We start from the raw sequence: 56,323 nt of genomic DNA, 5'->3' as shown, positions 1-56,323 counted from the left end.
GATCTGATCCGCGATCCGGGCCTGCACCGCTCGATGTTTGCGAACGGTTTCTCGACGATGATTTCCGGTTTCTTCGGCTCCACGCCGAACACGACCTATGGCGAAAACATCGGCGTTATGGCGATCACCCGCGTTTACAGCACCTGGGTTATTGGTGGCGCTGCGATCATCGCGATTTTGCTCTCCTGCGTTGGCAAACTGGCGGCGGCGATCCAGATTATCCCGGTGCCGGTGATGGGCGGCGTTTCGCTGCTGCTCTACGGCGTGATCGGCGCATCCGGTATTCGCGTACTGATTGAATCTAAAGTGGATTATAGCAAGGCGCAGAACCTGATCCTGACGTCAGTCATCCTGATCATCGGCGTCAGCGGCGCGAAAGTGCATATTGGCGCGGCCGAGCTGAAAGGCATGGCGCTGGCGACGATTGTCGGCGTGGCGCTGAGCCTGATTTTCAAACTTATCAATGTATTGCGCCCGGAAGAGACGGTGCTTGACGCTGACGAGCACGAAAAATCGCCGCACTGATCAGCCTGCCGGGCGGCGCTGTCGCCCGGTTCAACAGCGAAGCGATTGTGTGATAGACTCAATGCGTTTTTTCGTATGTCCTTGAAGAGGTCCTTCTGAACACACCGGCACAGCTCTCCTTGCCGCTCTGGCTGCCCGATGACGAAACGTTTGCCAGCTTCTGGCCGGGCGACAACCCCTCTTTATTAGCCGCACTCCAGACGATGCTGCGCCACGACCGCAGCGGCTACATCTATTTCTGGTCGCGAGAGGGCGGTGGGCGCAGTCATCTGCTGCATGCCGCCTGCGCTGAGCTTTCGCAGCGCGGAGACGCGGTTGGTTATGTGCCGCTCGATAAACGCACCTGGTTTGTCCCGGAAGTGCTGGAGGGCATGGAGCAACTCTCGCTGGTGTGCATCGATAATATCGAGTGCATCGCAGGCGATGAGCCCTGGGAAATGGCTATCTTCAATCTCTATAACCGCATTCTGGAATCGGGCAATACCCGGCTGCTCATTACCGGCGACAGGCCGCCGCGCCAGCTCAACCTGAAGCTGCCCGATCTCGCCTCGCGCCTCGACTGGGGGCAAATCTACCGGCTCCAGCCGCTCTCGGATGACGATAAGCTCCAGGCGCTGCAGCTGCGCGCCCGGATGCGCGGTTTTGAACTGCCGGAAGATGTGGGGCGTTTTCTGTTAAAACGGCTCGATCGTGAAATGCGCACGCTGTTCCTGACGCTCGATCAGCTCGATCGCGCCTCGATCAGCGCCCAGCGCAAGCTAACGATCCCGTTTGTAAAAGACACGCTCGGGCTGTAAAACCGTGTCAGAAAGAAGAACGCCGCGAGGAGTGCCCGCGGCGTTTTTTTTAGAGGATCTCCAGCACCTGCTCCGGCGGACGCCCCAGTCGCGCTTTGCCGTGGCTAATCACAATCGGGCGCTCAATCAGTTTCGGGTTGTCCACCATTGCCTGAATCAGCGCCTCTTCGCTGAGCGATGGGTCAGCCAGATTCAGCGTTTTGTAGAGATCTTCTTTCGTGCGCATCAGCTCGCGCGCCTGGCTGAACCCGAGCTGGTTCAGCAGCGTTTTGATTGTCGCGGCATCCGGCGGCGTCTCCAGATACAGCACGACATCCGGCTCAATGCCGCGTTCGGTCAGCAGGCTCAGGGTTTCGCGGCTCTTTGAGCAGCGCGGGTTATGGTAAATCGTCACGTCCCGGGACATGGTCTCTCCTGTTACATTTTTTCGTAAGGGCGGAAGCGCTGTTGCAGCTGGCGGATCTGATCGATACGGGCGTCATAACGCGCCTGTTGCAGACTGCCGAGCTTCACCTGCGAACTGGCGCTGCTAAGCAGCGTGATTGCCTGATCGAGTTTACCCAGAAGCGCCATCACTTCGGCGCGCGCCGCCAGCTCCTGATCGCGATTGCCGAGCGCCGCCTGCGCCTGCGCCAGCAGATCCCAGCCGTTGGTGTCATCCGGCCAGGTAAAGGTGTAGCGGTTAAGGATAGTCACCGCCTGCGCCGGCTGGCTGCCTTCCAGATACGCGTTAGCAAGGTTCAACTGCAACACCGGATTGGTTTTCAGATCCGGCGTGCTTTTCAGACGGTCAATCGCCTCCTGCGCTTTGTGTTCGCCAAGCGAAATATCGGTGGCGAGGTCGAGATACCATGCATTGTCCGGCTGCGCGCGCAACAGCGGTTCCAGCTGCTGGCGGGCTTCGGCGAAGCGTTTATCCTGCATCGCCTGCAGGGCGCGGCCATATTGCGCGGCGTGTTGTTCGCGCTGGTTGCCTTTGGCGAGCGAATCCAGAATATCGCTGGTGAGCTGGTTACGCCCGGAGTTATACATGCCCAGCGTGCGCACTTTCGCCATGTAGAACGCTTCAGAGGATTGCGATACGACGGGGCGCATCTGGTTCGCGCGGTTACGGGCATCCGACAGACGGCTTTCCGGCAGCGGGTGAGTCAGCAGAATTTCCGGCGGGCGCGTGGAGTAGCGCGCCTGGTCGAGAAGTTTCTCAAGGAAAGTCGGCATCGCCTGCGGATCAAAGCCCGAGCGTTGCAGCACCTGAATACCGATGCGGTCAGCTTCCTGTTCATTCTGTTGAGTAAACGTGATAACGCCCTGCTGTGTACCGGCGAGCGTGCCGGTGAGCGCCGCCATACCCGCCTGCGGGCTTGCCATCGCGAGCAGTATTGAGCCGAGCGCGCCGACCCAGGTGAGCGGGGCGCTGCGCTTTTGATCTTCCATCGCGCGCGCCAGGTGACGCTGGGTGACGTGGGAGATTTCATGCGCCATTACCGAGGCGAGCTGGCTTTCGTTATCGGCATACCGAAACAGCGCCGAGTGCAGCACGACGTTGCCGCCGAAAAAGGCGAAGGCGTTAATTTCGTCGTTATTAATGAGATAGAAGTGGAAAGGGGTTTTTACCGAATCGGCGTGCGATACCAGGCGCATACCCAGCCCGTTGATATATTGCACCAGCAGCGGGTCGTTAATCAGGGGCGCGCTGCCGCGTAGCTGACGGACGTAGTAATCGCCCATCTGTAACTCCTGACCGATAGAGAGCGTGCTGCCCGCCGAGGTACCCATATCCGGCAAACCGTCGGCCGGGTCCGCTGCAAAGGCGGGCGCAAGCTGGCCTGCCAGCATGCCGCCGATAAGCGTTGCAACCAGTGTCGTTTTCAACTGCCTGAACATAGCCTCTTTCCCGTCTGTATAGAGTCTCTTTTGACCCGCCCGGCATCGCTTTGTTCAGTCCGCGCGCCCGGCTGGGAAGTCCGTTTTACAAATGCGTCGGGAAATCATATTCATCCGGCAACGGGTTGTCTTGCGGGGGGCACAAAAATCACGGTCTTTTTTGTGACATTTCGATACAATTCGCCCTCACGCCCGTGCCGTCACCCGTGAGGGAAGGTTTTTATGCTTGAAATGTTAACCCAGTGGTATCGTCGTCGCTTCAGCGATCCGGAGGCGATAGCGCTGCTGGCGATTCTGGTCGCTGGTTTTTGTATCCTCTTCTTCCTGCATGGTTTGCTGGCACCGCTGCTGGTCGCTATCGTTCTTGCCTACCTGCTGGAGTGGCCGACGTCGCGGCTGCAACGCATCGGCTGTTCACGTGGCCTTGCCGCAACGCTGGTGCTGGTGCTCTTTATCGGTATTGTTCTGGTCATGGCGTTTGTTGTGGTGCCGGTGGCCTGGCAGCAGGGAATTAACCTGATCCGCGATATTCCCGGCATGCTCAATAAGCTCTCCGATTTTGCGGCGACGCTGCCGAAGCGTTTTCCGGCGCTGATGGACGCGGGCATTATCGACGCCATCGCCGAAAATATGCGCACCCGCATCATCACGCTTGGCGATTCGGTAGTGAAATATTCGCTCGCCTCGCTGGTGGGCCTGCTGACGCTTGCTATCTACCTGATTCTGGTGCCGCTGATGGTGTTCTTTTTAGTCAAAGATAAAGAACAATTGCTGAACGCGGTGCGGCGTGTGCTGCCGCGTAACCGCGGTCTCGCAGGGCAGGTGTGGGTGGAGATGAATCAGCAAATTACCAATTACATCCGCGGCAAAGTGCTGGAGATGATTGTGGTGGGTGTCGCGACCTGGATAGGTTTCCTGATTTTCGGCCTTAACTACTCGCTGTTACTGGCGGTGCTGGTCGGCATCTCAGTACTCATTCCGTATATCGGCGCGTTTATGGTGACTATCCCGGTCGTGTGCGTGGCGCTGTTTCAGTTCGGCATGGGCACGGAGTTCTGGAGCTGCTTTGCGGTCTATCTGATCATTCAGGGGCTGGATGGCAACGTGCTGGTGCCGGTGCTGTTCTCCGAAGCGGTCAATCTGCATCCGCTGGTGATTATTCTCTCGGTGGTGATTTTCGGCGGGCTGTGGGGCTTCTGGGGGATTTTCTTCGCCATTCCGCTGGCGACGCTGATTAAAGCGGTGGTTCACGCCTGGCCGGAAACCACGCCGACGGCGCAAGAGTAACGTCATACAGGCCGGGCAGGCGTTGCGCCTCCCGGCAATGTGACGTCAGGCGTGTTCTTTCAGCCAGGCCAGCACCACATCGTGGTGATTGCTGGTTTTGAAATCATTGAACACATGCTCGATTTTTCCTTCGGCATCGATCAGAAAGCTGATGCGATGAATGCCGTCGTAGGTTTTCCCCATAAAGGATTTTTCACCCCAGACGCCAAACTGGTCGCTCACCTGATGATCTTCATCCGAGAGCAGCGTGAAATTAAGCAGCTCTTTTTCAGCGAAACGCGAGAGCTTTTCAGGTTTATCGGTGCTGATGCCAAGCACTTCCACACCCGCTTTTTTCAGGTCATCCATGTTATCGCGCAGCCCGCATGCCTGGACGGTGCAGCCCGGCGTCATGGCTTTGGGATAGAAATAAACCAGAACACGCTGTCCCTGGAAGTCGGTCAAATTTACTTGTTCACCGTCCTGATCGGGCAAGCTAAATTTCGGTGCGATATCACCGGCTTTCAGTGGATTCATCACTACACTCCATCCTGTTCATCTTGCTGTGGATAATTAACCACGCTAATAGTGCCTTGCGCGCCCAGCTCTGTACAGAGTTGACGGAAAGGCTGTTCGATAATCGTCGCATCCTGTGAAGCCGGACTGTGCGCCGTTATCTGAATATAGAGCTGTGCGGACTTATTTTCCTGCGCAGGCTGCGTGCGCGAGATAAGTTCAGCGATATTCATGTCGTGGGAATGGAACAGTTCGGTGAAGCGCTCAATCAAATGCGGCGAATCTTCCACCTCGACCTGCACCCAGACGGATGCCGGCATCGCCTGGCGAGGACGGGCGGTGGTGCGTTTCATCACAATCAGCAAATCCAGCTCGGCGCCCTTGAGCGGCAGCGTGGATTCAATCAGCGTAATCGCGTTCCAGCTTCCGGACAGCAGCATGATGAACGTGAACTCCTCTCCCAGCATCGCCAGACGGCTATCTTCGATATTGCAGCCGCAGCTGCTAACGTGACGGGTGATAGTGTTAACGATACCCGAGCGGTCGGCTCCCAGCGCGGTAATCACCAGATAATGGGGGGATGAGGATGTCAAACCTGTGCTTCCTGTTGAAACGATGAATTATTCCTTAGGAAACCATAAAAAAATCCGCCATACAACCGCATAGCGCGCCCTGGCCGCTTGCTTTTATTACGGCACCAAACGTACCATTGAGGCTCTTGTTTGCACAGAGGATGGCCAATGTTCACGGGAAGTATTGTCGCGCTTATCACGCCGATGGATGAAAAAGGTAATGTCTGCCGGGCGAGCCTGAAAAAACTGATTGATTACCATGTCGCTAACGGAACGTCGGCGATTGTATCGGTAGGGACGACCGGGGAATCCGCCACGCTCAGCCATGACGAGCATGCTGATGTGGTGATGATGACGCTGGAACTTGCCGACGGCCGCATTCCGGTTATCGCAGGCACGGGCGCGAACGCCACTTCCGAGGCCATCAGCCTGACTCAGCGTTTCAACGACAGCGGCATCGCAGGCTGTCTGACCGTTACGCCGTATTACAACCGTCCGACCCAGGAAGGCCTGTTCCAGCATTTTAAAGCTATCGCAGAGCATACCGACCTGCCGCAGATCCTCTATAATGTGCCGTCCCGTACCGGTTGCGATATGCTGCCGGAGACGGTAGGTCGTCTGTCAAAAATTAAAAATATTGTCGGTATCAAAGAAGCGACCGGGAACTTAAGCCGCGTTCACCTGATCAAAGAGCTGGTCAATGAAGATTTCGCGCTGTTAAGCGGCGATGACGCCACGGCGATGGATTTCATGCAGCTTGGCGGCCACGGGGTGATTTCTGTTACCACCAACGTCGCCGCGCGCGATATGGCCGATATGTGCCGGCTCGCGGCGGAAGGGAAGTTTGACGATGCGCGCATCATCAATCGTCGCCTGATGCCTTTGCATCATAAATTATTTGTCGAACCCAATCCTGTCCCGGTGAAATGGGCCTGTAAGGAATTGGGACTTGTGGCGACCGATACGCTGCGCCTGCCAATGACGCCGATTACCGATGCCGGTCGCGACATTGTTGGCTCCGCGCTTAAGCATGCCGGCCTGCTGTAAAGTTTAGGGAGATTTGATGGCTTACTCAGTACAGAAGTCGCGTGTGGCGAAAGTAGCAACCGTATCGCTGGTGATGCTGCTCGCCGCCTGTAGTTCCGATTCGCGCTACAAGCGTCAGGTGAGCGGCGACGAGTCCTATCTGGACGCGGCTCCGCTGGCAGAACTGCACGCGCCGGCCGGTATGATCCTGCCGGTGCAGAACGGCGACTATAACATCCCGACCCCGCGTACCAACGGCCCGGTTGGCAAACAGCTTGATATTCGCCCGCCCACACAGCCGCTGGCGTTGGTCAGTGGCGCGCGTACGCAGTTCACGGGCGACACCGCGACGCTGCTGCTTGAAAGCGGCCGCAACGGTGCGCTCTGGCCGCAGGTGGTCAGCGTCGTGCAGTCGCTCAATTACACCATTGAAAAACGCGACGACGCCGCTCAGACGCTCAACACCGACTGGGTACAGTGGAACCGCGCCGATGAAGACCAGCAGTATCGCGGTCGCTATCAGGTCAGCGTGAAGCCGCAGGGCTATCAGCAGGCGCTGGTGGTGAAGCTCGTCAATCTTGAGCAGGATGGCAAACCGGTGGCGGATACCGCCTCATTGCAGCGTTACAGCGCCGAAATGCTGAACGCCATTGCCTCCGGTCTTGATAAAAACGAAACCGCGCGTCAGAACGCCGCCGATAACCGCAGCGCGTCGCAAATCGACGTCACCAGCGGTTCCGACGATGTTGGCCTGCCGGTACTGGTGGTGCGCGCGCCGTTCAACGCCGTCTGGAACCGCCTGCCGGATACGCTTGCCAAAGTGGGCATGAAAGTGACCGACTCCACCCGTTCAACGGGCAGCGTCGCCGTGACCTACAAAGCGCTGTCTGACAGCGACTGGCAGGCGCTGGGCGCACGCGATCCGGGCCTCTCTAACGGCGATTATAAACTTCAGGTCGGCGATCTCGATAACCGCACCAGCCTGCAGTTCATCGACCCGAAAGGCCATACGCTGACCCAGTCGCAGAACGATGCGCTGGTAGCCGCCTTCCAGGCTGCATTCAGCAAGTAATACGCAGGGCCGGATCACTCCGGCCCTTTTTTCTGTGGTGGACGCAAACGTGTGCGTCGCCAGAAAATGGCAAGTTTTGTGATAAATCCTCAGGCCGCGCGAGCGGTCACCATACCTGGAGTAATAAAGATGCAAAAGCAAGCTGAGTTGTATCGTGGCAAAGCGAAAACCGTATACAGCACGGAAAACCCGGATCTGTTGGTGCTCGAGTTCCGCAATGATACGTCAGCAGGCGACGGTGCCCGCATTGAACAGTTTGACCGTAAGGGAATGGTGAACAACAAGTTTAACTATTTCATTATGAGCAAACTGGCTGAAGCGGGTATCCCGACGCAAATGGAACGGCTGCTTTCTGATACCGAAGCGCTGGTGAAAAAGCTCGACATGGTGCCGGTGGAGTGCGTTATCCGCAACCGCGCGGCGGGCTCGCTGGTGAAGCGTCTCGGCATTGAAGAGGGCATCGAACTCAATCCGCCGCTGTTCGACCTGTTCCTGAAAAACGACGCGATGCACGATCCGATGGTTAACGAATCCTACTGCGAAACGTTCGGCTGGGTGAGCCAGGAAAACCTCGCGCGCATGAAAGAACTGACCTATAAAGCCAACGACGTGCTGAAAAAGCTCTTTGACGACGCGGGCCTGATCCTGGTCGACTTCAAGCTGGAGTTTGGTCTGTTCAAAGGTGAAGTGACGCTGGGCGATGAGTTCTCGCCGGACGGCGCGCGTCTGTGGGATAAACAAACCATGGACAAAATGGACAAAGACCGCTTCCGTCAGAGCCTGGGCGGCCTTATCGAGGCCTACGAAGAAGTCGCGCGTCGTCTTGGCGTAAATCTCGACTAAGCTTTTCCTTCGCATTTTCGCAGGGTATGGCTCTCATACCCTGCGCCTTCCCCCGTTTTCTTATGGTAAAGCGCGCCTGAACCACCTACGATCATTATCATAATAATTGAGAGTGATGAGGTCAGAGTATGCGTTGGCAAGGACGTCGCGAAAGCGACAACGTCGAAGACAGAAGAAACAGCAGTTCGCCGATGATGGGCGGGCGCGGATTCCGCCTGCCTGCCGGGAAGGGCGGGCTGGTACTGCTGGTGGTTGTGGTGGTCGCCAGTTATTACGGTGTCGATCTCACCGGGCTTCTGACCGGCGGCGCGCCGGTCAGCCAGCAGGCGTCGCGCTCCATCAGCCCGAACGACGACGAAGCGGCGAAATTCACCTCGGTGATTCTCGGCACCACCGAAGAGAGCTGGGGCCAGCAATTCCAGAAAATGGGCCGTACCTATCAGGAGCCGAAACTGGTGATGTACCGCGGTGCCACCCGCACGGGGTGCGGCACTGGCCAGTCGGTGATGGGCCCGTTCTACTGCCCGGCGGACAGCACCGTGTATATCGATCTCTCTTTCTATGACGAAATGAAAGAGAAACTTGGCGCGGGCGGCGATTTCGCGCAGGGCTACGTCATCGCGCACGAAGTGGGTCATCATGTGCAGAAGCTGCTCGGCATTGAGCCGAAAGTGCGCCAGCTCCAGCAAAACGCCTCTCAGACCGAAGTGAACCGCCTCTCGGTGCGCCTTGAGTTACAGGCGGACTGTTTTGCGGGCGTCTGGGGCAATGCGATGCAGAAAGAGGGCGTGCTGGAAACCGGCGATTTGCAGGAGGCGCTGAACGCCGCGCAGGCGATCGGCGATGACCGCCTTCAGCAGCAGAGTCAGGGGCGCGTGGTGCCGGACAGCTTTACCCACGGTACGTCCGATCAGCGCTACAGCTGGTTTAAACGCGGTTTTGACAGCGGCGACCCGGCCCAGTGCAACACCTTTGGCAACGCGCTGTAACGCAGGCAGGTTGACGTGAATGACAGTCTCGCCACGCTGACGGCGCAGATGGCGGCGGCGGGAATCCGCCGCATGTTAGTGTTAAGCGGTGATGAAACCTGGAGCTCACAGCAGGCGCGACAGCTGGCGAACGCTCTGCCCGGCGACTGGCTGTGGGTAGGCACCGCGCCGGAGATGGCGCTCAACGGCGCGCCTGGCGCTATCAATACGCTGCTCGGGCGCGAATACCTGCATGCGGTCTTTGATGCCCGTAGCGGTTTTGACGCTGCGGCGTTTGCCGCGCTCGCAGGCACGCTGAAAGCGGGCAGCTGGCTGGTGCTGCTGACGCCGCCGTGGCAGGCCTGGCCCACGCGCGTGGATAACGATTCCTGCCGCTGGAGCGACAGCCGGGAGCCCATCTCTACCCCGCATTTTATCCATCATCTTCAACGGCTTTTTCTTGATGATCCTGATGTTATCTGCTGGCGTCAGGAGCAGCCGTTACCGTTAAGCCCGTCTGCGCCGCGCCCGCGCTGGCACCCGGCCTGCGGTGAGCCGCAACAGGAACAGGCGCGGCTATTGGATGAGTTATTAACCACCACTAATGGCGTGACGGCAATCACCGCCGCGCGCGGGCGCGGTAAATCGGCGCTCGCTGGCATGTTTATTCGCGCGCTGCCGGGCAGGGCGCTGGTGACCGCGCCGTCGCGCGCCTCGGCGGAGGTTATCGCCGCGCACGCGGGCGAGAAATTTGTCTTCATGGCACCAGACGCGCTGCTGGCCGCGCTTGAGGATGGCACGCTCGCGCCCTGCGACTGGCTGGTTATTGATGAAGCCGCGGCGCTCCCTGGCCCGGTGCTGCAAAAACTGGTGCGGGCGTTTCCCGCCACGCTTCTGACCAGCACCGTACAGGGCTATGAAGGCACCGGGCGCGGTTTCGTGCTGAAATTCTGCGCGGGCATCGACGGCCTGCGCTACCGCACGCTGAGTACGCCGGTGCGCTGGGCGCAGGACGATCCGCTGGAGCGGCTGGTCAGTCAGGCGCTGCTGTTTGAGGATGATGATTTCGCCCGCACGCCCGCAGGCGACGTACGCTTTTATTCTGTTTCGCAGAACGACTGGCAAACCCGGCCCGACCGCGCGGCCGCGCTGTACCAGCTGCTGGCGGGCGCGCACTATCGCACGTCGCCGCTCGATCTGCGCCGGATGATGGATGCGCCGGGGCAGTCTTTTCTCGCCGCCGAGGCGGGCGGCGAGACCGTCGGCGCGCTGTGGTTAGTGGCGGAAGGCGGTCTTGATGCGGCGCTGAGCCAGGCGGTGTGGGCCGGTTATCGCCGTCCGCGCGGCAATCTGGTGGCGCAGTCGCTTTCGGCGCACGGCGGCGATCCGCTCGCGGCCACGCTTGTTGGCCTGCGCGTTAGCCGCGTGGCGGTGCATCCGGGCCGCCAGCGCGAAGGCATTGGACGCCAGTTGATTGAGCAGGCGCGCGCACAAGCGCCTGAAGGCTGCGACTATCTTTCCGTGAGTTTCGGCTATACGCCTGCGCTGTGGCGCTTCTGGCAGCGCTGCGGTTTTACGCTGGTGCGTTTTGGCAGCCATCGCGAGGCCAGCAGCGGCTGCTATAACGCGATGGCGCTCGTGGCGCTGAGTGCGGCGGGCGCGCGGCTCGTGCGTGAAGAACACCAGCGGCTGGCGCGCGATGCGACGCTGCTTCAGCGCTGGGTGGATGAAACGCTGCCGCTAACGCCCGCACCCCAGGCTACCCTTAATAGTGATGACTGGTTAGCGCTCGCAGGATTCGCGTTCACGCATCGCCCGCTGGAAACCTCTCTCGGCCCGCTCTACCGGTTGCTTGAGGCAAGCCCGCAGACGTTACAGGCGCTGCGCGGGCGGCTGGAGCTGCAAATGCCGGTAGATGCGCTCTGCCGTAAGCTCGGGCTTTCCGGGCGTAAGGCGTTGCTTGCCGCGCTGCGTCAGGAAACCGCGCTGGCGCTGGACGCGCTTGATGCGCCGCGTGCCGCGACCTTAAACGCGCAACTAATGCAATGGCAATTTTTCCACTAAGTCCATCAATGAATTGCGATGGTCATCTGTTCAGGCCGGCGTAAACTGGCTGTAACCCATGAAGGAGAGTGCCATGAGACATGATCATTTTGTGGTTCAGAGCCCTGAACTGCCTGCCAGACAACTGCTGCTGCTGTTCCACGGCGTCGGGGATAACCCGGTGGCGATGGGCGAGATAGGCAGCTATTTCGCGCCACTGTTCCCGGATGCGCTGGTGGTGAGCGTGGGGGGCCCCGCGCCGAGCGGTCCGGCACCCGGCAGAGAGTGGTTTTCCGTGCAGGGCGTCAGCGAATCCAACCGCCAGCAGCGGGTGGATGAAATTATGCCCACCTTTATCGACACCGTGCGCCACTGGCAGCGCGAAAGTGGCGTTAGCCCGGCCGCCACGGCGCTGATCGGCTTTTCGCAGGGCGCGATTATGGTGCTGGAAGGGGTGAAAGCCGCGCCTGGTCTGGCTTCTCGCGTTATTGCGTTTAACGGACGCTTTGCTGAGTTGCCGACGACGGCGTCGACCGCCACCACGGTGCATCTGATCCACGGCGAAGACGATGAGGTGATCGATTCCCGCTACGCTCAGGCGGCGGCGGATGCGCTGCTGCGCGCCGGTGGCGACGTCACGCTCGATATCGTTGAAGATCTTGGGCATGCGATCGATAACCGCAGCATGCAGTTAGCGCTCGATCATCTGCGCTATACCGTGCCGAAGCACTATTTTGATGAGGCGTTAAGCGGCGGTAAGCCTGGCGATGACGATGTGATTCAGATGATGTAACGCGGAGTGCTCCGTCAGGCGGGCTGCCTGACGGAGAGTACAGCGGAATAAGCAGGCGCTTACTTCTTCTTCGGCCAGTCGTCTTCGTCGTCCCACTTATCGTTAAAATCGCGGTGGGGCGGCAGTTCCGGGCGGTTGTCCATAAACTTCTTATGATCCACCCGTTTTAAATCTTTAATCACGTTCAGCAGGACGCCGAGCAGAAACACCAGCACCAGCACCCACCAATATTTTCCGAGCCATTCCATGACGTTATCCTCGTCTTGTGAGCGCGCGTCAGGCGACGAGCTGCTCCATAATGCGTTGATACATACGGGCCAGCAGCTGCAGGTCGGACGCTTTCACGCATTCGTTAATCTTGTGAATCGTCGCGTTGACCGGCCCAAGCTCCACCACCTGCGCGCCCATGCGGGCGATAAAGCGTCCGTCGGACGTGCCGCCGGTGGTCAGCAGCTGCGGTTTAATTTCATTATAGTGGTGAACGGCGTTCACCACCGCATCGACCAGTTTACCGCGCGCGGTTAAGAACGGCTGGCCGGAGAGCCACCAGTCCAGCGTGTAGCGCAGCTGATATTTCTCCAGCAGCGCCACGACGCGCTGTTTAATCATCTCGTCGGTCAGCTCGGTGCTGAAGCGGAAGTTAAACTGTACGTGGAGATCGCCCGGAATCACGTTATTGCTGCCGGTGCCCGCCTGAATATTGGCGATCTGCATGCTGGTCGGCGGGAAAAATTCATTGCCGCGATCCCACTCAATACCGACCAGCTCATTGAGCATCGGCGCGGCGCGGTGTACCGGGTTATCCGCCAGATGCGGATACGCCACGTGGCCCTGCACGCCGTGAATGGTCAGGTTGCAGGTGAGCGAGCCGCGACGGCCATTTTTCACCACGTCGCCGACCACTTCGCTGCTGGAGGGCTCGCCCACCAGGCAGTAATCGAGACGTTCGCCGCGCGCCATCAGCGCTTCGACCACTTTCACGGTGCCGTTCGTGGCGCTCGCCTCTTCATCAGAGGTGATCAGAAACGCCAGACGCCCGCGATGGTGCGGATGCTGCGCGACAAAACGCTCCGCCGCCACCACCATCGCCGCCAGCGAGCCTTTCATGTCCGCCGCGCCGCGGCCAAACAGCATCCCGTCACGAATGGTCGGTTCAAACGGCGGATTGATCCAGCGCTCGACATCGCCCGCCGGCACCACATCGGTATGCCCCGCGAAGGCCAGCGTCTCGCCGGTGCCGCGCCATGCCCAGAAGTTCTGCGTGTCGCCGATGTTCATCGGCTCAACCGTAAACCCTACGGCCTGCAGCCGCTCAATCAGCAGCGCCTGACAGCCCGCGTCATCGGGGCTCAGAGAAGGGCGACGAATTAGCTGCTGCGTCAGCTCAATAACCGGGCAAGACATAACACTAGACCTCGTTAAAATAGTGCTGGTAGGTGGATTCACTGAAACCAAGCAGCATAGGCTTACCCGGCGCGCAGAGCAATGGTCGTTTGATGATTGCCGGCATTTCCAGCATCAGCGCGGCCGCGCTGTCGGCGTCGGTAATTGCCGCGCGTTGCGCCTCGTCGAGTTTACGCCATGTGGTACCGCGAGTATTCAGCAGCGTCTCCCAGCTCAGCTCAGCGATAAATTTATGCATCATTTGTGCATCAAGGCCGTCGGTACGGTAGTCGTGAAAGTGATAATCAACGTGATTATTTTCAAGCCAGCGGCGGGCTTTTTTAATGGTGTCGCAGTTTTTAATGCCGTACATCACGACCATAATTGAATCCTTTTGTCCAAAATCGGTCCAGTTAAACAAATTATCCGAACAGATAATAGGGTAAACAATAGCCTGCTAATATAACGCATCACTGACAATTATGGTTAGCGTATATATCCCTGTTCGTGCATTTTGAATAATTTTTCATCGGTGGCGCAGACCATTCCGCTGGTTAATTCGCGGAATTGATATTTTTTATAAAAAGCGACCTTATCTAAAACTGCATAGATAAAAACTTTACCAAAAGGTAAAAGCGTTGCGAGGATCTCGTCCATTAATTGATTCCCGAAACCGCGGCCCTGATAATCGGGATCGACAACAATATCGGCGACGTAACTTGACCATGTCAGATCGCTAATCGCATGCGCGGTCGCGACCAGCTTTTCCTCATGAAATCCGTACCAGCAGAAGGTGCTATTGCGGTAGCAGCGTTCGACCTCCTGCGGGTCGCGCGCGCCGAGTCCCGCTCGTTCAATCAGCGTCGCCAGCGCATGCCAGGTTGCCTCTTTTTCAGTAAAAAATTCCCGAATATTGCCAGCCGTCACACAACAGAAAACTTATCCTCGTCATAGTGAACTGTAAGCCGATAACAAATACATGAGGGAGGCTTATCAATTCGATTGGTTAAATTGTCTTCACTCCGCGTCATTATTTTTGTACCATGCAAACAATAATAAGAGAGGTCATTATGATTGAACATGAACTGGGGAACTGGAAAGATTTTATTGAAGCGATGCTTCGTAAATAAGTCCAGCAATAAGCAAGAGCACATCGCTTTAATAGACACACAGCAGTGATTCCACTCACTGAACATACCAAAAGGCGACCGTTAAGGTCGCCTTTTTCTTTTCAGGGTTATTCTTCCGGCGCAGGCTTAAGCGGAAAACGTCTGCGGATCAGCACAAAAAACAGCGGCACGAAGAAAACTGCCAGCAGCGTTGCGGAGATCATCCCACCCATCACGCCGGTGCCCACCGCGTGCTGGCTGGCAGAGCCTGCGCCGCTGCTGGTCGCCATCGGCAAAACGCCGAAGATAAACGCCAGCGACGTCATTAAAATCGGCCGCAGGCGCTGGCGGCAGGCATCGAGCGTCGCGGCGATAAGCTCGTGGCCTTTGCTGTTCATCTCATTGGCGAATTCGACAATCAGTATCGCGTTCTTGGCGGAAAGCCCGATGACCGTCAGCAGCCCCACCTGGAAATAGACGTCGTTCTCAAGCCCGCGCAGCCAGGTGGCGAGCAGCGCGCCAATTACGCCGAGCGGCACCACCAGCATGACCGAGAACGGCACCGTCCAGCTCTCATACAGCGCCGCCAGGCACAGGAACACGACCAGCAGCGAGAGCGCGTAAAGGGCAGGCGCCTGCGAGCCGGAAAGCCGCTCCTGGTACGACATCGCCGTCCACTCCAGGCCAAAGCCGGTCGGCAGCTGGCTCACCAGTTTCTCCATCACGTCCATCGCGGTGCCGGTACTGACGCCCGGCGCCGCCTCGCCGACAATCTCCAGCGCTGAATAGCCGTTGTAGCGCTCAAGGCGCGGCGAGCCGGTTTCCCAGCGCGACGTCGCAAAGGCCGAGAACGGCACCATCGCGCCCGCCTGGTTGCGCACATACCAGCGCGTAATATCTTCCGGCAGCATCCGGTATTTCGCGGCGGACTGCACATAGACCTTTTTCACGCGCCCGCGATCCATAAAGTCGTTCACATAGCTTGAGCCCCACGCGGTTTGCAGCGTGTCGTTAATATCGTCAATGGAAACGCCTAGCGCCTGGGCTTTGCGCTGATCGATGTCTATCTGCAACTGCGGGCTGTCATCCAGGCCGTTGTGGCGCACGCGGGTCAGCGCAGGCTCCTGGCTTGCCATGTCCAGCAGGCGATCGCGCGCCTGCATTAGCGCGTCATGCCCAAGCCCGGCGTGATCCTGAAGCTCCATATCAAACCCGGCGGAGCTGCCAAGGCCGCTGATGGCAGGCGGGCTGCTCGCGAACACGCGCGCCTCTTTAATATGGCGAAAAGCCTGCGTGGCGCGCTCAATGATGGCATCCTCGCTGCCGGTATCCGGGTCGCGATCCTCCCACGGATTCAGGCGCACAAACATGCGCGCCACGTTCTGACCGTTGCCGCCGGGGCCGGAGCCGACGGTCGCGAACACCGAGGCGACGTTGGCTTTTTCTTTCTCAAAGAAATAGCGCTCCACCTGCTGCACCACTTTCAGCGTCTGCTGCTGGGTGGAGCCGGAGGGCAGCTGGACCGAGGTCACAAACATGCCGCGATCTTCCTGCGGCAGAAACGACGTGGGCAGGCGTAAAAAGAGAAACACCATACCGCCGAGCAGCAGGGCGTAGAGCAGAATCCAGCGCAGGCTGCGCTGTAAAATTTTTCCTACGGCGGATTCATAACGCAGCGCGCTGCGCTCAAAGGTGCGGTTAAACCAGCCGAAAAAGCCGCGCGAACCGTGGTGTTCGCCTTTTTTCAGCGGCTTAAGCAGCGTGGCGCACAGGGCAGGGGTGAGGATCATCGCGACCAGCACCGACAGCACCATCGATGAAACAATCGTGATGGAGAACTGGCGGTAAATCGCGCCGGTGGTGCCGCCGAAAAACGCCATCGGGATAAACACCGCCGAGAGCACCATGGCGATACCCACCAGCGCGCCCTGGATCTGGCCCATCGATTTACGCGTGGCGGCGCGCGGCGACAGCCCTTCGTCGCTCATGATGCGCTCGACGTTTTCCACTACCACGATGGCGTCATCCACCAGCAGGCCTATCGCCAGCACCATCGCGAACATCGTCAGGGTATTAATGCTGTAGCCGAAGCTGTAGAGCACCGCGAAAGTGCCTAGAAGCACCACTGGCACCGCGATGGTCGGAATCAGCGTGGCGCGGAAATTCTGCAAAAAGAGATACATCACCAGAAACACCAGCGCGATCGCTTCAAGCAGCGTCTTCACCACGTCGGTAATCGAGGCTTTCACGAACGAAGTGGTCTCATACGCGACTTTATATTCCAGCCCGTGCGGGAAATAGTGCGACAGCTCGTCGAGGCGGTTGAGCACCAGTTGCGCCGTTTCCATCTCGTTCGCGCCTGAGGCGAGCTTCACGCCGAGCCCCGAGGCCGCTTTGCCGTTATAGCGGCTCAGATAATCATATTTCTCGGCCCCCATTTCGACGGTTGCCACGTCGCCAAGCGTGACGGTCGAGCCGTCCTGATTCACGCGCAGCGTGATATCGCGAAACTGCTCCGGCGTCTGTAACAGCGACTGCGCGTTGATGGTGGCGTTCAGCGCCTGATTATCCACAGACGGCGTGCCGCCGAGCTGGCCGACCGCTATCTGGCTGTTCTGCGATTTAATCGCTGCCACCACATCCGCCGTGGTGAGCTGAAAGCTGGTGAGCTTGTCCGGGTCGAGCCAGATACGCATGGCGTACTGCGAGCCGTAAGCGTCGATATCCCCGACGCCGTTGATACGGCTGAGCGGCTCCTGAATATTACTCGCCACATAGTCGGCGATATCCTGTTTATCCATGCTGCCATCGGTGGAGACAAACGCGATAGTCAGAATGTTGGTATCCCCGGTTTTGCGCACCGTCACGCCCTGCGTCTGTACGGCCTGGGGGAGCTTTCGCAGCGCGGATTGCAGCTGGTTTTGCACCTGCTGGACCGCTTCATCCGGGTCGGTGCCTGCCTTGAAGTTCAGCGTCACGGTCGCCTGGCCGGTGGCGCTGCTTTGCGACGACATATACATCAGGTTATCGAGGCCGGTCATGTTCTGTTCGATAACCTGCGTAACGGTATTTTCCAGCGTCTGGGCGGAGGCGCCAGGGTAGTTTGCCGTGATGCGCACGTTAGGCGGCGCCAGTTCGGGATATTGCTCAACGGGAAGTGAAAATATCGCCAGTGTGCCGGTCAGGCAGATGAGAATTGCCAGCACCCAGGCAAAAATCGGGCGATCGATAAAGAAATTCGCCATGCGAGTCGGGACCTCTTAAATGCTTAGCGTCGTTATTATTGGTAGCCGCAATCACTGTAGCCTCAGGGCACACAACAAACGTGGAGAAAATAAGGAGATAATGTAAATTATCTCGCGCGACGCCGCGCAGACCCTTACGCGCTCCGGGATCCCAGAAACAGGACGGTCGCCGCGACGCGCGAACGCACGTTAAGTTTGCGCAGTAAATTGCGAATATGCACTTTTACCGTTTCTTCCGAGATCTGTAACGCCGAGGCAATCTGCTTATTGGAGAGCCCGCGCGCCACTTCCTGCAACACGTCAAGCTCGCGCCCGGTCAGCAGCGCAAACGGCGCGTCGCGTTGCTCATCAGGCTTGCGCGCGAGTAGATACGCCTGCACCTGCTCGCTGAACGCGCCAGCACCCGCCGCACCAGCCCGGATGGCCTCCAGCAGCGCTTCCGGTTCGCTGTCTTTCAGCAGATAGCCGTCAGCGCCCGCATCGGTCATGGCAAAAATATCGCTTTGCGCATCAGAGACCGTCAGTACGATAATCCGTGCGTTCACGCCGTCGCGGCGCAGTATCGTCAGCGTATCCAGCCCGCTTAAACCCCGCATATTCAGATCCAGCAAAATGACGTCCGGGGAAAGCGCCCGCGCCTGCGCTATCGCTTCTTCGCCGCTGCCTGCTTCGCCCGTCACCCGAAACCGCGCATCGGTTTCAAGCAACTGTCGCAGGCCGCGACGCATCAGCGGGTGATCGTCAACGATAAGAACGTGCCAGGGGATAATTTGCGACATGCTTACTCCGCTCTTGTGGGTTTTTTCTGCGTTGCGGCTGGATAAACCATAGCCTGTGCGTAAGCTTAACCGCCAGACGCCGCCGGCAATGGGCAGAATACCGGAAAAAGCGCCGTTATTCCGGCGACGCGCCGGGGGCGACAAATGGCGTTTCGGGTCGTACTATTCACCCCACACCAGGCGTTTATGGAGTCGCTATGTCGTTAAATGTCGAACTGATAAAAGATAAAATTCTCTCGGAAAACTACTTTGTTCTGCGCAATATTACCTACGATCTGACGCGAAAAGATGGCGAAGTGGTCCGCCACAAGCGCGAAGTCTACGATCGCGGCAACGGCGCTGCCGTACTGTTGTATAACCGCGAGAAAAAAAGCGTCGTGTTGATCCGTCAGTTTCGCGTCGCCACCTGGGTTAACGGTAACCCGGACGGGATGCTGATTGAGGCGTGTGCGGGGCTTCTTGACGATGACGAGCCGGAAGTCTGCATTCGCAAAGAGGCCATCGAGGAAACCGGCTACCGCGTGAACGCGGCGGAGAAAGTCTTTGAGCTTTATACCTCCCCCGGCGGCGTTACCGAACTCATTCATCTGTTCATCGCGGAATATGACGATGCCTCACGCGCGAACGAAGGCGGCGGCGTAGAAGATGAAGAGATAGAAGTGCTGGAAATGCCCTTCAGTGAAGCGTTGGAAAAAGTCAGACAAGGCGTGATTCGCGATGCGAAAACGGTGCTGCTGCTTCAGCATCTTCAGCTACGCGGAATAATGGACTGATTTCCCTCACAATAAGAGGCGGTATTATGGATATTGCTATCCGATAAATCCGATTGAGCCGCCCGTGCAGGGCAACGAAGATAGGCGCGTTTCTTCTACCGCTGTTTACGCCCGGGATACGCGCCGTTCATGCTTTTTCGTCTGCTGTCACTCTTTAGCTGTTCTTTGCTGCTCGCCTCGCCGCTCTGGGCTGCGCCCGCGCAGAAGATTTTTAGTGACTGGCAGGTGACCTGCAATAACCAGAATTTCTGCACGGCCCGTAACGTCGGCGGCCATCAGGATCTGGTGATGACGCTGTCGCGCAGCGCCGGTGCGAAACCCGACGCGTCGCTGCGCATCGAGGCGGGCAAACCGGAGGCCGCCGTGAATAAAGCACCGCCGCTTGCCCCGCGTCTCCTGCTGGATGGCAAAACGCTGGTGCCGGCGGGCAGCAAATGGCGTGATATGCCGCGCCGCCTGATGACGGACGACCCGACCACCATTATCGATTTTCTCGATCAGATTAAAGAATCGTCGGTCATTACGCTGAAAGACGGGCCGGGGCGTTTATCGCTCGACGGGCTGAAAGCCGCACTGCTGTTTATCGACGCCCAGCAAAAGCGCGTCGGCAGCGAAACCGCGTGGATCAAAAAGGGCAACAACCCGCCGCTCAGCGTGCCGCCTGCGCCTGCTATCCGGGGCGTCAAAATCACCAACCCGACGCCGACGCCGCTCTCTCACGACGAGCTGAACGAACTGCTCGATTACGGTACCTGGCGGATGACCAACAGCCAGTGCTCGCTCGACCCGATGCGCCGCGAAGTGCGTATTTCCGCGCTTACTGACGACACGGCGCTGATGATAATCAGCTGTGAAGCGGGTGCTTACAACACGGTGGATCTTGCCTGGCTGGTGTCGCGCCAGAAGCCGTTTGCCTCGCGCATGGTGCGCCTGCGCCTGCCGTTCCTGCCTGCCGATAAAGAGCAAGAGCTGGAACTGATGAACGCGAGCTTCGATGAGAAAACCAAAGAGCTGACCACGCTCTCCAAAGGCCGCGGCCTCGGCGACTGCGGCGTCGCGACGCGCTGGCGCTTCGACGGCCAGCGGTTTCGCCTGGTGCGTTACGCCGAAGAGCCAAGCTGCGACAACTGGCACGGCCCGGACGCCTGGCCAACGCTCTGGGTGACTCAATAATCCCGCTTCTGGCGGCGCGCGTTTTTGCGTATATTCCTGTGGCTTAACATAACCAATAACAATGGCAGGGAATGTATGGCTTACACACAGGGGCTGCGCGCGGTTCTAGGGCTGGCGCTGGCAGGGCTTGCGCTCAGCGTCAGCGCTGCGATGACACCGCAGGACGAGCGCGACGCGAACGCGCTGGTCGCGCGCTGGAACGATTTTAAAAATCATCCTTCCGCCCAGGCAGGCGTGGCGCTTTATGGCGAACAGGTAAGCTGGTACGGCAAAGTGCTTACGCGCGACGCCGTTATCCAGGAAAACGCCGCCTTCGTGCAAAAACATCCGCACTACGCACAGGCCATCATCAGCAATATCACGCTCACCGAACAGGACGGGCAGCCGCTTGCCGTACAGGCCACGTTTGTGAAACAGGCGGGGCTTGAGCCGCAAACGCCGCGCAACTACCCGGCGCAGCTCACCTTAACGAAACAGGCCGCAGGCTGGCGCATCAGCGAAGAAACCGACTGGATAACCGAGGCGAATCGCCAGAAAACGCGCGATTACCGTCTGGCGGGTGGGCGGTTTAACGGCACGGCGAAAAGCTACGCCTGGCTGACGGCGCATGACCCGAAAACCAACGGCGTCTGCGATGAGAGCGGTGACTGCGAGTGCCAGCTCTGGAACAGCGATCCGGCCATCAAACCGGCGTCCATTCCCTCCTGCATCGGCGGCGGTGTCGAGACGCTCTCACACCTTGACGACAGCGGACGCGACCGCGCGCTGATTTATCCCGAATGGTGGAGCAGCGCCTGGCGGGCGACCTATCTCTATGACGTGCAGCAACAGCAGTGGGTAAAAGCGATTCCCTCGTTTTCCATGAACCTGAACGTGCAGGAAGATGTGGACGGCACATCGCTGGTAGCGCGCGACCCGCAGCATCCGGGGCAGGTGATTGTGGCCGAGGCGAAATGGGATGAGAAAACGGAAGATATTGTGATAAACAAAAGCGCCGAGACGCTGAACGTCCTGAAATAAAACCGCGCCGGAAATAAAAAAGCCAGCCCGTTAAGGCTAATTTAAAACCCTTGCGCCGAGGAACGAGAGGCACCCGTTCGATCCTGTTTGCTTGCAGGCGAGTTCTGCCGGGCTGAATCCGGAAATAATCATTTTACGTGGGATAATTTCAGCATTTTTATCCCACAAAATAGTTGTGGTTAACGCAATAATTCCATTTTTCATGCTTAAAGGAACTAAGAATGAACTGGAATAAAGACGTTGCTATTTCGCATCTCCGGTCCCGCGCGCTCGGTCATTCACATAACGAATGTGCGACCTTTACAAGGGAGGCTATAGCTGCTGGCGGCATACGGCTGGAGAGAACGCTAAACGCAAAAGATTACGGGCCTGCATTACTGCGCGCTGGATTTCATGAAGTCCCGCCGGGCTCAACATTATTGAGCGGTGATGTTGCTGTGATTCAGCCGTATCCCGGAGGGAACCCGAGCGGGCATATGACAATGTATGATGGCACGCAGTGGATCTCCGATTTCAGGCAACGCAGTATGTACCCGGGCCCAGGGTATCGCGCCGCCCAACCGGCTTTCAAAATATACAGGATGAATTGATGCGAGCTGCAATAGTGTTATGCGCTTTCTTGCTCTCCGCTTGCGCAGTTAAGCCGGAACAGAGCGCGCCGACGCGAGTACATTCTTTTTATTCTACTTATCTGATGTCTCTTACAAGTAGCGACAATCAATATTCGCCGTCTGATTTGCGCGAATATGTTTCTGCCGACACGATCAAGAGACTGGAGGATATCGAGTCGATATCAGAACAAGACCTGATTGGCTCGGATTACTTCGCTTATGCACAGGACTATGATCCATCATGGATATCGGCGCTAACTGTCGGTGCCGCCAGGCCGTTCATGGGGGGCGAGGTAATGTCGGTATGGATTGGCAGGGAGGGCGGGAAAAAATTAGAGCTGGAAGTGTTTGTTCGTCGGGAGTCAGACATCTGGAAGATATACCGAGTCCGTGATGTCACCGATAACTATGAGCATCCAATATTTAACGCCGGCGCCATCGCTCGCGCGAAGTCTGCTGCTCAAGGCGGCCTGTAAAGAATAACCCCAGTCATCTGCCGTAATGCCGCTCACTTAAGCTTTATGTGATTTAAAGCTGAACGGATAACGAAATCCATATCGTGTGCAGTCATAAAAAAGCCAGAATCAGGAAACTGACTCTGGCTTATTTCTTACTGGCAGGATCGTTCAGGTACGCTTAAACGATCGGCGTCAGCCCGTTAAGGCTGGCTTATTTGCCGAGCACTTTGCGGGCTTTTTCTACCACGTTTTCGACGGTAAAGCCGAAGTACGGGAAGAGTTTCTCCGCGGGCGCGGATTCGCCATAGCCGGTCATGCCGACGATAGCGCCCTTCAGGCCGACATATTTGTACCAGTAGTCGGCGATGCCCGCTTCCACCGCCACGCGCGTGCTGACGTCGGACGGCAGCACCGATTCACGGTAGGCTTCATCCTGCGCGTCAAAGACATCAGTCGACGGCAGCGATACCACACGCACCGCCACGCCGTCGCCACGCAGTTTTTCTGCCGCCTGAACGGCGATTTCCACTTCCGAACCGGTGGCAATCAGGATCAGATCCGGTTTGCCGCCCGCGTCTTTCAGGATATACCCGCCGCGCGCCACATCTTTCAACTGCTGAGGCGAGCGCTCAATCTGCGCCAGATTCTGACGAGAGAGGATCAGCGCCGTCGGGCCGTTATGGCGCTCGATAGCGGCTTTCCACGCCACCGCGGTTTCCACCTGGTCACACGGACGCCAGGTGCTGAAGTTCGGCGTCAGGCGCAGGCTTGCGAGCTGCTCCACTGCCTGGTGCGTCGGGCCGTCTTCCCCTAAGCCGATAGAGTCATGGGTGTAGACCATAATCTGCCGCGCCTTCATCAGCGCCGCCATGCGCGCCGCGTTGCGGGCGTATTCGACGAACATCAGGAAGGTGGCGGTGTAGGGCACAAAGCCGCCGTGGTGGGCGATGCCGTTGGCGATCGCCGTCATGCCGAATTCGCGCACGCCGTAGTGAATGTAGTTGCCCGCCGGATCTTCTTTCAGCGATGTCGAGCCCGACCAGATAGTCAGGTTGCTCGGTGCCAGATCCGCCGAGCCGCCCAGCAACTCCGGCAGTACCGGGCCATAGACGTTCAGCGCGTTCTGGGACGCCTTACGGGAGGCGATTTTCGCCGGTTCCGCCTGGAGTTTTTCGATGTACTCCTGCGTCACCTGCTGCCAGTTTTCCGGCATTTCACCGCCCATACGGCGGTTAAACTCGGCCGCCAGCTCCGGGTAAGCTTCCTGATACGCGGCGAATTTCTCGTTCCAGCTCGCTTCAACCTGGCGGCCTTTTTCCTTCGCATCCCAGCCTTTGTAGACTTCATCCGGGATTTCGAACGGCGGGTAGTTCCAGCCGAGCTGTTTACGGGTCAGCGCCACTTCTTCTTCGCCAAGCGCCGCGCCGTGGGACTCCTCTTTGCCCGCTTTGTTCGGCGAGCCGAAGCCAATGACGGTGCGACAGATAATCAGCGACGGTTTATCGGTAACCTGTTTCGCCTCTTCAATGGCGCGCTTGATAGCCTCTGGATCGTGGCCGTCAATCTCATGCACTACGTGCCAGTGGTAGGCTTCAAAACGTTTGGCGGTGTCATCGGTAAACCAGCCCTCGGTCTCGCCATCAATGGAAATGCCGTTGTGATCGTAGAAGCCAATCAGCTTGCCAAGACCCAGCGTGCCCGCGAGCGAGCAGACCTCATGGGAGATACCTTCCATCAGGCAGCCATCGCCCATAAACACATAGGTATTGTGATCGACAATCTCATGGCCCGGGCGGTTGAACTGCGCCGCGAGCGTTTTCTCGGCAATCGCCAGACCCACGGCATTCGCGAGTCCCTGACCGAGCGGCCCGGTGGTGGTTTCCACGCCCGGCGTATAGCCGATTTCCGGGTGGCCCGGTGTTTTGGAGTGCAGCTGGCGGAAGTTTTTCAGCTCTTCCATCGGCAGGTCGTAGCCCGAAAGATGCAGCAGGCTGTAGAGCAGCATTGAGGCGTGGCCGTTGGAAAGAATAAAGCGGTCGCGGTCATACCACGTCGGGTTTGTCGGGTTGTGCTTGAGGAAATCGTTCCACAGCACTTCGGCGATATCCGCCATCCCCATCGGCGCACCGGGGTGACCGGATTTCGCTTTCTGAACCGCATCCATGCTCAGCGCACGGATGGCGTTGGCTAAAAGCTGACGAGACATGTTTCTCTCCATGGCAAAAGTTAAAGTTTGGCGGCAAGCAGATCTTCAAGTGAACGCTGGTCAACCGCGAACTGGCGAATGCCTTCGGCCAGTTTTTCGACCGCCATCGCGTCCTGGTTATGCTCCCAGCGGAATTCGGCTTCGGTCATCGGCTGCGGACGGTTAAAGCCCTGGGATGCCGGGATAAGCTTACGCGCCACCGGCGCATCGCTCTCCTGCAACTCTTTCAGCAGGTTAGGGGAGATGGTCAGACGGTCGCAGCCCGCCAGCGCCAGGATCTGCTCGGTACGGCGGAAGCTCGCGCCCATCACGATGGTCTGGTAGTTATGCTGCTTGTAGTAGTCGTAGATGTTACGCACCGACTTCACGCCGGGATCTTCATCGACCACATACGGGTCCATCGGTTTGCGGGTATTGTACCAGTCATAGATACGGCCCACGAACGGGGAGATGAGATACACCCCCGCTTCGGCGCAGGCGCGCGCCTGGGCGAAGGAGAACAGCAGCGTCAGGTTGCAGTGAATGCCTTCTTTTTCCAGTTCTTCTGCGGCGCGGATACCTTCCCAGGTAGAGGCGAGCTTAATCAGAATGCGCGATTTATCGATGCCCTGTTCCTGATAGAGCTCCACCAGGCGACGCGCTTTAGCGATGCTTTTTTCTTTGTCGAATGACAGGCGGGCGTCCACTTCGGTTGAGACGCGCCCCGGAATGCTTTTCAGAATTTCCGCACCCACATTGACGGCCAGTTTGTCGCTCGCTTCCGCGACCTGCTCTTTTTGCGTGCTGCCGCGTTTTTTGCCGTATTCCAGCGCATCGGTGAACAGATGCTGGTAATGCTCAAGGCTTGCGGCCTTCAGCAGCAGGGAAGGGTTGGTGGTCGCGTCCTGAGGCTGATAGTTACGAATGGATTCAATATCGCCGCTGTCGGCGACTACCGTTGTGAATTGTTTAATGCCATCGAGTTGGTTCATTTTGCTACTCCTTGAAAAGCAAAGATTTTATGGGGCGCTGTCAGTGTCGCCCGCCGGGATCTCATCAGGGACATAACAAAAAAGCATAGCAGACGCGCATAGCAATGCTTTCCCGAACCGGCAACATCGCTGCTATAAATTGATAACATCAAAGGGTTGCATGACTCAGAGTTTGGCGGTCTTCAAAGTTTAGCCGCCGCTAACGGGCGATACTGACGGCCTGGTTAAACGAGCGTGCGACACGCCGCTTCATACCCTGCAAAAGAAAAAGGATCAGTAAAATGGATGAGCAACTAAAACAGAGCGCCCTCGATTTTCACGAATTCCCGGTCCCAGGCAAAATTCAGGTTTCTCCGACCAAACCGCTGGCGACCCAGCGCGATCTGGCGCTCGCCTATTCGCCAGGCGTAGCCGCGCCCTGTCTGGAAATCGCCGCCGACCCGCTGGCCGCCCATAAATACACCGCACGCGGCAACCTTGTGGCGGTTATCTCCAACGGCACCGCGGTGCTGGGGCTTGGCAATATCGGCGCACTGGCCGGTAAACCGGTGATGGAAGGCAAGGGTGTTCTGTTTAAGAAATTCGCCGGTATCGATGTGTTTGATATCGAAATCGACGAACACGATCCCGATAAAGTGATTGATGTGGTGGCGGCGCTGGAGCCGACCTTCGGCGGTATCAACCTGGAAGATATCAAAGCGCCGGAGTGTTTTTATATCGAGCAGAAGCTGCGCGAGCGCATGAACATTCCCGTGTTTCATGACGATCAGCACGGCACCGCCATCATCTGTACCGCCGCGGTGTTAAACGGCCTGCGCGTGGTGCAGAAAAACATCTCCGACGTGCGTCTCGTGGTTTCCGGCGCGGGCGCGTCCGCCATCGCCTGTATGAATCTGCTGGTGGCGCTTGGCATGCAGAAGCACAACATCGTGGTGTGCGATTCCAAAGGCGTTATCTACAAAGGCCGTGAAGAGAACATGGCGGAAACCAAAGCCGCTTATGCGATTGACGACAACGGTAAGCGCACGCTGGGCGAAGTGATCGAAGGCGCGGATATCTTCCTTGGCTGCTCCGGCCCGAAAGTCCTGACCCAGGAGATGGTCAAAAAAATGGCGGATTCGCCGCTCATTCTGGCGCTCGCCAACCCGGAGCCGGAAATCATGCCGCCGCTCGCCAAAGCGGTGCGTCCGGATGCGATCATCTGCACCGGTCGTTCGGATTTCCCGAACCAGGTGAACAACGTCCTCTGCTTCCCGTTTATCTTCCGTGGCGCGCTGGATGTCGGCGCGACCGCCATCAACGAAGAGATGAAGCTCGCGGCGGTCCATGCCATCGCTGAACTGGCACACGCCGAGCAGAGCGAAGTGGTGGCCTCCGCGTATGAAGATCAGGAGCTGTCGTTCGGGCCGGATTACATCATTCCGAAACCGTTCGATCCGCGCTTAATTGTGACTATCGCGCCTGCGGTGGCGAAAGCGGCGATGGATTCCGGCGTGGCGACCCGCCCGATTGAGGATTTCGACGCATATAAAGACAAGCTCACCGAATTTGTCTACAAAACCAACCTGTTCATGAAGCCGGTCTTCAACCAGGCGCGCAAAGATCCGAAGCGCGTGGTGCTGACCGAAGGCGAAGAGCCGCGCGTGCTGCACGCCACTCAGGAGCTCATTACGCTTGGGCTGGCGAAGCCGGTGCTGGTGGGCCGTCCTGGCGTTATCGAGATGCGCCTGAAAAAACTCGGTCTGCAAATCGAGGCGGGCAAAGATTTCGAGATCGTGAATAACGAGTCGGACCCGCGCTTTAAGGAGTACTGGAACGAGTATTACAACATTATGAAGCGCCGTGGCATCACGCAGGAGCAGGCCCAGCGCGCGGTGATTGGCAACAGCACGGTGATTGGTGCCATCATGGTGCACCGCGGCGAAGCCGACGCGATGATTTGCGGCACGATCGGTGATTATCATGAGCATTTCAGCGTGGTTCAGCAGATTTTCGGTTATCGCGACGGCGTGAAAGCCGCGGGTGCGATGAACGCGCTGCTGCTGCCGAGCGGCAATACGTTTATCGCCGACACCTACGTGAACGACGATCCGACGCCGGAACAGCTGGCGGAGATCACCGTCATGGCGGCGGGAACGGTGCGTCGTTTCGGGATCGAGCCAAAAGTGGCGTTGTTGTCGCATTCCAACTTTGGCTCTTCCGATTCGCCTGCCGCCAGCAAAATGCGCGAAACGCTACAGCTGGTGCGTGAGCGCGCCCCGGATCTGATGATCGACGGCGAGATGCACGGCGACGCGGCGCTGGTGGAGAGTATCCGCAACGATCGCATGCCGGACAGCCCGCTGAAAGGCTCGGCCAATATCCTGATTATGCCGAATGTGGAAGCGGCGCGTATCAGCTATAACCTGCTGCGCGTATCAAGCTCCGAGGGCGTGACCGTGGGGCCGGTGCTGATGGGTGTGTCGAAACCGGTGCATGTGTTGACGCCGATCGCCTCGGTTCGCCGTATCGTGAATATGGTGGCGCTGGCGGTGGTCGAAGCACAAACCAACCCGCTGTAATTGGTTAACGGCGGGTGCGCAGGCTTACCCGCCCTACAAGGGAAAGCGGTTGTTCGTGGTGTTGGTAGGGTGGGTAAGCGCAGCGCACCCACCATTTTTCCAGCCGCACCCGCCATTCACCCACGCTCACCGCCGCCCGAGCGGCACCACCAGCGGCGTACCCGCCACCGGATCCTCAATAATCATGCACCGTAACCCGTAAATCGCCTCGATAAGCGCCGCGTCCACAATCTTTGACGGCGCGCCTTCGGCGATAATCTTCCCGTCCCGCAACGCAATCAGATGATTCGCGTAGCGGCACGCCTGGTTCAAATCGTGCAGCACCGCGGCAAGCGTATACCCCTGATCGCGGTTAAGCGTACAGAGCAGTTCCAGCAGATCGATCTGATGGCTGATATCAAGCCAGGTGGTCGGCTCGTCGAGCAGCAAAATCGAGGTCTCCTGCGCCAGCACCATCGCAATCCAGGCGCGCTGGCGCTGGCCGCCGGAGAGCGTATCGACACTCTGGTCGGCAAGCGCGGTCACGCCGGTCGCCGCCATCGCCTTTTGCACCGCGCGCTCGTCCTCGTCGCGCCAGCGGGTAAACAAAGGCTGATGCGGATAACGCCCACGCGCCACCAGCTCCGCAACGGTGATATCCCCCGGCGCGCTGGCGTTCTGCGCGAGCAGGCCAATGCGCCGCGCCACCTCTTTGGTGGCGAAGTGCTGAATAGCCTCGCCATCGAGGCGCACCTGCCCGCCGAGCGGCTTCATCAGACGGCTCAGCGTGCGCAGCAGCGTCGATTTGCCACAGCCGTTCGGGCCGATAATCGCGGTAAATTTGCCATCGGGGATCGCCACGTTCAACCCGTCGGCGACGCGAAAATCGCCGTAACCCAGCGTCAGCGCTTCGCCGGTTAAGCGTGAAGTCATAGTCATCTCCTGCGTGACTCCTGTATCAACAAGGCGATGAGATAAATGCCGCCGAGGCAGACGGTGACGGTGCCCACCGGCAGCTGATAAGGCGTGAACAGATACTGAGCGCACAGGTCAGCAGCCAGCAGCAGCAGCGCGCCGCACAGCGCCGCCTGCGTCAGCCCAAAGCGCGCGGTGCCGCTTAACCGACGCGCGATATGCGGGGCCACCAGCGCCACAAAGGAAATCGGCCCGGCCATCGCCGTCGCACCTGCAGTCAGCACCACGCCGGTCAGCATCAGCAACAGGCGGGAGCGTTCCACCGCCACCCCCAGCGCGCAGGCGCTGTCGTCGCCCATCTCCAGCAGCCGCATCCGGCGCACCAGCAGCGCGCTCGCCAGTAGCGCCAGCACAAGCAACGGGGCGGCGGGCAGCGTTTTCCCCCAGGTAATGCCGTTCAGCGAACCGGCGTTCCACAGGCCCGCGGACAGCGCCGTCTCAAGCGACGCCTGCAGCAGCAGCCAGGTATTGAACGCCACCAGCATCGCCCGCACCCCAATGCCGATAATAATCAGCCGGAAAGTGTCAATGCCGTTGCGCCAGGCGAGCAGCCAGACGACAAACGCCGTCAGCGTGCCGCCCGCGATGGCGGCGAACGCGATAGCGGACTGATGCTGGCCTGTGAGCACCATCGCCACCAGCACGCCGCTCCACGCGCCGGTGTTGAAGCCCATCACATCGGGGCTGCCTAAAGGGTTGCGCATCAGCGACTGGAAAATCGCGCCGCTCACGCCGAGCGCGGCACCCAGCAGCAGCGCCATCGCCACGCGCGGCAGCCGCCATTCGGTTACGATAAGCGAAACATTGCGCGGCGCGTGGCCGGTCAGCGCGTCCAGCACCTTACGGGCTTCAAGCGTTACCGCGCCCTGCGTCAGCGCCCAGAGGCCAAGCCCGGCGCACAGGCTCAACATCAGCAGGCAAAAGAGCCCTAAACGGGGGGAAACGGATCTCATAACGCGCCTCCGCCGCGCCGCTGGCGCACCAGATAAATCAGCGCGGGCGCGCCGATAAACGCGCTGACCACCGATACCCGCAGCTCGCCCGGCACTACCAGCCGGCCAATGATATCCGCGAGCAGCAGCAGCGACGGCGTGGCGAGCAGCGTTACCGGGAGCGACCAGCGGTGATCCGCGCCCACCAGCCAGCGCGCCAGGTGCGGCATCATCAGGCCGATAAAGGCGATGGGGCCGACCACGGCGGTGGCGCTGGCGCACAGAAGCGTAATGGCGACAAGCCCTAGCACCTGCGTGCGCGCCACGCGGCTGCCGAGCGCCGTCGCCGTGTCGGCTCCCATACTGAGACTGTTCAGCGCGCGCCCCAGCAGCAGCGCGATAACCGCGCCCGTGAGCACGAGCGGCGTAATGGCTTTAAGCGTCGTCAGGGTACGGATATCAAGCGAGCCTGCCTGCCAGAAGCGCAACTGGTCATACACCGTCGGGTTTAAGAGCGCGATACCGCCGGAAAGCCCTTCCAGCACCGCGGCCAGCGCCACGCCCGCGAGCGTCAGGCGCACCGGGCTAAGCTGTCCGCCCCCCGCGCTGCCGGTAAACGCCACGATGAGCGTGGCGACCAGCGCGCCGCACAGCGCCAGCGCGAGAACAGGCAGGGGATCGCTCACGCCCCACAGCGCCGCGCCTAGTACAATGGCGAAACTGGCACCGGCGTTCACGCCTAACAGGCCGGGGTCGGCGAGCGGGTTGCGGGTCAGCGTTTGCATCAGCGCGCCGGCAAGCCCGAGCGACAGCCCGGCGACAATCCCCGCAAGGGTGCGCGGCAGGCGTGCATCAAGCACGATGGTGCAGTCCGCCTCGCGGCAGGTGCCGGTGAGCGCGTCCATCACAAGAGAAAAGGGCAGGGATTTGGCGCCCACCCGCAGGCTGAGGGCGGCCATCAACAGCAGCAATAACAAGAGACACAACAGGACAACCATCCTGGAGGAAAGGCGCGAGGCCGACATAACGCACATCCTGGAATCGATAATGATAGTTATTATCACTCTTATCTGGCTATGTTAGCATGGCCGTCCCGTTATCCGGCAAGGAAAATTCGCGTTAAGGCCCTGTAATGAACCGACATTCGCTGTTACTGAACCTCTCGTTACTGAAAACTCATCCCGCTTACCGCGCCGTCTTTCTGGCGCGCTTTATCTCCATTCTCGGTCTTGGTCTGCTTGGCGTGGCGGTGCCGGTACAGATCCAGACGCTCACCGGCTCGCCTTTTCAGGTGGGGCTTGCGGTCACGCTGACGGGGGCGGCGATGTTTATCGGGCTGATGACGGGCGGCGTACTGGCCGACCGCTACGAGCGCAAAACGCTCATTCTGCTGGCGCGCTCCACCTGCGGCCTCGGGTTTATCGGGCTTTGGATCAACGCCATGCTGCCCGCGCCGTCGGTTATTGCGATTTACGCGCTCGGGCTGTGGGACGGGTTTTTCGGGGCGATCGGCGTGACGGCGCTGCTGGCGGCGACGCCCGCTATTGTCGGGCGTGAAAACCTGATGCAGGCGGGGGCGATTACCATGCTGACGGTGCGCCTGGGTTCGGTGATTTCGCCGCTGCTCGGCGGCGTGCTGCTCGCCTGGGGCGGCGTGGCATGGAACTACGCGCTGGCGGCGCTCGGCACCTTTCTCACGCTCCTGCCGCTGCTGACCCTTCCGGCGTTGCCTGCGCCGCAGATGCAGCGCCAGCATCCGCTGCGCGCGCTGGCCGACGGGCTGCGCTTTCTCGCGGCAAGCCCGGTGGTGGGCGGCGTGGCGCTGATCGGCGCGCTGCTGACGATGGCGAGCGCGGTGCGCGTGCTCTATCCGGCGCTTGCGAACCACTGGCAGATGGCGAGCGGCGAAATCGGCGTATTGTACGCCGCCGTGCCGCTTGGCGCGGCGCTCGGCGCGCTCACCAGCGGCGGGCTGGCACACGCGCCACGCCCGGGCCGCACGCTGCTGCTTTCATCCGTGCTGGCGCTGGCGGCGGTGAGTGTGTTCAGCCTGATGCCGTTCTGGCCGCTGGCGTTTATCTGCCTGACGCTGTTCGGCTACCTGAGCGGCGTGAGTTCGCTGATTCAGTATCAGCTCATCCAGACCCGCACGCCGGATCACATGCTCGGGCGCATCAACGGGTTGTGGACGGCGCAAAACGTGACGGGCGACGCCATCGGTGCGGCGGCGCTCGGTGGGATGGGCGCGTGGCTCTCGCCGGTAAGTGCGGCGAGCGTGGGCGGGACAGGGCTTGCGATTATTACCCTTGCGCTGGCGCTGCTGCTGGCGGAACTGCGCTGTCTACGCCAGCCGCCGCCGGAACCCGCGCCGCATTAAAAAAGGGGCCATCCGGCCCCGTTTTTTATTGTTTGAACAACGCTTCAAGCCGTTTCAGCAACAGGCTGGCGCTGTAGTAATCGAGCCGGAAGGTTTCGGTGCCAAGCGCGTAAACGCGTTTATTTTTCACCGCCGACAGGTGGGCCAGCAGCGGATCGCGCATCAGCGCCGCCGCGTCTTTATCATCGGCGGCGAACAAAAACAGCGTCTCGCCGTTCAGCCCCGCCGCCAGATTTTCTCCGCCGAGCTGAATAATATCGTGGCGTTTGCCCATGCTGGTGAGGCCGTGTGCGGCGGGCGGCGGCGCGAGCGTAAAGCCGAGCTGGCCGAGCAGTTTCCCCTGCGCCGATTCAGCGGTCCAGAGATTCGCGCCGTGCGCGGCGGGATTATAAACCAGCGCGCTCACGGGTTGCGGCGGCAGCGCCATCTGCGCTTTCGCCTGCGCGAGCTGCTGATCGAACTGCGCAATGCGCGCGGCGGCCTGCTTCTCATGGCCTGTTATCTCGCCAAGCTGCGTTAACAGCGCCTGCCAGCTTTTGTCGTCGTAATTGATGATTAATGTCGGCGCGATAGCGGAAAACTGTTCATACAACGCCTGCGCCGAATCGCCGCCGGTCGCGCTCACCAGAATCAGATCCGGCATCTGCGCGGCGACAGCTTCAGCGTTTGGCTCGCCGATGTACAGCCGCTCAACATGACGCGCTTTGGCGATATCACCCCACTGGCGCAAAAAACCCTGGTCGTCGGCGACGCGGTTGCCGGGCGACGTCGCGCCGCTCGCCACCACCGGCGCATCAATCGCCAGCAGCGAACCGGTCAGCGTGACGCTGGTGGAAACAATGCGCTGCGGCGCTTTTTCAAGCGTATGTACGCCGCGGCTGTCGGTCACCTGACGCGGCCACGACGCCGCCTGTGAGACTGAGGATATTCCTAAAACCAGCAGGCTGGCGACGAATGCGGCGCGCAGGGCGGAAGTGAACGTCACGGCAACAATTCCTGTACGATGATTTAATAATGCTTCTCATTTTCATCATTTGCCGACAGGATGCAAGCGCCGCTGTCGCCTCTGTTTCGCCCCTGTGGTTGACATCCCCGTCATTTCGCCTTAGGTTACGCCTCCAAATACAAATGATAACAATTATCAGTTCACTTTTTTGGTACAGGAGGAGCGCATGGACACGTCACTGGCCGGGGAACGCTGCGACGCTGCCGCAACCCTTTCATCTGACAGTTTTTTCTTCATGTCGCCTTATCGCAGCTTCACCACCCGCGGCTGTTTTACGCGGCTGGAGACGCCCGCAGTCGACGGCGCAGAGCGTTATGGCGTCTTTCAGACCGCGCTGCGTAACGCGTTCGACAGCGCCCGCAGGCAGGGCATTGCGCGCCCCATGATCGTTGGCGCTATTCCGTTCGATACCCGCAAACCCTCTGCGCTGTTTATTCCTGAAAGTTACAGTGACACCGCGCGCAGCGGTTATTCGCTTATCGACAACAGCGCCGTGCCGCGTGTGATGAGCCGTGAGGCGCTCCCGGATGAAGAGACGTTTATGGCGATGGTGGCGCGCGCCGCCGCGCTGACCGCGACGCCTGCGGTCAGCAAAATCGTGCTCTCCCGCCTTATCGACATCACCACCGAACAGGCTCCGGACAGCCTCGCGCTGCTGGCGCGTCTGGTGGCGCAAAACCCCGCGAGTTTTAACTTTCACGTGCCGCTGCCGGACGGCGGCGCGCTGCTCGGCGCAAGCCCGGAACTGCTGCTGCGCAAAGATGGCAATACGTTCAGCTCGCTGCCGCTGGCGGGCTCCGCGCGCCGCCATGCCGACGCGGCGCAGGATAAAAGCGCAGGCCAGGCGCTGCTCTGTTCGGCCAAAGATCGCCATGAACATGAACTTGTGACGCAGGCAATGCGCGACGTACTCGCGCCGCGCAGCCAGCGCCTTGCGATGCCGGGCGCGCCTGAGCTGATTACCACGCCGACGCTCTGGCATCTCGCGACGCCCGTCGAAGGCGAAACGCGCTTTGCGGATGACAACGCGCTGTCGCTCGCCTGCCTGCTGCACCCGACGCCCGCGCTGAGCGGTTACCCGCACGAGGCGGCGAAAGCGTATATCGCTGAGCTGGAGCCGTTCGATCGCGAACTGTTCGGCGGGATCGTTGGCTGGTGCGATGCCGACGGCAACGGCGAGTGGGCGGTGACTATCCGCTGCGCGCGTTTGAGGGAAAACCAGGTGCGGCTGTTTGCGGGCGCGGGCATTGTTTCGGCGTCCGATCCAGCTTCCGAGTGGCGCGAAACCGGCGTCAAGCTCTCCACCATGCTCCACGTTTTAGGTCTTCACTGAGGTTTTACGCATGACGATCCCTTACACCCGCTGGCCGGACGATCTCGCCGCACGCTACCGCGCCCGCGGCTACTGGCTTGACCTGCCGCTCACCGATATTTTAAGCCGCCACGCGCAGAGTGCCGCGACGGCGCTTATCGACGGCGAGCGCCGCTACAGCTACCGCGAGCTGGACGCGGCAGCCACACGTCTTGCGGGCGCGCTGGCGCGTCGCGGGCTTCAGCGTGGCGATACCGCGCTGGTGCAGCTTGGCAACGTGGCGGAGTTTTACATCGTGTTCTTCGCGCTGCTGAAAATCGGCGTGGCGCCGGTTAACGCGCTGTTCAGTCATCAACGCACCGAGCTTGACGCGTACGCGCGCCAGATTGCCCCCGCGCTGCTGATTGCCGACCGCGAGCACGCGCTCTTTAGCGACGACGCGTATATCACGGCGCTGAAAGCACAGTGTTCGTCGCTGCGGGTAACGCTTCTGCGTGGCGACGGGCTGGACGCGCTCATTTCAGCGCCGACGACGGATTTCACGCCCACGCCGTCCGCCGCCGATGAAGTGGCGTTTTTCCAGCTTTCCGGCGGCAGTACCGGCACGCCGAAGCTCATTCCGCGCACGCACAACGACTACTACTACAGCATTCGCCGCAGCGTGGAGATTTGTGAATTCACCCGCGAAACGCGCTACCTCTGCGCGCTGCCCGCGGCGCACAACTACCCGTTAAGCTCCCCCGGCGCGCTCGGCGTCTTCTTCGCCGAAGGCTGTGTGGTGCTGGCGCGCGACCCGAGCGCGACGCTCTGCTTCCCGCTTATCGAAGCGCACCAGATTAACGTCACCGCGCTGGTGCCGCCCGCCGTCAGCCTCTGGCTACAGGCCATTCAGGAGTGGGGCGACAACCGCCAGCTGGCATCGCTGAAACTGTTGCAGGTCGGCGGTGCAAGGCTTTCCGACACGCTCGCCGCGCGCATTCCGGCGGAAATCGGCTGCCAGCTTCAGCAGGTGTTCGGCATGGCCGAAGGGCTGGTGAATTACACCCGCCTGGACGACCCGGACGAGCGCATCTTCACCACCCAGGGGCGACCGATGAGCCCGGATGATGAAGTCTGGGTAGCCGATGAAAACGGCAATCCGCTGCCGCGCGGTGAGACAGGACGGCTGATGACGCGCGGCCCTTACACCTTCCGCGGTTACTACAACAGCCCTGAACACAACGCCAGCGCTTTTGATGAGAACGGCTTTTACTGCTCCGGCGATCTGGTGGCCATCGATGAGCAGGGTTACATCACCGTTCAGGGGCGCGAGAAAGATCAGATAAACCGCGGGGGCGAGAAGATCGCCGCGGAAGAGATCGAGAACCTGCTGCTCGGCCACGAGGCCATTGTGCATGCGGGGCTGGTCTCGATGGATGACAGCCTGCTTGGCGAAAAAAGCTGTGCGTATATCGTCACCACCCGCCCGGTCAGGGCGGTGGAGATCCGCCGTTTTTTACGCGAGCTGGGCGTCGCCGATTTCAAACTGCCGGATCGCGTGGAGCGCGTCGATGCACTGCCGCTCACGCCGGTCGGCAAAGTAGATAAAAAACAACTGCGTCTGTGGCTGGCCGCGCGTCAGCCCGTCTCTGAGTAAGGAAAGAAGATGGCTATCCCAAAACTGAACGCCTATACGCTGCCCACGGCGGCGGATCTCCCGCAAAATAAAGTGAGCTGGGCGCTGGAGCCGCCGCGCGCGGCGCTGCTCATTCATGATATGCAGGAGTATTTCCTTAACTTCTGGGGCGAAAACTGCCCGATGATCGAGCAGGTGGTGGCGAACATCGCCGCGCTGCGAGCGTACTGTAAGGCGCAGGGCATTCCGGTTTATTACACCGCGCAGCCCAATAATCAGAGCGACGCCGACCGCGCGCTGCTGAACGACATGTGGGGGCCGGGGCTGAATAACCATCCGGAGAAACAAAAGGTGGTTGCGGCGCTGGCACCGGATGCCGACGACACCGTGCTGGTGAAATGGCGCTACAGCGCGTTTCACCGCTCGCCGCTTGAGCACGCACTGAAAGAGACGGGCCGCGATCAGCTCATCATTTGCGGGGTGTATGCGCACATCGGCTGCATGATTACCGCCACCGACGCGTTTATGCGTGATATTCAACCGTTTATGGTGGCCGACGCGCTGGCGGATTTCAGCCGGGATGAACACCTGATGGCATTGAATTACGTCGCGGGCCGCGCCGGGCGCGTGGTCATGACCGCCGATCTGCTGCCTGCCAGTGAGCCGGACGCGCCGGGCAGCAAAGCAGCGCTGCGTGCGCTGGTGCTGCCGCTGCTGGATGAGTCCGACGAGCCGGAAGATGACGAAAACCTGATCGACTACGGTCTCGACTCGGTGCGCATGATGGCGCTGGCGGCGCGCTGGCGCAAAGTGCATGGCGATATCGACTTCGTGATGCTCGCGAAAAACCCGACAATCAATGCCTGGTGGGCGCTGTTAAGCCGGGAGCCGCAGGCATGACGCTCGATTTCCGGGGGAAAAACGTCTGGGTAACGGGTGCGGGCAAAGGCATCGGCTATACCACCGCGCTGGCGTTTGCCGCGGCGGGCGCGAAGGTGACCGGTTTTGATCTCGTGTTTCCACTGGCTGACTATCCGTTCGCGTGTGAAACGCTTGATGTGGCGGACGCCGCGGCGGTGGCGGGCGTTTGCGAGCGGTTGCTCGGCAATAACCCGCGCCTTGACGTGCTGGTGAACGCCGCGGGCATTCTGCGCATGGGCGCGACGGATGAACTCTCTCCTGGCGACTGGCAGCAGACGTTCGCGGTAAACGTGGGCGGCGCGTTTAACTTCTTTCAGCAGACGATGGCGCAGTTTCGTGCGCAGAAGGGCGGGGCTATTGTGACGGTTGCTTCCGACGCCGCCCATACGCCGCGCATCGGGATGTCGGCGTATGGCGCGTCGAAAGCGGCGCTCAAAAGCCTGGCGCTGACCGTGGGGCTGGAGCTGGCCTCCTTTGGCGTGCGCGCAAATCTGGTGTCACCGGGTTCGACCGACACCGATATGCAGCGCACGCTCTGGAAAAGCGACGATGCCGAACAACAGCGCATTCGCGGTTTCGCGGAGCAATTTAAGCTCGGCATTCCGCTTGGCAAAATTGCGCAGCCGCAGGAGGTCGCGAACACCATCCTGTTTCTCGCTTCGGAGCTCGCAAGCCACATTACGCTGCAGGATATCGTTATCGACGGCGGCTCGACGCTTGGAGCATAGATGATCTGGAAACGACACATGACGCTTGAGGCGCTGAACGCGACCAGTGTCGGCACGATGGTGGAACATCTCGGGATTGTTTACACCCGTCTTGGTGACGATCTGCTGGAGGCGACGATGCCGGTTGATACGCGCACGCATCAGCCGTTTGGTCTCCTGCACGGTGGCGCCTCCGCGGCGCTTGCCGAAACGCTCGGCTCGATGGCCGGTTACCTGACCACTCGCGACGGGCAGTGCGTGGTGGGCACCGAAATCAGCGCGTCTCATCATCGCGCGGTGTCGCAGGGGCAGGTGCGCGGCGTCTGCCAGCCGCTGCATCTGGGGCGCCAAAGTCAGTGCTGGGAAATCGTGATTTATGACGAACAGGGGCGGCGCTGCTGCACCAGCCGGTTAAGCACGGCGATCCTGGGGTAGATTTTTGTGTAGTGGGTGCGCCTTCACATCTGGCGGGTGCGCTTCGCTTACCCGCCCTACAAAAGCCCGGTTCACAAAGGATGTAGGGTGGGTAAGCGAAGCGCACCCACCATTGCAGAAGGCGATGGTCTGTATCTTGATGAGCGGCGAATATATACGCTCGGTGAACGGTTCCGTTCGCCGACACGCTGTCTTTCTCTGCCGCCTTTCCTCACGCGAACGTGTTAAGGGGGCTCGCCGCCGCCCCCTTAACAATCCCGGCTCGCGGCCAAAGGGCAGCCGCCGGGAAACCCCCACGTATCGGCGTGCAATTTCGGAAATCTTGTTTTCGTAGGGCGGGTAAGCGAAGCGCACCCGCCATCATCACGTGATCCCGCTAGCAGACTCACGTAAATCCCTGCCGCCATCCCGCGTTTATCGGGTGGCTAAGTTGTTAAATTCATTTTGGTGATATAGAAACAAAATGTAACACCTGTGTTTCACTCACTGTTTCACTGAATGGATAACTATTATGACGAACTCAGGGAAATACCTTATTTGGGCAGCGCTCTCCGTGGTGGGTGCGTTTGCGCTGGGCTATATCGCGCTTAACCGCGGCGAACAGATCAACGCGCTCTGGATCGTGGTCGCTGCCGTCTGTATCTATCTCATCGCTTACCGTTTTTATGGTCTGTATATCGCGAAAAAGGTGCTGGCCGTCGACCCGACGCGCATGACGCCTGCGGTGCGCCATAACGACGGGCTCGATTATGTACCCACCGATAAAAAAGTGCTGTTCGGTCACCATTTTGCGGCAATTGCCGGTGCCGGGCCGCTGGTTGGGCCGGTGCTGGCGGCGCAGATGGGGTATCTGCCGGGCATGATCTGGATCCTCGCAGGCGTTGTACTGGCAGGGGCGGTGCAGGATTTCATGGTGCTGTTTGTCTCCACCCGCCGTGACGGGCGCTCGCTCGGCGAACTGGTGAAAGAAGAGATGGGCAACACGGCGGGCGTCATCGCGCTCGTCGCCTGCTTTATGATTATGATAATCATCCTGGCGGTGCTGGCGATGATTGTGGTGAAAGCGCTGACCCACAGCCCGTGGGGCACTTATACCGTCGCCTTTACCATTCCGCTCGCGCTCTTTATGGGCATCTATATTCGTTATCTGCGGCCAGGACGCATCGGCGAAGTGTCGGTCATCGGCCTCGTGATGCTGGTGTTTGCGATTGTTTCCGGCGGGTGGGTGGCAGAGAGCCCGACCTGGGCGCCGTGGTTTGATTTCACCGGCGTGCAATTGACCTGGATGCTGGTGGGCTACGGTTTTGTCGCGGCGGTTCTGCCGGTCTGGCTGCTGCTGGCGCCGCGCGATTATCTCTCCACCTTCCTGAAAATCGGCACTATTGTTGGCCTCGCCATCGGCATTTTGATCATGCGCCCGACGCTGACGATGCCCGCGATGACCAAATTTATCGACGGCACTGGCCCGGTCTGGACCGGTAACCTGTTCCCGTTCCTGTTTATCACGATAGCCTGTGGCGCGGTGTCGGGCTTCCATGCGCTCATCGCCTCCGGCACCACGCCGAAAATGCTCGCCAATGAAAATCAGGCCTGTTTCATCGGCTATGGCGGCATGCTGATGGAGTCGTTTGTCGCGATCATGGCGCTGGTGTCGGCCTGCGTTATTGACCCCGGCGTCTATTTTGCGATGAACAGCCCGATGGCGGTGCTGGCACCCGCAGGCACGGCGGATGTGGTCGCGTCGGCCGCCCAGGTGGTGAGCGGCTGGGGTTTCCAGATAACGCCGGATACGCTTAATCAGATCGCGAATGAAGTGGGCGAGCAGACGATTATCTCGCGTGCGGGCGGCGCGCCGACGCTTGCGGTCGGTATGGCGTATATTCTCCACGGGGCGCTCGGCGGCCTGATGGATGTCTCGTTCTGGTATCACTTCGCCATTCTGTTTGAGGCGTTGTTTATCCTGACGGCGGTGGATGCGGGCACCCGCGCCGCGCGCTTTATGCTGCAGGATCTGCTGGGCGTGATTTCGCCGGGCCTCAAGCGTACCGATTCACTACCCGCGAACCTTCTGGCGACAGCGCTGTGCGTGCTGGCGTGGGGCTATTTCCTGCATCAGGGCGTGGTGGATCCGCTTGGCGGTATTAACACCCTTTGGCCGCTGTTTGGTATCGCTAACCAGATGCTGGCGGGCATGGCGCTGATGCTCTGTGCGGTGGTGCTGTTTAAGATGAAGCGTCAGCGTTATGCGTGGGTAGCGCTGGTGCCGACCGCGTGGCTGCTGGTCTGTACGCTGACAGCCGGCTGGCAGAAAGCGTTCAGCCCGGATAACAAAGTGGGCTTCCTCGCCATCGCCAATAAGTTCCAGGCGATTCTGGACAGCGGCACCATTCCGCCGCAGTACACCGAGGCGCAACTGAGCCAGCTGGTGTTCAATAACCGTCTTGACGCGGGCCTGACCATTTTCTTTATGGTGGTCGTCGTGGTGCTGGCGGTGTTCTCGATTAAAACGGCGCTGGCGGCGCTGAAGCAGGATAAACCGACTGCCAACGAGACGCCGTATGAGCCGATGCCTGCCAGTGCGGAGCAGATAGTCGCGCAGGCGAAGAACGCGCATTGATTGAGGCGTGGGGAACGGTAGGTGCCGGTAAGGTGGGGGGTGGAAAGATGGGCCGGGCAGGTGGGTGCGCTAACGCTTACCCACCCTATGTGCGACTACCGCGCTATTTGTTGTTGTAGGGCGGATAAGCGAAGCGCTCCCGCCGTGCTTTCAGGAATGGCACATATCGTCGGGCGGGTAAGCGAGGCGCACCCGCCGTGATTTCAGGAATGGCACATATCGTCGGGCGGATAAGCGGAGCGCACCCGCCGTGATTACAGGAATGGCACACATCGTAGGGCGGATAAGCGGAGCGCACCCGCCGTGATTACAGGAATGGCACACATCGTAGGGCGGGTAAGCGAGGCGCACCCGCCGTGATTACAGGAATGGCACATATCGTAGGGCGGGTAAGCGTTAGCGCACCCGCCGTCCAGAACCCGGCCACGGGTCACAATGAATCAGAGCCAACGCGTAAGGATAAATAAATGTTCGATACCCTCGCCAAAGCCGGTAAATACCTCGGTCAGGCCGCGAAAATGATGGTTGGCGTGCCCGACTACGATAACTACGTCGAGCATATGCGTGTGAACCACCCGGACCAGACGCCGATGACTTATGAAGAGTTCTTTCGCGAACGCCAGGACGCCCGCTACGGCGCGAAAGGCGGCGCGAAATGTTGCTGAGCGCCGTACCTCAACGGTAAAGGATTAGCTGTTCTGGCTGGCAGTCATACAGCGCTGCCAGTTTTTCGCGGGTGCGTTTTTGTGGACGTGAATCCGGTGATTCCAGCTGAGAAACGGCGGACTGACTGATACCGAGTTTTTCCGCCACGTCCTGTTGGGAAAGGCCGCGCCAGATGCGCCAGGCGGCCTGTAAGCTCACGTTCTGCTCGACGGAAATCCCCACCACTTCATGCGGCACGGTGACGTCGTTTTCATCGCTCATTTCAAAAGGTAACGGCATGAGCGTTTCGTTGTCTTCAAGCTGCGTGAGCAGCGATAAGTAAAGCTCATAAGGGATAACGACATATTCTGGTTTCCCTTCTTTATCGTGAATCACCTGTGCATTAAACATAGCGCCACCCTGATTTAGTTAAGGTACGTGGTTGTCGTTCTGCGTTTGACTTCCATGATAAGGCAGATAACCGGCACGCCCTGACGGCGTTCAAAAATTACCCGGTAATCTCCCACCCGCAGCCGGTAGCGAGCCTGACGGCACGCCAGTTTGACGATATCCAGTCTCGTTTGGCCGGGAGACGCTATCGCCGCGACTTTACTCACAATGGCTTTTTGGTCGTTCTGGCTAATGGCCTGCAACTGCGCAATCGCCCGCTTCGTCCATCTGATCTCCATGTGGTTCCCTCACTTTATCCGTTTCCTTTTTATAAGTAAAATATAAGAATATAAGCTTTTATCCGAAAAGCGTTTTCTTATATGGCAACGTTAAACCCGGTCAGGGTACAGGGGAAGCAGCAGGGAAAGATTCTTCGTGACGTCTCGCAAAAACGCCTTCCGAAGAAGGCGTTGTGTGGGATCAGGCGGGGGTTTCTTCCAGGCGCTGGCGTTTACGCAGCGACGGAAACAGGCGCATCCAGAGCCCGACGACCACCAGCGTGCCGATACCGCCGATGGCCGCAGCAGGCACGGTGCCCAGTAGCGCTGCCAGCATGCCGGATTCAAATTCGCCAAGCTGGTTCGAAGTATTGATAAATATCGAGTTCACCGCGTTCACGCGGCCTAGCATCTCGTTGGGAGTATCGAGCTGCACCAGCGCGCCGCGGATAACCATGCTCACCATATCAAACCCGCCTGTTGCGAAGAGGGCGATAAGCGACAGCCACAGGTGGCTTGATAGCGCAAACACCAGCGTCGCCACGCCAAAGCCCGCTACCGATAAGAACATAATCATCCCGACATGTTTCTCAAGCGACCGGCGGCTCAGCCAGAAGCCCACCAGCAGCGCGCCCACGGCAGGTGCGGCGCGCAACAGCCCCAGCCCCCACGGACCGGTGTGCAAAATATCGTGCGCGTAAATCGGCAGCAGCGCGGTAGCGCCGCCCAGCAGCACGGCAAAGAGATCGAGCGAAATCACGCCCAGCACGTCCGGGCGCTCGCGAATAAACTTCACGCCTGCAAAGAGCGTGGCGAGACTCGCGGGCTGGCGCGCAGGCGGAGCCTGTTCATAGCGCAGGCGGCTCACCATCACGACCGAAATGAGATACAGCACGGCGGTCAGCGCATAAACCACCTGTGCGCCGAAGACATACAGCAGGCCGCCCAGCGCCGGGCCCATGATCATCGCCGCCTGGCTTGATACCGCGCTCGCCGCCGTGGCGCGAGCGAGTAGGGAAGGCGGCACCAGCGCCGGCAGCATCGACTGCAACGACGGCGCTTCCATTACTTTGGCGACGGAAATGATAAAAATCAGGCCGAGGATAATCTTCACATCGGCGAGATGTGCCGCGGTGGCGGCGGCCAGCGCGGCGATGGCGAGCCATTCCACCAACTGGCCAATCAACACCACCCGGCGGCGATCGCGCTGATCGGCAATGTGCCCTGCCCAGAGCGCCAGCGTGATAGAGGGAAGAAACTGCACCAGGCCTATCAGACCGAGATAAAACGCGCTGTGGGTGAGGGCGTAAATCTGCCAGCCCACCACGATAGACAACATCTGGAAACCGAAGCCGGAGCAGGTACGCGCCAGCCAGAACGCGACAAACGAGCGGTGCGCCATCAGCGACGCGCCGCCATCAGAGTGTACAGAAGCCATAAACCATCCCGAACGTATAAAAACGCGGCGTGAAAGAATAGTTATCGCCGCGTGAGCGAGGTTTAAGCCTACAGGGATTTCGCAAAAAGTGGCATCGCACCCTGTGCGATTTAGTTAGCGAGCGAAGGTTTCCACTTTTTCAAAGGCCGCGCGCAGCGTCACGGGCGACAGCGCCACCGGCAGGGCGTGAATGGATTCCACCGGGCGCAGCGTGTGGGCGATGACACGGTCCAGCTCCGCCGCGTTATGAATATCGACATCCAGCTCTGCAAGCGTGGTGGGCAACCTGAAGCGCCGCCAGGCGTCAATCAGCTGCGTCAGCACCTCGTCCTGGCCGAGCAGAGCGCTCTGTACCAGGATGCCGTAAGCCACTTTGGTGCCGTGCAGATATTTTTCCGTCTGCGGCAGCACGGTCAGGCCGTTATGTACCGCATGCGCCGCCGCCACGCGCGTATAGCGCTCGCCAAACCCGCCGACCATGCCGCCGCCCGCGATAATGGCATCCACCACATCGCGGAAATCCTGCGTGAGCGCGCCACGATGCTGACAGGCGAGCGCCGCTTCGCTCTGCTCCAGCAGCACGTCACGAATGGCGAGCGCGGCGTTGAGGCCGAGCCGCACGGTGAGCGGCAGGGTGGCGGGCGCAGGCGCCAGCACCACGGCTTCATACCATTTGGCGAGCGTGTCGCCGATGCCCGCGAGCAGATATTCCGCCGGCGCGCGCAGGATAATCTCCGGCTCCACCAGCACCAGATGGTTGGCGTCGTCGAAAATCTCAAAATGCAGCGCCTGACCAGCGTCGTTGTACCAGACGGAGAGCGGCGTCCAGGCAGCGCACGTGGCGGCGATGGTCGGAATGGCGACCACCGGCAGGCCGAGACGTCGCGCCAGCGCTTTGGCGGTATCCAGCAGCGCGCCGCCGCCAACGCCAATCACCACCGCCCGATCGTCACCCGCCTGGGCCGCAAGCGCGCTGACATCGCTTTCGCTGCAATGCCCGCGAAACAAAATCCGCGTAGCGCCGGGGGCGTCAATGGCGTCTGAGAGAAAAGGGCGCGCGGCGGCAATAGCGCGTTCGCCATAGACCCAGACGGCGCGCGCGAGTTGCGCCGGGGTGTAGAAATCGTGGAGTCGCGCCAGGGCGCCTGGGTGGGAGTAATAATTTGCCGGGCCGGGAACCACGCGGATGTCGGTATCGCTCATGAGAGTTGTCCTTGTCTTTTTTACCATCCTGCCACAGAAAGCCGTCCGGACGTCTAATTATTGTCGTCCTCGCGCATGCAATCTTTTCACATTGACAGCGAAACGCAGCGGCAACCTGAAAAATTCTAATGTTACGTCCAGACATCTGGACGGCTAATAATTTTTTGCTTTATCTTATGCCGATTCATTCATTGCAAGCGGATATATCCGCGTGAATGATTGCCTTAGCTGATTAATCATTCATGTGGAGACGGCCTGCTATGTCCCTGAACCAGTGCCTTGAGATGCGCGCGATATCCCTGGCCTTTAGCGGCTTTCCGGCGCTGACGCAGGTGGATTTCACCCTGCGGGCAGGCTCCGTACACGCGCTCACCGGCGCGAACGGTGCCGGAAAATCGACGCTGATGGCGGTGCTCTCCGGTGCCTGGGATCACTATCAGGGCCAGATCCTGCTGGATGGCGAACCCGTACACATCCGCTCGCCGCGCGACGCCAAAGCGCTCGGCATTCATCTGGTGCAGCAGGAGGTGGACGCCGCGCTGGTACCGGGGCTGAGCGTTGCGGAAAACATTATGCTCGACAGCCTGCGTGAACGCGGCCTGCGCTACCGCTGGGGCGAAACCCGCCGCCGCGCCCGAGCGGCGCTGGCGCAGCTTGATGTGGAAATGGACGTTAACCGCCGCATCGACAGCTGCTCGCTTGCCGAAAAACAGCATGTGCTGCTGGCGCGCGCGCTTTCGCATCACTGCCGTTATCTGATCCTTGATGAACCGACCGCGCCGCTCGATCAGCACGAAAGCGAACGTCTGTTCGCAGTGGTCAGACGCCTCCAGGCACAGGGCATGGGCGTGGTGTTTATCTCGCACCGTATTCATGAGCTGAAAGCCATCTGCGACACCCTGACGGTGCTGCGCGACGGCAGGCTGATTGAGAGCGGGCCGATGGCGTCGCTCTCCGGCCCGCAGATTGTCGAGAAAATGCTGGGGCATGCGCTCGACACGCTCTACCCGCCGCGCCGCCCGACGCCTGAAAATGCCGTATTGCTGGCGGTGGACGGGCTGCATGACGACACGCTGCTACAGGACATTTCGCTGCGCCTGCGCAAAGGGGAGATCCTGGGCATTGCCGGGCTGGCGGGGGCCGGGAAAACGGAGCTGTGCAAGGCGCTCTTTGGCGCGAGCAAAAGCACGCTGCGCCAGGGCGAGCTTGCGGGGTGTCCGTGGCGGCCCACCGATCCTGCGGATTCGGTGGCGCGCGGGCTGGCGCTGGTGCCGGAAGAGCGACGCAAAGAGGGCATTTTTATCGACGAGCCGATCGCCATGAATCTCGCCGCCAGCGCCGACGGCAGCTTTACCCGCTGGGGGCTGTTTGGTCACCGCGACGCCTGGCGCTGGGCGCAGGAGGTGATTTCGCGTCTCGGCATTCGCGCCAGCGGGCCAGGGCAGCGGCTGCGCAGGCTTTCCGGCGGCAACCAGCAGAAAGTGGCTATCGGCAAATGGCTGCGCGGCAATAGCGACGTGCTGATTTTCGACGAGCCGACAAAAGGCGTGGACGTCAAAGCCAAAACCGATCTGTTCAACCTGATTGACGGGCTCGCCCGCCAGGGCAAGGGCATTATTTACGCCTCCGGCGAGTTTGCCGAGCTGGTGGGCCTGTGCGACCGCATTTGCGTGCTGTGGGACGGGCGCATTGTGGCGGAGCTGGATGGCCGTGACGCCAGTGAAGAAACCTTATTACTCTATTCCACCGGAGGAACCCCCGCGTGAGCAAGGCCGCAACCCTGAAAAGCACGCCATCGGCGCGCCACCAGCTGTTTGAGTTTTTCTATAAGTGGGGGATGTTGCTGACGGTCGTAGCGCTGGTCGCGCTGTTCGGCATCGCCTCGGACAACTTTCTCGATCCGTTCAACATCATCAACATTCTGCGCTCTATCGCCATCGTGACGGTGATCGCCATCGGCGTCTCCATCTCGCTGACCATCGGCGGGTTCGATCTCTCGGTGGGCTCGACGGCGTCGCTGGCCAATGCGCTGGTGATCTCGCTGTTCGTCTGGCACGGCTTCGGCACAACGGAGGCGATTGTCATCACGCTTGCGCTCTGCACGCTGGTCGGGCTGTTTAACGCGTTTCTCATCGTGGTGCTGAAAATCCCCGACATGCTCGCCACGCTTGCCAGCCTGTTTGTGATTCAGGGCGTCGCGATGACCTACAGCTACGGCGGTTCGATCACCCAGAACATGGTTCTGCCGAGCGGCGAGATGGCGGAGGGCGTGATTCCTGATGCCTTCAGCCTGCTCGGCCAGGTGCCGGTTATCGTGATTGTGATGCTGGTGGTGACGGTCGTGGCGCAGCTTGGGCTGTCGCTGACCACCCACGGGCGGCGCATGTATGCCATCGGCGGCAACCCGGAGGCGGCGCGCCTCTCCGGCATTCGCATCACGCGCTACAAAGTGGCGGCGTATGTCATCGCCTCGCTGCTGGCGGGCCTTGGCGGCATTCTGCTTGCTTCGCGCATTGGCTCCTCGCAGGTGAACGCGGGCAGCGGTTATCTGATGGACGCCGTCGCGGCGGCGTGGATTGGCTTTTCGCTGGCCGGCTCCGGCAAACCGAACGCGCTCGGTACGTTAGTGGGCGCGGTAATTCTGGGCGTGCTCTCCAACGGCCTGGTGATGCTCTCGGTGCCGTATTACGCAATGGACATTATCAAAGGGCTGGTGCTCGCTGGGGCGCTTGCCATCACTTACATCCAGCGACGTTAATCACAGACAGGGAAATAAACAGAATGAAAAAACTGACGCTCTCTTTACTGACGCTGGGCCTGCTCTCATCGCTTCCCGGTTTCGCCGCCACGCCCGCGCCGGTGCCGGACGCCATCGCCAGTCACAACGGGCCGGTGCGCATCGCCGTTATCCGCAATTTAGGGTCGGATGACAACACCACGCAGTTTGTGGCGGGCGCGATCCAGGAAGGCAAAAAGCTCGGCTTTAAGGTCAGCACCTTTTTAAGCAACGGCGACGACGCGAAATTTCAGGATTTCGTCAATCAGGCTATCAGCCAGAAATATGACGGCATTATTCTCTCTCAGGGGCGCGATCCGTACTCCACCGAACTGGTGAAGCGTATTGTGGACGCGGGCATCAAAGTCTCGGTGTTTGATACTGCCGTGAAAGGCGAGATCCCGGGCGTCACCGTCACGCAGCAGGACGACGCGTCGCTCACGCAGCTCTCCGCAGGCCAGCTGGTGAAAGATTTCAACGGCAAGGCGAACATCATTAAGCTCTGGGTGGCGGGCTTCCCGCCGATGGAGCGTCGCCAGGCGGCGTACCAGGAGATCCTGAAGCAAAACCCCGGCATTAAAGAGCTGGAATCGATAGGCGCAGTCTCGTCAGACGTGCAGGGCGATACCGCCAACAAAGTGGGCGCGGTGCTGGCGAAATACCCGAAAGGCCAGATTGACGCCATCTGGGGCACCTGGGACGCCTTCAGCCAGGGCGCTTACAAGGCGCTGAAAGAGAATGGCCGCACCGAGATCAAGCTCTACAGCATCGATATCTCCAACCAGGATTTGCAACTGATGCGCGAAGCGGGCAGCCCGTGGAAAGTGAGCGTGGCGGTCGATCCGAAGCTGATTGGCGCGATCAACGTGCGGCTTATCGCCAATAAAATCGCCGGTGAGCCGACGCCTGCCACCTATGATTTTAAAGCCGCGGCCATCCCGCAGGCGTTGCTGGCAAGCCAGAGCGGGCCGGTGAACGTGGCGGCGCTCGGTAAAATCATTCCGGGTTGGGGCCAGACCGAGGATTTCATCGCGCCGTGGTTTGCGACGCTTGAAGCGAAGCACAAATAATGGCGACTTATTTACCGCGCCCGGACTACAGCCGCAATATGCGGCTGATTGGCCACTCCGACCAGGGCGGCCGCCCGGACGGCGTGCAGGTGATGGTGCACCGGGGCTTTGCGTATATCGGCCATATGGTGTCGCAGGGTTTTTCCATCGTTGACGTGCGCGACCCGAAAAACCCGACAGCGGCGGGCTATGTGCCCGCGCCGCCCGGCACCTGGAACGTGCATCTCCAGGCGCACGATGACCTGCTGCTGGTGATCAACGCCCGCGATCTCTTTGCCGACGCACGTTTCGCCGATGAAAAAGTCTATTACACCCGTTCGGTCGGCGAGACGGTGCGCGATGTCCACGACAAAGGCTGGAGCGCGGGGCTTCGCGTGTTTGATATCGCCACACCCGATAAGCCGCGTGAAATCGGCTTTCTGCCGCTTAACGGCATCGGCATTCACCGCATCTGGTATGTGGGCGGGCGCTGGGCGTATGTCTCGGTGCTTCTCGATGGCTTTACCGATTACATTTTCCTCACCATCGATCTTGCCGACCCGCGTAAGCCTGAAGTGGCGGGGCGCTGGTGGCTGCCGGGGATGCATCAGGCGGCAGGGGAAACGCCCGACTGGCCCGACGGCAAACGCTACGCGCTGCACCATGCGATTATCGCGGGCGATACCGCCTACGGGAGCTGGCGCGACGGCGGGCTGACGATTCTCGATGTGAAAGACCGCAGCCAGCCGAAACTAATCAGCCACCGTAACTGGAGCCCGCCGTTTGGCGGCGGCACGCACACCGCGCTGCCGCTGCCGGACCGCTCCCTGCTGGTGGTGCTGGATGAAGCCGTGCTGGATAACCAGCAGGATGGCGAAAAGCATATCTGGCTGTTTGATATTCGCGAGCCGTCAAATCCGGTGAGTATTTCGACCTTCCCGCAGCCGGATGAAACCGACTACGTGGCGAAAGGGGCGCACTTCGGGCCGCATAATCTGCATGAGAATCGCCCCGGCAGTTTTGTGAGTTCAACGCTGATTTTCGCGACCTGGCAGAACGCGGGCGTGCGTGCGTACGATATCTCGAACCCGTACCGGCCAGTGGAGACCGGCGCGCTGGTGCCCGCCGCGCCAGAGCGAATGATGGATACGCGGCCCGGACGCCCGCAGGTGATTCAGTCATGCGATGTGTTTGTCGATGCGCAGGGGATTATTTACAGCACGGATTATAACGGCGGGTTGTCGGTGATTGAGTATCAGGGGTAGGGGCATCGCGCGGTAGGCGGCATGACGGCGGGTGCGCTACGCTTACCCGCCCTACAGGGCGGGGGAGATATGGTGGCGGGTGCGCTGCGCTTACCCGCCCTACGGGAAAGAAGGTCGAAACTGGGTTTGTAGGGTGGGTAAGCGTAGCGCACCCACCGGGGGCAATTACCCGTACTGCCGCACGCGGGCGATAAACTCGTCGGCGTTTTCAATGCGCGGAGCAAGAAGGATCAGCGCCTTGCCAAGCCCGATGGCGTGGCGCAGGCACGACAGCTTCATCTCTTCATCCCGAATGGTATCGATATCCGCTACATGCGACAGGCCGACGCTTCGGCGGATAAGCTCCGTACCGGCAAAACCAATGGCGTCCGCCCATACCTTCTTCAAAAACTCGCTGGCGTAGCCAGGCTCTGCCAGCGCCGCGTCGCGGGTTTTCTCGCGCGCCAGCATCTGGAAACGCTCGGCGAAGGTGTGCCACAGCGTGGCGATATCGATAAGGCGCTGCTCACGCGCGTCGGCGGCTTCGCGAATGCCGAACTGGCCCGGCGCGCCGCAGTAGTTCAGCAGCAAGTTGCCGATGGCCGTTCCAACGTCAAAGCCCACCGGGCCGAAATACCCGAACTCGGCGTCGATCGCCTTCAGGCTGCCGTCGGCGACAAAAATCGAGCCGCTGTGAATATCGCCGTGCAACAGCGCTTCGGCATGAGAGAAAAAACGGTGCTTAAGCGCAGCCACGGCGCACTTCAGCGCGGCATCGTCGCGCAGCGCGGCGACGTCGGCCTCAAGTTCAGCCGGGTAGTTATTGCGCTCATGAACCTGATACGGATCGTTAAAGAACAGATCTTCGGTGATCTCACACATCTCCGGGTTGATAAAGCGCGCCACTTCGGCCTTTTTCGCATGGGGATGCAGATAAAAATCACTCGTGTGAAACAGCGTCTGGGCCAGATATTCGCCAAGCTGGCGGGCCGCCTGTGGGTAATGCACGCCATTGATGAGTTCGCCGCGCCAGATGCGGTGATCGGAGAGATCTTCCATCACCATAACGGCAAGCGTGGGATCGTAATGATGAATTTTTACCGTGTGCGCCGGGCAGTGCTGATAGTGCGCCACCAGCGTCTGGGCTTCGAGGCGCGCGCGATCGAGCGTCAGCGGCCAGGATTCCCCCACGCAGCGCACATAGGGCAGCGCCTGTTTGACGACAATTCGGCTGACGCCCTGTTTATCAAATATTTTAAAGACCAGATTGAGATTGCCGTCGCCGACCTCCTGCGCGCTCACCAGCTCTTCCGGCGCGCTGAGTCCGCCAAATTGTTGCGCATAAGCCACCGCATCGCTGGCCGTAAAGGTTCGGTATTGCGACATTGCTGATATCCTCATTCAATCTGGTTATAAAGACGTACGGACGTCTATACATCTGGATTTCATCCTGACACAATAGAACACAATAACGCAACAAGGATTTAACGCATGCAGACACTTCAGACGACCAGCCTGCGGGTGGTGGATAACAAGCTCTGGATCCTCGACCAGCAGGCGCTGCCGCAGCAGAAAAACTGGCTGCCCGCCGATAATACAGAGGCGCTGGTGGGGCACATTCACGCGCTGCGTGTGCGCGGCGCGCCGTTGATTGGGCTTTCGGCGAGCCTGCTGCTGGCGCTGCTGGCCGAACATGGCATGACGCGCGACGCGCTCGGCCAGGCGCTGGAGGTACTGCGTGCAGCACGGCCCACGGCGGTCAACCTGATGAATAACCTTGACCGCATGAAACAGGCCCTCACGCAGCCGGATTTCGTGGCGGCGCTGGGCGCGGAAGCCTTACGTCTGGTGCAGGAAGACCGCGAGCTGTGCGAGCGCATCGCGCGCGCCGGGAGTGAACTCGTGAAGCCTGGCAGCCGTTTGCTCACCCACTGCAATACCGGCGGGCTCGCGACGGCGGGCGTCGGCACGGCGCTGGGCGTGATTGCGCGCGCGCATGAAGCGGGCAAGGTGGCGAACGTGTGGGTTGATGAAACCCGGCCGCTGTTGCAGGGCGGGCGCTTAACCGCCTGGGAGCTTGGCGAGCTTGGCGTGCCGTATCAGCTGATTACCGATTCGATGGCGGCGAGCCTGATGGCGCAGGGGCAGGTGGACGCCGTCTGGGTGGGTGCGGATCGCATCGCGGCCAATGGCGACGTGGCGAATAAAATCGGCACCTATTCGCTTGCCGTACTGGCGAAATTTCACAACGTACCGTTTTACGTGGCGGCCCCGCAGACCACGCTCGATCCGGCGTGCCCGAACGGTGCGGCGATCCCGATTGAGCAGCGCGCAGCGGCGGAAGTGACCGGCGTGGCGGGCAGCTTCGGCGCGGTACAGTGGGCGCCGGAAGACGCGCGGGTCTATAACCCGGCATTTGACGTCACACCCGCCGCGCTGATTAGCGGCTGGGTGCTGGACAGCGGCGTGGTGACGCCGGAGGATGTGGCGAACGGGCGTTTCGCCGGGTAAAAAAGGCGTCCGCGCGAGGCGGACGCTGCGTTATTTCACCCAGTCGCGCACCGGCAGGAAGTCGCGGTACAGCGCTGCTTCCGGGCTGTTTTCTTCCGGCTGATAGCCATATTCCCAGCGCACCAGCGGCGGCATCGACATCAGTATCGATTCGGTGCGACCGCCGGTTTGCAGGCCAAACAGCGTGCCACGGTCCCACACCAGGTTGAACTCCACATAGCGGCCGCGACGATAAAGCTGGAATTCGCGCTCGCGCTCGCCCCAGGGCAGCGCTTTACGGCGTTCCACGATAGGCAGATAAGCCTTGAGATAGCCGTCGCCCACCGCCTGCATAAACGCAAAGCAGGTGTCGAAATCGGGCGTATTCAGATCGTCAAAGAACAGCCCGCCAATGCCGCGCGCTTCCTGGCGATGCTTCAGATAGAAATAGTCGTCGCACCACTTTTTATAACGCGGGTAGACGTCATCGCCAAAAGGCGCGCAGAGATCCCGCGCGGTGCGGTGCCAGTGCACCGCGTCCTCTTCAAAGCCGTAAAACGGCGTTAAATCGAAGCCACCGCCAAACCACCAGACCGGATCGGCACCCGGTTTTTCGGCAATGAAAAAACGCACGTTGGCGTGGCTTGTCGGTACATACGGGTTGCGCGGATGCACAACCAGCGACACGCCCATCGCCTCAAAGCTGCGGCCTGCCAGTTCCGGACGGTGCGCGGTGGCGGACGCGGGCATCGCGTCGCCATGCACGTGGGAGAAGTTGACGCCCGCCTGCTCGAACACCACGCCGTCGCGCAGGACGCGGCTACGTCCGCCGCCGCCGCCTTCGCGCTGCCAGGCGTCTTCGACGAAATCATCGCCATCCACCGCCGACAACTGCTGGCAGATACGGTCCTGTAAATCGAGCAGGAAAGCTTTTACGCGCTGAATATCAGGTGCCATCGTTAGCCTCGTTTCGAGTGGGCTTTGTGATTATCAAACCAGTTGAAATAGCTGATGACCCCATTGGCGATGGCGGTCGCTATTTTCTGGCGGAAGGCGGCCGTGCCCAGCAGCTTTTCTTCCTGCGGGTTGGTGATAAACGAGGTTTCCACCAGCACGGACGGGATCGACGGTGATTTCAGCACCACGAACGCCGCCTGTTCCGTGTTGCGGCTGTGCAGGCGGTGAACCGGTTTTATCTGGCGCAGAATATGCGAGCCGAGCGTCAGGCTATTTTTAATGGTGTCGGTCTGCACCAGATCGAACAGCACCTGTTGCAGATAGTGATCTTTATTTTTGACCTTGCTGCCCGCCACGTCGTCGGCGGCGTTCTCGCGCTCGGAGAGGTATTTCGCCATGGCGCTACTGGCACCGCGGTTGGAGAGCGCAAAGACCGACGCGCCCGCGGCGCTGGGGCTGGTAAAGCCGTCGGCGTGAATCGACATAAACAGATCCGCGCCATGCTTGTGCGCGATTTCAACCCGATCGTAGAGCGGGATGAAGGTGTCATTGCTGCGCGTCAGTTTGGCGTCGATGCCGTGGGCGCGCAGAATGGCGCGCACGTTTTTCGCGATGGCGAGCACGACGTGTTTTTCTTTCGAGCCGTTATGGCCGATGGCGCCGGTATCAATGCCGCCGTGGCCCGGATCGAGCATCACGAGGCGGCGCGCGCCCGCTTTTTTCGCTTTAGGCTTGCTGTGGCTGTTACGCGTGCTGAGCGCCGGGCTCTCTTCTTTCGCCAGCGCCTGGTTAAGACCGGTCAGCGCCAGCGCGGCAAGGCCGGTACGCAGCAACTGACGTCGCGAGGTGAGTTTTTTTAAGGGTTTGAAAGTGCTCATGCGTCCTGACTTCTGATTTTACTGTCCTGGAGTGTTATAACCTGGCGTAACGGGGTGGAACGACACCCTGTTGCAACAAAAGTTTTACTATTCATTTCAGGGCGTGATGATTCATCAGTATGCCATTTTCAACGAACTTTTGCCGAAGATATTGGCTATTGGCGCCGGTAGCGCCATAATCGGAGTTTTTACGCCACAAAAGACGGGGAATACCATGGAGATACGCGTTTTTCGCCAGGCCGACTTTGAAGAAGTCATTACCCTGTGGGAGCGCTGCGATCTGCTGCGTTCGTGGAACGATCCTGAAATGGATATCGAACGTAAACTTAACCATGACCCGGATCTTTTCCTGGTGGCGGAAGTGAGCGGCGAAATCGTCGGCTCCATCATGGGCGGCTATGACGGCCATCGCGGTTCGGCGTATTACCTGGGCGTACACCCGGAGTTTCGCGGCCGCGGCATCGCCAACGCGCTGTTAAACCGGCTGGAGAAAAAACTCATCGCGCGAGGCTGCCCGAAAATCAATATCCAGATCCGCGAAGAAAACGACGTCGTGCTCGGCATGTACGAGCGGCTGGGCTATGAACATCAGGATGTGATTAGCCTTGGCAAACGGCTTATCGAGGATCAGGAGTATTGATAACCTTTTCACCCGGCCGCGGCCGGGTGAACCAGGCGTTTAGCCTTTGGTGATTTTCTTCACGTCGATTTCGACGGAGTTCCAGTCTTTATCCACTTCACCTTCGATGCGCACTTTGTCTTTCGGCGTGACGGTGACGCCATTCCAGACGTGGTCGTCGATGTCTACGTTGACGGTGCCGCTGGCGTCGCGGAACTCATAAAGCTCTTTACCCATCTTGCGCACGATGTTGCCTTCCAGCACCACCCACGCGTCATCGCGCAGGTTTTTCGCTTCGCTGACGGTCGTGCTTGCGGCGTCCGGCCCCTGGAAACCGCCTTTTGTGGCCGTCGCGCTGGCGCTATTATCCGGGCCGGAGAAGCCGCCTTTCTGCGCCATCACGGGCGTCGCTGACAGCGCGCAAGCGGCGATACACAGAGCGATAAGCTGTTTTTTCATTTCCATCTCCTTGGGTTAGGTACGACGAAGACCTTTCTTCGTCGGATAAGACAAGACATAATTTTGGATCTAATACCGAAAGAGTCCAGGGTTTATACGTGTATTTACCTTCCGATTACGACAGCCGCGGCTGGCTTAAACTCCCGTTGCTGTTCTGGGCGGTGCTGTTATTGCAGGCGCGCACCTGGGCGCTGTTTGTGCTGGCGGGCGCGTCGCGCGGGCAGGGCGAGGCATTGCTGGGGCTCTTCTACCCTGACCGTCAGAGCTTCTGGCTGGGGCTGGCTGCTGGCCTGCCTGCGTTGCTGACGTTTCTATTAAGCGGGCGGCGGCACGATTTCCCCCGCCTGTGGCGCGGCGCGCGTTATCTGTTAATGCTGACGCAGGCCGTAATGCTGCTATCGCAGGCGCTGCTGCTCTGGCGCGATAC

55 protein-coding genes (2 of these 55 running past the window's edge) are annotated in these 56,323 nt (G+C 59.8%); 31 read left to right on the top strand and 24 right to left on the bottom strand.

Annotated elements, in window-relative coordinates; all coding sequences use genetic code 11:
* Together uraA and hda are read left to right on the top strand one after the other, a co-directional pair.
* Positions 1-525 carry the final stretch of a uracil permease gene (uraA, locus tag ACUW6V_RS15055; RefSeq protein ID WP_004386993.1) on the top strand. The gene continues 765 nt to the left of window position 1, outside the view, so the window shows 525 of its 1,290 coding nt (coding positions 766-1,290); the start codon falls outside the window, past its left edge; the stop codon is at positions 523-525.
* 95 nt (positions 526-620) lie between these two features.
* The gene (gene hda, locus ACUW6V_RS15050; protein ID WP_029039616.1) at positions 621-1,322 is read left to right on the top strand and encodes a DnaA inactivator Hda; all 702 of its coding nucleotides are present in this window, start codon (positions 621-623) and stop codon (positions 1,320-1,322) included.
* Between the two features lie 49 nt (positions 1,323-1,371).
* Here hda and arsC read toward each other — a convergent pair whose 3' ends face one another.
* On the bottom strand, positions 1,372-1,728 hold the full coding sequence (arsC, locus tag ACUW6V_RS15045) for an arsenate reductase (glutaredoxin) (protein WP_004386995.1): 357 nt from the start codon (positions 1,726-1,728) through the stop codon (positions 1,372-1,374).
* Between the two features lie 11 nt (positions 1,729-1,739).
* Entirely contained in the window at positions 1,740-3,206 is a 1,467-nt protein-coding gene (gene bepA, locus ACUW6V_RS15040) for a beta-barrel assembly-enhancing protease (RefSeq protein ID WP_454038553.1), read from the bottom strand.
* A 222-nt stretch (positions 3,207-3,428) separates the two neighbouring features.
* Between bepA and ACUW6V_RS15035 the strand changes: the two genes are divergently transcribed.
* On the top strand, positions 3,429-4,493 hold the full coding sequence (locus tag ACUW6V_RS15035; RefSeq protein ID WP_004386997.1) for an AI-2E family transporter: 1,065 nt from the start codon (positions 3,429-3,431) through the stop codon (positions 4,491-4,493).
* A gap of 45 nt (positions 4,494-4,538) precedes the next feature.
* Here ACUW6V_RS15035 and bcp read toward each other — a convergent pair whose 3' ends face one another.
* Both bcp and ACUW6V_RS15025 read right to left on the bottom strand, forming a co-directional pair.
* Positions 4,539-5,009, bottom strand: coding sequence for a thioredoxin-dependent thiol peroxidase (bcp, locus tag ACUW6V_RS15030; RefSeq protein WP_004386998.1), 471 nt, complete (start codon positions 5,007-5,009; stop codon positions 4,539-4,541).
* Between the two features lie 2 nt (positions 5,010-5,011).
* Positions 5,012-5,581, bottom strand: a complete 570-nt coding sequence (locus ACUW6V_RS15025; RefSeq protein WP_004386999.1) for a glycine cleavage system transcriptional repressor — start codon at positions 5,579-5,581, stop codon at positions 5,012-5,014.
* Between the two features lie 147 nt (positions 5,582-5,728).
* On the opposite strand from ACUW6V_RS15025, the gene dapA reads away from it, so the two are divergent.
* The 6 genes from dapA (at position 5,729) to ypfH (ending at position 12,305) form a co-directional block, all read left to right on the top strand.
* Positions 5,729-6,607 (top strand): 4-hydroxy-tetrahydrodipicolinate synthase, encoded by an 879-nt coding sequence (gene dapA / locus ACUW6V_RS15020; RefSeq protein ID WP_012124062.1) that lies wholly within the window; start codon positions 5,729-5,731, stop codon positions 6,605-6,607.
* Between the two features lie 16 nt (positions 6,608-6,623).
* Positions 6,624-7,658: an outer membrane protein assembly factor BamC gene (bamC, locus tag ACUW6V_RS15015; protein ID WP_004387001.1), complete on the top strand. Its 1,035-nt coding sequence runs from the start codon at positions 6,624-6,626 to the stop codon at positions 7,656-7,658.
* 129 nt (positions 7,659-7,787) lie between these two features.
* Positions 7,788-8,501, top strand: a complete 714-nt coding sequence (gene purC / locus ACUW6V_RS15010; protein ID WP_004387002.1) for a phosphoribosylaminoimidazolesuccinocarboxamide synthase — start codon at positions 7,788-7,790, stop codon at positions 8,499-8,501.
* Between the two features lie 128 nt (positions 8,502-8,629).
* Positions 8,630-9,490, top strand: coding sequence for a KPN_02809 family neutral zinc metallopeptidase (ypfJ, locus tag ACUW6V_RS15005; RefSeq protein WP_063264216.1), 861 nt, complete (start codon positions 8,630-8,632; stop codon positions 9,488-9,490).
* A 48-nt stretch (positions 9,491-9,538) separates the two neighbouring features.
* Complete coding sequence (locus ACUW6V_RS15000; RefSeq protein WP_454038573.1) at positions 9,539-11,533, top strand: tRNA(Met) cytidine acetyltransferase TmcA; 1,995 nt, start codon at positions 9,539-9,541, stop codon at positions 11,531-11,533.
* 73 nt (positions 11,534-11,606) lie between these two features.
* Positions 11,607-12,305, top strand: a complete 699-nt coding sequence (gene ypfH / locus ACUW6V_RS14995; protein ID WP_004384900.1) for an esterase — start codon at positions 11,607-11,609, stop codon at positions 12,303-12,305.
* A gap of 59 nt (positions 12,306-12,364) precedes the next feature.
* Here ypfH and ACUW6V_RS14990 read toward each other — a convergent pair whose 3' ends face one another.
* The 4 genes from ACUW6V_RS14990 to ACUW6V_RS14975 all read right to left on the bottom strand — a co-directional run bounded on the left by ACUW6V_RS14990 (position 12,365) and on the right by ACUW6V_RS14975 (position 14,615).
* Positions 12,365-12,553 carry a YpfN family protein gene (locus tag ACUW6V_RS14990; protein ID WP_007700459.1) on the bottom strand — a complete coding sequence of 63 codons (189 nt, stop codon included), beginning with the start codon at positions 12,551-12,553 and terminating at the stop codon, positions 12,365-12,367.
* A gap of 28 nt (positions 12,554-12,581) precedes the next feature.
* A complete protein-coding gene (gene dapE, locus ACUW6V_RS14985; RefSeq protein WP_012124066.1) occupies positions 12,582-13,709 on the bottom strand; it encodes a succinyl-diaminopimelate desuccinylase in 1,128 nt (375 codons plus the stop codon).
* Positions 13,710-13,713: 4 nt separating this feature from the next.
* Positions 13,714-14,070, bottom strand: coding sequence for an ArsC family reductase (locus ACUW6V_RS14980; protein ID WP_454038552.1), 357 nt, complete (start codon positions 14,068-14,070; stop codon positions 13,714-13,716).
* A gap of 104 nt (positions 14,071-14,174) precedes the next feature.
* Complete coding sequence (locus ACUW6V_RS14975) at positions 14,175-14,615, bottom strand: GNAT family N-acetyltransferase (protein WP_454038551.1); 441 nt, start codon at positions 14,613-14,615, stop codon at positions 14,175-14,177.
* 143 nt (positions 14,616-14,758) lie between these two features.
* Between ACUW6V_RS14975 and ypfM the strand changes: the two genes are divergently transcribed.
* On the top strand, positions 14,759-14,818 hold the full coding sequence (gene ypfM, locus ACUW6V_RS14970; protein WP_100207200.1) for a protein YpfM: 60 nt from the start codon (positions 14,759-14,761) through the stop codon (positions 14,816-14,818).
* Positions 14,819-14,925: 107 nt separating this feature from the next.
* Here the strand turns inward: ypfM and acrD are convergent, their stop codons facing one another.
* Both acrD and narP read right to left on the bottom strand, forming a co-directional pair.
* Complete coding sequence (acrD, locus tag ACUW6V_RS14965) at positions 14,926-18,042, bottom strand: multidrug efflux RND transporter permease AcrD (RefSeq protein ID WP_454038550.1); 3,117 nt, start codon at positions 18,040-18,042, stop codon at positions 14,926-14,928.
* Between the two features lie 134 nt (positions 18,043-18,176).
* Positions 18,177-18,821, bottom strand: coding sequence for a nitrate/nitrite response regulator protein NarP (narP, locus tag ACUW6V_RS14960; RefSeq protein ID WP_105575850.1), 645 nt, complete (start codon positions 18,819-18,821; stop codon positions 18,177-18,179).
* A 197-nt stretch (positions 18,822-19,018) separates the two neighbouring features.
* On the opposite strand from narP, the gene nudK reads away from it, so the two are divergent.
* From nudK to ACUW6V_RS14935, 5 genes are all read left to right on the top strand, one after another.
* On the top strand, positions 19,019-19,594 hold the full coding sequence (gene nudK, locus ACUW6V_RS14955) for a GDP-mannose pyrophosphatase NudK (protein WP_004386542.1): 576 nt from the start codon (positions 19,019-19,021) through the stop codon (positions 19,592-19,594).
* Positions 19,595-19,723: 129 nt separating this feature from the next.
* Positions 19,724-20,767, top strand: a complete 1,044-nt coding sequence (locus ACUW6V_RS14950) for a DUF1176 domain-containing protein (protein WP_032988730.1) — start codon at positions 19,724-19,726, stop codon at positions 20,765-20,767.
* 75 nt (positions 20,768-20,842) lie between these two features.
* Positions 20,843-21,787 (top strand): hypothetical protein, encoded by a 945-nt coding sequence (locus tag ACUW6V_RS14945; RefSeq protein ID WP_454038549.1) that lies wholly within the window; start codon positions 20,843-20,845, stop codon positions 21,785-21,787.
* Between the two features lie 221 nt (positions 21,788-22,008).
* The gene (locus tag ACUW6V_RS14940) at positions 22,009-22,377 is read left to right on the top strand and encodes a hypothetical protein (protein ID WP_032968345.1); all 369 of its coding nucleotides are present in this window, start codon (positions 22,009-22,011) and stop codon (positions 22,375-22,377) included.
* Entirely contained in the window at positions 22,377-22,874 is a 498-nt protein-coding gene (locus ACUW6V_RS14935) for a YbjP/YqhG family protein (protein ID WP_041460416.1), read from the top strand. Before ACUW6V_RS14940 ends, ACUW6V_RS14935 begins: the two co-directional genes overlap by 1 nt.
* 193 nt (positions 22,875-23,067) lie before the next feature.
* Here ACUW6V_RS14935 and tkt read toward each other — a convergent pair whose 3' ends face one another.
* On the bottom strand, positions 23,068-25,062 hold the full coding sequence (tkt, locus tag ACUW6V_RS14930) for a transketolase (RefSeq protein WP_454038548.1): 1,995 nt from the start codon (positions 25,060-25,062) through the stop codon (positions 23,068-23,070).
* Between the two features lie 20 nt (positions 25,063-25,082).
* Positions 25,083-26,033: a transaldolase gene (tal, locus tag ACUW6V_RS14925; protein ID WP_007893829.1), complete on the bottom strand. Its 951-nt coding sequence runs from the start codon at positions 26,031-26,033 to the stop codon at positions 25,083-25,085.
* Positions 26,034-26,314: 281 nt separating this feature from the next.
* Here tal and maeB point away from each other — a divergent pair, with 281 nt between their 5' ends.
* Positions 26,315-28,594: an NADP-dependent oxaloacetate-decarboxylating malate dehydrogenase gene (maeB, locus tag ACUW6V_RS14920; protein ID WP_454038547.1), complete on the top strand. Its 2,280-nt coding sequence runs from the start codon at positions 26,315-26,317 to the stop codon at positions 28,592-28,594.
* Between the two features lie 126 nt (positions 28,595-28,720).
* Here maeB and fepC read toward each other — a convergent pair whose 3' ends face one another.
* The 3 genes from fepC to fepD are packed head-to-tail and all read right to left on the bottom strand — an operon-like array spanning position 28,721 to position 31,505.
* On the bottom strand, positions 28,721-29,512 hold the full coding sequence (fepC, locus tag ACUW6V_RS14915; protein ID WP_454038546.1) for an iron-enterobactin ABC transporter ATP-binding protein: 792 nt from the start codon (positions 29,510-29,512) through the stop codon (positions 28,721-28,723).
* Complete coding sequence (fepG, locus tag ACUW6V_RS14910; RefSeq protein WP_097649209.1) at positions 29,509-30,501, bottom strand: iron-enterobactin ABC transporter permease; 993 nt, start codon at positions 30,499-30,501, stop codon at positions 29,509-29,511. Before fepG ends, fepC begins: the two co-directional genes overlap by 4 nt.
* Positions 30,498-31,505: a Fe(3+)-siderophore ABC transporter permease gene (gene fepD, locus ACUW6V_RS14905; RefSeq protein WP_104658989.1), complete on the bottom strand. Its 1,008-nt coding sequence runs from the start codon at positions 31,503-31,505 to the stop codon at positions 30,498-30,500. The genes fepG and fepD overlap by 4 nt, the downstream gene beginning before the upstream one ends.
* 107 nt (positions 31,506-31,612) lie before the next feature.
* Between fepD and entS the strand changes: the two genes are divergently transcribed.
* Complete coding sequence (gene entS, locus ACUW6V_RS14900; RefSeq protein WP_454038545.1) at positions 31,613-32,857, top strand: enterobactin transporter EntS; 1,245 nt, start codon at positions 31,613-31,615, stop codon at positions 32,855-32,857.
* Positions 32,858-32,882: 25 nt separating this feature from the next.
* Here the strand turns inward: entS and fepB are convergent, their stop codons facing one another.
* A complete protein-coding gene (gene fepB / locus ACUW6V_RS14895; protein WP_454038544.1) occupies positions 32,883-33,842 on the bottom strand; it encodes a Fe2+-enterobactin ABC transporter substrate-binding protein in 960 nt (319 codons plus the stop codon).
* Positions 33,843-34,029: 187 nt separating this feature from the next.
* Here fepB and entC point away from each other — a divergent pair, with 187 nt between their 5' ends.
* The 7 genes from entC to ACUW6V_RS14860 all read left to right on the top strand — a co-directional run bounded on the left by entC (position 34,030) and on the right by ACUW6V_RS14860 (position 42,135).
* Positions 34,030-35,196, top strand: coding sequence for an isochorismate synthase EntC (entC, locus tag ACUW6V_RS14890; RefSeq protein WP_454038543.1), 1,167 nt, complete (start codon positions 34,030-34,032; stop codon positions 35,194-35,196).
* A 10-nt stretch (positions 35,197-35,206) separates the two neighbouring features.
* Complete coding sequence (locus tag ACUW6V_RS14885; protein ID WP_454038542.1) at positions 35,207-36,811, top strand: (2,3-dihydroxybenzoyl)adenylate synthase; 1,605 nt, start codon at positions 35,207-35,209, stop codon at positions 36,809-36,811.
* A 9-nt stretch (positions 36,812-36,820) separates the two neighbouring features.
* Positions 36,821-37,690: an isochorismatase gene (locus tag ACUW6V_RS14880; protein ID WP_054625790.1), complete on the top strand. Its 870-nt coding sequence runs from the start codon at positions 36,821-36,823 to the stop codon at positions 37,688-37,690.
* Complete coding sequence (gene entA, locus ACUW6V_RS14875) at positions 37,687-38,439, top strand: 2,3-dihydro-2,3-dihydroxybenzoate dehydrogenase EntA (protein ID WP_105540529.1); 753 nt, start codon at positions 37,687-37,689, stop codon at positions 38,437-38,439. The genes ACUW6V_RS14880 and entA overlap by 4 nt, the downstream gene beginning before the upstream one ends.
* Positions 38,440-38,853, top strand: coding sequence for a proofreading thioesterase EntH (gene entH, locus ACUW6V_RS14870; protein ID WP_012124082.1), 414 nt, complete (start codon positions 38,440-38,442; stop codon positions 38,851-38,853).
* Positions 38,854-39,364: 511 nt separating this feature from the next.
* Positions 39,365-41,470, top strand: a complete 2,106-nt coding sequence (gene cstA / locus ACUW6V_RS14865; protein ID WP_007869845.1) for a pyruvate/proton symporter CstA — start codon at positions 39,365-39,367, stop codon at positions 41,468-41,470.
* A 467-nt stretch (positions 41,471-41,937) separates the two neighbouring features.
* On the top strand, positions 41,938-42,135 hold the full coding sequence (locus ACUW6V_RS14860; RefSeq protein WP_004387581.1) for a YbdD/YjiX family protein: 198 nt from the start codon (positions 41,938-41,940) through the stop codon (positions 42,133-42,135).
* Between the two features lie 10 nt (positions 42,136-42,145).
* Here the strand turns inward: ACUW6V_RS14860 and ACUW6V_RS14855 are convergent, their stop codons facing one another.
* The 4 genes from ACUW6V_RS14855 to ACUW6V_RS14840 form a co-directional block, all read right to left on the bottom strand.
* Positions 42,146-42,526, bottom strand: coding sequence for a helix-turn-helix domain-containing protein (locus ACUW6V_RS14855; protein ID WP_004387582.1), 381 nt, complete (start codon positions 42,524-42,526; stop codon positions 42,146-42,148).
* 14 nt (positions 42,527-42,540) lie between these two features.
* The gene (locus ACUW6V_RS14850; RefSeq protein WP_004387583.1) at positions 42,541-42,804 is read right to left on the bottom strand and encodes a type II toxin-antitoxin system RelE family toxin; all 264 of its coding nucleotides are present in this window, start codon (positions 42,802-42,804) and stop codon (positions 42,541-42,543) included.
* A gap of 181 nt (positions 42,805-42,985) precedes the next feature.
* Positions 42,986-44,221, bottom strand: a complete 1,236-nt coding sequence (locus ACUW6V_RS14845; protein ID WP_454038541.1) for an MFS transporter — start codon at positions 44,219-44,221, stop codon at positions 42,986-42,988.
* A 114-nt stretch (positions 44,222-44,335) separates the two neighbouring features.
* On the bottom strand, positions 44,336-45,424 hold the full coding sequence (locus tag ACUW6V_RS14840) for an oxidoreductase (RefSeq protein ID WP_454038540.1): 1,089 nt from the start codon (positions 45,422-45,424) through the stop codon (positions 44,336-44,338).
* Between the two features lie 260 nt (positions 45,425-45,684).
* On the opposite strand from ACUW6V_RS14840, the gene ACUW6V_RS14835 reads away from it, so the two are divergent.
* From ACUW6V_RS14835 to ACUW6V_RS14820, 4 genes are read left to right on the top strand one after another with little or no spacing between them, the layout of a single operon-like run.
* Positions 45,685-47,190, top strand: a complete 1,506-nt coding sequence (locus tag ACUW6V_RS14835) for a sugar ABC transporter ATP-binding protein (RefSeq protein WP_454038539.1) — start codon at positions 45,685-45,687, stop codon at positions 47,188-47,190.
* The gene (locus tag ACUW6V_RS14830) at positions 47,187-48,182 is read left to right on the top strand and encodes an ABC transporter permease (protein ID WP_007869831.1); all 996 of its coding nucleotides are present in this window, start codon (positions 47,187-47,189) and stop codon (positions 48,180-48,182) included. Before ACUW6V_RS14835 ends, ACUW6V_RS14830 begins: the two co-directional genes overlap by 4 nt.
* A 23-nt stretch (positions 48,183-48,205) precedes the next feature.
* Complete coding sequence (locus ACUW6V_RS14825; protein ID WP_088275080.1) at positions 48,206-49,270, top strand: sugar ABC transporter substrate-binding protein; 1,065 nt, start codon at positions 48,206-48,208, stop codon at positions 49,268-49,270.
* Positions 49,270-50,514 (top strand): LVIVD repeat-containing protein, encoded by a 1,245-nt coding sequence (locus ACUW6V_RS14820; protein WP_454038538.1) that lies wholly within the window; start codon positions 49,270-49,272, stop codon positions 50,512-50,514. The genes ACUW6V_RS14825 and ACUW6V_RS14820 overlap by 1 nt, the downstream gene beginning before the upstream one ends.
* Before the next feature lie 165 nt (positions 50,515-50,679).
* On the opposite strand, the gene mtnK is transcribed toward ACUW6V_RS14820, so the two are convergent.
* Positions 50,680-51,879, bottom strand: a complete 1,200-nt coding sequence (mtnK, locus tag ACUW6V_RS14815; protein WP_454038537.1) for an S-methyl-5-thioribose kinase — start codon at positions 51,877-51,879, stop codon at positions 50,680-50,682.
* 105 nt (positions 51,880-51,984) lie between these two features.
* Here mtnK and mtnA point away from each other — a divergent pair, with 105 nt between their 5' ends.
* Positions 51,985-53,004 (top strand): S-methyl-5-thioribose-1-phosphate isomerase, encoded by a 1,020-nt coding sequence (mtnA, locus tag ACUW6V_RS14810; RefSeq protein WP_012124089.1) that lies wholly within the window; start codon positions 51,985-51,987, stop codon positions 53,002-53,004.
* Between the two features lie 30 nt (positions 53,005-53,034).
* On the opposite strand, the gene hemF is transcribed toward mtnA, so the two are convergent.
* Both hemF and amiA read right to left on the bottom strand, forming a co-directional pair.
* Complete coding sequence (hemF, locus tag ACUW6V_RS14805; protein ID WP_454038536.1) at positions 53,035-53,940, bottom strand: oxygen-dependent coproporphyrinogen oxidase; 906 nt, start codon at positions 53,938-53,940, stop codon at positions 53,035-53,037.
* Between the two features lie 2 nt (positions 53,941-53,942).
* Positions 53,943-54,818 (bottom strand): N-acetylmuramoyl-L-alanine amidase AmiA, encoded by an 876-nt coding sequence (amiA, locus tag ACUW6V_RS14800; RefSeq protein WP_004388567.1) that lies wholly within the window; start codon positions 54,816-54,818, stop codon positions 53,943-53,945.
* Between the two features lie 214 nt (positions 54,819-55,032).
* Here amiA and ACUW6V_RS14795 point away from each other — a divergent pair, with 214 nt between their 5' ends.
* Complete coding sequence (locus ACUW6V_RS14795; protein ID WP_004388568.1) at positions 55,033-55,458, top strand: GNAT family acetyltransferase; 426 nt, start codon at positions 55,033-55,035, stop codon at positions 55,456-55,458.
* A gap of 39 nt (positions 55,459-55,497) precedes the next feature.
* Here the strand turns inward: ACUW6V_RS14795 and ACUW6V_RS14790 are convergent, their stop codons facing one another.
* Positions 55,498-55,896 (bottom strand): YgiW/YdeI family stress tolerance OB fold protein, encoded by a 399-nt coding sequence (locus ACUW6V_RS14790; RefSeq protein WP_004388569.1) that lies wholly within the window; start codon positions 55,894-55,896, stop codon positions 55,498-55,500.
* Positions 55,897-55,994: 98 nt separating this feature from the next.
* Here ACUW6V_RS14790 and ACUW6V_RS14785 point away from each other — a divergent pair, with 98 nt between their 5' ends.
* Positions 55,995-56,323 carry the 5' portion of a DUF2919 domain-containing protein gene (locus ACUW6V_RS14785; RefSeq protein WP_012124094.1) on the top strand. The gene runs 106 nt beyond the window's last position, so 329 of the gene's 435 nt are visible here — the first part of the coding sequence; the start codon lies at positions 55,995-55,997; the stop codon falls past the right edge of the window.

The sequence above is a fragment of the Cronobacter sp. 153480017-3 genome, from assembly GCF_053627815.1.
The sequence above is the reverse complement of the archived record's forward strand: the minus strand, read 5'-3'. Positions and strand labels throughout refer to the sequence as shown.

Excerpts from the sequence above, each read along its gene's own strand:
- arsC (WP_004386995.1), bottom strand. The coding sequence starts at position 1,728 with ATGTCCCGGGACGTGACGATTTACCATAACCCGCGCTGCTCAAAGAGC.
- bepA (WP_454038553.1), bottom strand. The coding sequence starts at position 3,206 with ATGTTCAGGCAGTTGAAAACGACACTGGTTGCAACGCTTATCGGCGGC.
- ACUW6V_RS15035 (WP_004386997.1), top strand. The coding sequence starts at position 3,429 with ATGCTTGAAATGTTAACCCAGTGGTATCGTCGTCGCTTCAGCGATCCG.
- bcp (WP_004386998.1), bottom strand. The coding sequence starts at position 5,009 with ATGAATCCACTGAAAGCCGGTGATATCGCACCGAAATTTAGCTTGCCC.
- dapA (WP_012124062.1), top strand. The coding sequence starts at position 5,729 with ATGTTCACGGGAAGTATTGTCGCGCTTATCACGCCGATGGATGAAAAA.
- bamC (WP_004387001.1), top strand. The coding sequence starts at position 6,624 with ATGGCTTACTCAGTACAGAAGTCGCGTGTGGCGAAAGTAGCAACCGTA.
- purC (WP_004387002.1), top strand. The coding sequence starts at position 7,788 with ATGCAAAAGCAAGCTGAGTTGTATCGTGGCAAAGCGAAAACCGTATAC.
- ypfJ (WP_063264216.1), top strand. The coding sequence starts at position 8,630 with ATGCGTTGGCAAGGACGTCGCGAAAGCGACAACGTCGAAGACAGAAGA.
- ACUW6V_RS15000 (WP_454038573.1), top strand. The coding sequence starts at position 9,539 with ATGGCGGCGGCGGGAATCCGCCGCATGTTAGTGTTAAGCGGTGATGAA.
- ypfH (WP_004384900.1), top strand. The coding sequence starts at position 11,607 with ATGAGACATGATCATTTTGTGGTTCAGAGCCCTGAACTGCCTGCCAGA.
- ACUW6V_RS14990 (WP_007700459.1), bottom strand. The coding sequence starts at position 12,553 with ATGGAATGGCTCGGAAAATATTGGTGGGTGCTGGTGCTGGTGTTTCTG.
- dapE (WP_012124066.1), bottom strand. The coding sequence starts at position 13,709 with ATGTCTTGCCCGGTTATTGAGCTGACGCAGCAGCTAATTCGTCGCCCT.
- ACUW6V_RS14980 (WP_454038552.1), bottom strand. The coding sequence starts at position 14,070 with ATGGTCGTGATGTACGGCATTAAAAACTGCGACACCATTAAAAAAGCC.
- acrD (WP_454038550.1), bottom strand. The coding sequence starts at position 18,042 with ATGGCGAATTTCTTTATCGATCGCCCGATTTTTGCCTGGGTGCTGGCA.
- narP (WP_105575850.1), bottom strand. The coding sequence starts at position 18,821 with ATGTCGCAAATTATCCCCTGGCACGTTCTTATCGTTGACGATCACCCG.
- nudK (WP_004386542.1), top strand. The coding sequence starts at position 19,019 with ATGTCGTTAAATGTCGAACTGATAAAAGATAAAATTCTCTCGGAAAAC.
- ACUW6V_RS14950 (WP_032988730.1), top strand. The coding sequence starts at position 19,724 with ATGCTTTTTCGTCTGCTGTCACTCTTTAGCTGTTCTTTGCTGCTCGCC.
- ACUW6V_RS14945 (WP_454038549.1), top strand. The coding sequence starts at position 20,843 with ATGGCTTACACACAGGGGCTGCGCGCGGTTCTAGGGCTGGCGCTGGCA.
- ACUW6V_RS14940 (WP_032968345.1), top strand. The coding sequence starts at position 22,009 with ATGAACTGGAATAAAGACGTTGCTATTTCGCATCTCCGGTCCCGCGCG.
- ACUW6V_RS14935 (WP_041460416.1), top strand. The coding sequence starts at position 22,377 with ATGCGAGCTGCAATAGTGTTATGCGCTTTCTTGCTCTCCGCTTGCGCA.
- tkt (WP_454038548.1), bottom strand. The coding sequence starts at position 25,062 with ATGTCTCGTCAGCTTTTAGCCAACGCCATCCGTGCGCTGAGCATGGAT.
- tal (WP_007893829.1), bottom strand. The coding sequence starts at position 26,033 with ATGAACCAACTCGATGGCATTAAACAATTCACAACGGTAGTCGCCGAC.
- maeB (WP_454038547.1), top strand. The coding sequence starts at position 26,315 with ATGGATGAGCAACTAAAACAGAGCGCCCTCGATTTTCACGAATTCCCG.
- fepC (WP_454038546.1), bottom strand. The coding sequence starts at position 29,512 with ATGACTATGACTTCACGCTTAACCGGCGAAGCGCTGACGCTGGGTTAC.
- fepG (WP_097649209.1), bottom strand. The coding sequence starts at position 30,501 with ATGAGATCCGTTTCCCCCCGTTTAGGGCTCTTTTGCCTGCTGATGTTG.
- fepD (WP_104658989.1), bottom strand. The coding sequence starts at position 31,505 with ATGTCGGCCTCGCGCCTTTCCTCCAGGATGGTTGTCCTGTTGTGTCTC.
- entS (WP_454038545.1), top strand. The coding sequence starts at position 31,613 with ATGAACCGACATTCGCTGTTACTGAACCTCTCGTTACTGAAAACTCAT.
- entC (WP_454038543.1), top strand. The coding sequence starts at position 34,030 with ATGGACACGTCACTGGCCGGGGAACGCTGCGACGCTGCCGCAACCCTT.
- ACUW6V_RS14885 (WP_454038542.1), top strand. The coding sequence starts at position 35,207 with ATGACGATCCCTTACACCCGCTGGCCGGACGATCTCGCCGCACGCTAC.
- ACUW6V_RS14880 (WP_054625790.1), top strand. The coding sequence starts at position 36,821 with ATGGCTATCCCAAAACTGAACGCCTATACGCTGCCCACGGCGGCGGAT.
- entA (WP_105540529.1), top strand. The coding sequence starts at position 37,687 with ATGACGCTCGATTTCCGGGGGAAAAACGTCTGGGTAACGGGTGCGGGC.
- entH (WP_012124082.1), top strand. The coding sequence starts at position 38,440 with ATGATCTGGAAACGACACATGACGCTTGAGGCGCTGAACGCGACCAGT.
- cstA (WP_007869845.1), top strand. The coding sequence starts at position 39,365 with ATGACGAACTCAGGGAAATACCTTATTTGGGCAGCGCTCTCCGTGGTG.
- ACUW6V_RS14860 (WP_004387581.1), top strand. The coding sequence starts at position 41,938 with ATGTTCGATACCCTCGCCAAAGCCGGTAAATACCTCGGTCAGGCCGCG.
- ACUW6V_RS14855 (WP_004387582.1), bottom strand. The coding sequence starts at position 42,526 with ATGTTTAATGCACAGGTGATTCACGATAAAGAAGGGAAACCAGAATAT.
- ACUW6V_RS14850 (WP_004387583.1), bottom strand. The coding sequence starts at position 42,804 with ATGGAGATCAGATGGACGAAGCGGGCGATTGCGCAGTTGCAGGCCATT.
- ACUW6V_RS14845 (WP_454038541.1), bottom strand. The coding sequence starts at position 44,221 with ATGGCTTCTGTACACTCTGATGGCGGCGCGTCGCTGATGGCGCACCGC.
- ACUW6V_RS14840 (WP_454038540.1), bottom strand. The coding sequence starts at position 45,424 with ATGAGCGATACCGACATCCGCGTGGTTCCCGGCCCGGCAAATTATTAC.
- ACUW6V_RS14835 (WP_454038539.1), top strand. The coding sequence starts at position 45,685 with ATGTCCCTGAACCAGTGCCTTGAGATGCGCGCGATATCCCTGGCCTTT.
- ACUW6V_RS14825 (WP_088275080.1), top strand. The coding sequence starts at position 48,206 with ATGAAAAAACTGACGCTCTCTTTACTGACGCTGGGCCTGCTCTCATCG.
- ACUW6V_RS14820 (WP_454038538.1), top strand. The coding sequence starts at position 49,270 with ATGGCGACTTATTTACCGCGCCCGGACTACAGCCGCAATATGCGGCTG.
- mtnK (WP_454038537.1), bottom strand. The coding sequence starts at position 51,879 with ATGTCGCAATACCGAACCTTTACGGCCAGCGATGCGGTGGCTTATGCG.
- mtnA (WP_012124089.1), top strand. The coding sequence starts at position 51,985 with ATGCAGACACTTCAGACGACCAGCCTGCGGGTGGTGGATAACAAGCTC.
- hemF (WP_454038536.1), bottom strand. The coding sequence starts at position 53,940 with ATGGCACCTGATATTCAGCGCGTAAAAGCTTTCCTGCTCGATTTACAG.
- amiA (WP_004388567.1), bottom strand. The coding sequence starts at position 54,818 with ATGAGCACTTTCAAACCCTTAAAAAAACTCACCTCGCGACGTCAGTTG.
- ACUW6V_RS14795 (WP_004388568.1), top strand. The coding sequence starts at position 55,033 with ATGGAGATACGCGTTTTTCGCCAGGCCGACTTTGAAGAAGTCATTACC.
- ACUW6V_RS14790 (WP_004388569.1), bottom strand. The coding sequence starts at position 55,896 with ATGAAAAAACAGCTTATCGCTCTGTGTATCGCCGCTTGCGCGCTGTCA.